The sequence below is a fragment of the Pseudothioclava alba genome (assembly GCF_033100795.1).
Lineage (GTDB): Bacteria > Pseudomonadota > Alphaproteobacteria > Rhodobacterales > Rhodobacteraceae > Pseudothioclava.
Genome location: NZ_JAWLVI010000002.1, coordinates 55009 through 109497, shown reverse-complemented (window position 1 = coordinate 109497; position 54489 = coordinate 55009). Strand labels below are relative to the sequence as shown.

The window sequence follows — 54489 nt, the reverse complement described above, 5'->3', positions numbered from 1 at the left end:
ATAGACCTCGCGGTGCAGTGCGCGGATCGGGCTTTCGCCGGGGTCGATCCCGTCGCCGGGAAGTTGAAACTCGGGGGTGGGTGACGCTTGATGCGTCACCAGAACCTCGCCATCGCGCAGCAAAACCGCATAGGCGCCGCCGCGGCGCGTGTAGGTTTGCCCTGTTTTTGCCGGTTCACCAAAGCGTCGGATCATCTTTCCCCCTTGGGTCTGTGGTTGCTCCGCCTATATAGGCACGGTATGCCAGCGCGCGACCGTCAGGAAAAGACCGCGCTGAGACCCAAGGACACGATATGAGCACGCTTTCGCAAATTGCATGGGACGATACCGTCCTTCCGTTCCAACTTGATCGCTCGGATGTGCGCGGGCGCGTGGCCCGTCTGGATGGCGTTCTGGAAAACGTGCTCCGGCAGCATAACTATCCTGCGGTTGTCGAGGCTATGGTTGCCGAGATCGCGCTGCTGACCGCGCTGATCGGCCAGACGGTGAAGCTGCGCTGGAAGCTCTCGCTTCAGGTGCGTGGCAGCGGCCCGATCCGTATTCTGGCGACCGATTACTATGCGCCGACCCAAGAAGGCGCGCCTGCCCGCATCCGTGGCTGGGCGAGTTTCGATGCCGAGCGTCTTGATACCACAGCCGACCCGTTTGCGCAGATCGGCCAGGGTTACTTCGCCATTCTGATCGACCAGGGCAAAGGCACGACGCCGTATCAGGGGATTACGCCGCTGGCCGGAGGCTCGCTTTCGGCCTGTGCAGAGACGTATTTCGCGCAGTCCGAGCAGCTTCCGACACGGTTCTCGCTGGCCTACGGGCGTTCGACCTTGCCCGGTCAGGCCGAGGCGTGGCGCGCCGGTGGCGTCATGCTGCAAACCATGCCGCCTGCCTCGCCGTTGCGGGGCGAAGAGGGTTCGGGCGACGGTGGTCTGCTGACCGCATCCGATATTCTGGACCACGATCAGGAGGAAAACTGGACCCGCGCCAATACCCTTCTGGATACGGTCGAGCAGATGGAGCTGATCGGCCCGACGGTGCAGCCGACCGAGCTTCTGGTGCGTCTGTTCCACGAAGAAGGCCCGCGTGTGTTTGACCCGCAGCCGGTGCAGTTTGGCTGCACCTGTTCGGAGGCGCGCGTGCGCGAATCGCTGTCCATCTATTCCAGGCGCGAGATGGCGCATATGATCAACGAAGAGGGGCGCGTGACGGCGGACTGCCAGTTCTGCGGCGCGCATTATGATATGGACCCGGAAAGCCTCGGGTTTCAGGCGACGTTGAACCCGGATGGTTCACCCAAGGCGGAAACGCCTGATGAGTGATCCGCTCGCCCCGGTTCTGGCTGCTTTGGGCCGCCCGGGGCGGCCGTCTTCGGATTACGACCTGAACCCCGAGTTCAAACTCCCCGAGGGGCGCAAGCTGCGACCAGCGGGTGTGCTTGTGGCGTTCGAGGTGACGCAAGACGGCGCGCGGCTCTACCTGACCAAACGCGCCTCGCATCTGAAACACCACCCCGGACAGATTGCCTTTCCCGGTGGCAAGGTCGATCCTGATGACGCTGGCCCGATAGGTGCAGCGCTGCGCGAGGCGCATGAGGAAATAGGCCTTCCCAGTGAAAACGTCACGATTCTAGGTGAATTAGAGCCACATGAGACCGTGACGGGCTTTTGGGTGACGCCAGTTCTGGCGCAGATTCACCGCCCGTTTGCTCCTATCCCCGAACCGGGTGAGGTGGACGAGGTCTTCACCGTTCCGCTGACGCATATCGCGAATCCGTCCAGCTTTCGGGTCGAGCGGCGGCGCTGGCGGGGCATGTGGCGCAGCTACTATGTTGCGCCGTTTGGACCCTATTACATCTGGGGGGCAACTGCGCGTATGCTGCGCGCATTGTCTGACCGGATGGGGGATGCATGAAACTCACTGCCGACTGGCTTTTGGCAGAGCCGACCCAAACCATTCTGGCCGCGCTGACCAAGGGCGGAGCGCAGGCGTATCTTGTTGGTGGATGCGTGCGAAACGCCCTTTTGGGCGCGCCGGTTTCCGATCTGGACATCGCGACAAGCAATACGCCCGATGAAACCGTGCGGCGGGTTACGCAGGCTGGGTTCAAGGCGATCCCGACCGGAATCGAGCACGGCACGATTACGGCTGTGCGGAATCATGCGATGTTCGAAATAACCACGTTTCGCCGTGATATAGAGACGTTTGGGCGTCACGCAACCGTCGCATTTTCCGACAACATTCTGGACGATGCGCATCGCCGCGACTTTACGGTGAATGCGCTTTATCTGGACGCCTCGGGCACGGTTCTCGACCCGATTGGCGAGGGGTTAGAGGATTTAGCGGCGCGCCGTATCCGTTTTGTCGGCACGCCCGAAAACCGCATCCACGAGGACTACCTGCGTATCTTGCGTTTCTTCCGGTTCACCGCTTGGTATGGTGATGCCGAAGCTGGGCTTGATGTCGAAGGGTTCGCGGCCTCGGCGGCAAATCAGGACGGAATAGAGGCGCTTTCCAAAGAACGCATCGGCCACGAGATGCGCAAGCTTCTGGCCGCGCCCGACCCTGCGCCAGCCGTCGCGAGTATGGCGCAAAGTGGAATTCTGGCGCGTGTGATTGCGGGGGCGGACCTGCGCGCGCTGGCGCCGCTGGTGCATCTTGAAAGACTAAATTACGCTGGAATAGAGCCTGATTGGTTGCTTCGGCTCACCACTCTTGGTGGGCAGGACGTTGCGCGGGCGCTGCGCCTGTCCAAAGCCGAAACACGCAGGTTGCAGGTTTTGCGTGATCATGTTGGGACCACCGAAAGCCCCGCCGAGCTTGGCTACCGCCTTGGCTTTGCCGATGCGCGGGCGGTTTTGCTTTTGCGTGCGGTGCTGCTTCAGACGCAATTCGATCCTATTTCACTGCAAAACGCGGAAAAAGCGGCGGCGGCAGAGTTCCCCCTGCGCGGGGCGGATTTGCTGGATCGCTTTAGCGGGCAGGCGCTTGGGGCCGAGTTGAAGCGGCTTGAGGCACTCTGGATCGCGTCTGGGTTTTCACTCACCCGTGACGAGCTTTTGCGCTAAGCCCTCTCCCCTTGCCCATCGGGTCAGGCTATCGTCGGCCCATGTTCCTGCGTCCTGATCCGTTTCGCCCCGCCGATGGCCCGCCACCCCGTCAATTGCTTGGCTTTCTGCGTTGGTGTCTGCGCGGAAGCTGGCCGATTATTGCGGTGGATGCGGTGCTGTCCGCGCTTGCGGGCTCGATGGAGGTGATCTCGGCCCTGTTGATCGGCTATGTGATCGACGGGATTCTGGGCGCAAACCCCGACACGGTTTTCGGTGATAACCTTTGGCTGGTTGCGGGGTTTGCGGCCTTTTACCTGTTGCTGCGCCCGCTGATGTTCGGGCTGAGTTCGGCCTCAACCAGCCTTCTGGTGACACCCACCGTGTTCCCGCAGGTGCTCGCGCGGCTGCATCGCTGGACGATGGGGCAGTCGGTAACGTTTTTCGACAACGATTTCGCGGGACGGATTGCGCAAAAGCAGATGCAGACGGCGAATGCCGTGACCCAGACGGTGAGCGAGATCAACAATACCGGCTTTTTCGCGCTGTCCTCGATTGTCGGTTCGATCGTGGTTCTGTTGGGGATCGAGGCATGGGGGGCGGCGGCGCTGGCGGTCTGGATGTGTCTCTATCTCGGCCTGATTAGAGCTTTTTTGCCCCATATCCGAGGGCGCGCCGAGGCGAACGCGGGCGCGCGGGCGATGGTCACGGGGCAGGTGGTCGACACCGTGACGAATATCAAAACGGTCAAGCTGTTTGCCCATACCGCGCATGAAGATCGCGCGGCGCTGGAGGCAATGCGGGGCCATCGGATGACGGCGCAGGCGTTCGGGTCTTTGTCGGTCTGGTATCGGGCCTCGCAGATGGTGCTGTCGGGGCTGTTACCGGTAATCCTTGTTGGGCTGGCGATTGTGATGTGGCAACGCGGCGCCGCAAGCCCCGGAGATGTCGCCGCGTCGGGGGCGATTTCCATTCGTCTCGCGCAGATGTCGGGCTGGGTTTCGATGGCGCTGATGGGGATTTGGCGCTCGGTCGGTGAGGTCGAGGATGGCATGAAAACACTGACCCCGCCGCATGGCCTGACGGATCGGCCTGATGCGGGCGCTTTGCAGGTGCCGCGCGGTGAGATCCGGTTTGAAGGTGTGACCTTTGCCTATGGCACGGCTTCGGGTGGCATCAACGGGATCAATCTGACGATTCATCCGGGCGAGAAAATCGGCATTGTCGGGGCGTCCGGTGCGGGCAAATCGACGCTCGTTTCGGTGCTATTAAGGCTCTATGACACCGAGAAAGGCCAAATTCTGATCGACGGGACCGATGTCGCGACGGTGACGCAGGAAAGCCTGCGTCATGCGATCGGGATGGTCACGCAGGAAACGGCGATGTTCAACCGCTCGGCGCGAGAGAACATCCTTTATGGCCGCCCCGAAGCGACCGAGGACGAGATGATCGCCGCCGCCAAAGCCGCCGAGGCACACGAGTTCATCCAATCGCTCACCGATCACAAGGGCAACAAGGGCTATGACGCGATGCTGGGGGAGCGGGGCGTCAAACTTTCGGGCGGGCAACGCCAGCGGATCGCCCTTGCGCGGGCGTTTCTGAAGGACGCGCCGATCCTTGTGCTGGACGAGGCGACCTCGGCGCTGGATTCCGAGGTGGAGGCGTCGATTCAGGCCGCGCTGCATCGTGTGATGGAGGGCAAGACCGTTCTGGCCATCGCGCACCGCCTGTCGACGCTGGCCGAGATGGACCGGATCGTCGTTCTGGATCACGGTCAGATCACCGAGATCGGCTCGCACGTGGAGCTATTGGCGCGGGGCGGGCTTTATGCGCGTTACTGGAACCGGCAGTCGGGGGGCTTCATCGGCTGCGATGATGCTGCTATGTGCGCGGAGTAGGGGCTGTTTCACCAAGGATAACCGCATGACGCTGACGATTGACCGCCTTTCGATTCAGGCTGACGGAGTGTCGCGCGGGGCTGCTGGCACGGTTCATGTGGCGATGGCGCTGCCGGGTGAAGAGGTCGAGGGAGAGATCGTCGATGGCCGCATCGCTGCGCCGCGTATCGTGGCGCCCTCGGCGGATCGGGTGAAGGCGCCGTGTCCGCATTACAAAGCCTGCGGTGGCTGCGTCTTGCAACATGCGTCCGAGCCGTTCACCGAAGGCTGGAAAGCCGATGTCGTGCGCACGGCGCTGGCGACCCGTGGGATTGAAGCGCCTGAAATTACTGTTGCGACCTCGCCGCTTGGGTCACGTCGTCGGGCGACGCTCGCAGGGCGGCGCACCAAGAAAGGCACGCTTGTCGGGTTTCATGCGCGCGGTTCGGATACGCTGGTCGAGGTGCCGAACTGCCTGATCCTGCGCCCCGAGATTCTGGCCTTTGTCCCCGCGTTGCACGAACTGACCGCGCTTGGCGGGTCGCGCAAGGGCGAGATCGCCTTTGCCGTGACGGTGTCGCAGGCGGGGCTGGAACTGGCCGCGCGTGGTGGCAAAGAGACGGATGCCGCGCTTTTCGAAGCGCTTGCCGGTTTCGCCCGTAAGCATGATCTGGCGACGCTCAGCTGGAACGGCGAGATGATCGCGGCCCGTCGCCCGGCCTTTCAGAATTTCGGCAAGGCTCAGGTCACGCCGCCGCCCGGCGCGTTTTTGCAAGCAACCGCAGAGGGTGAGGCCGCGCTGGTGGTCTTCGCGCGCGAAGCCGCCGGGAAAGCCGCGCGCATCGCTGATCTGTTCGCGGGCTGCGGCACCTTTGCCCTGCCGCTGGCCGAGGGCGCCGAGGTCCACGCGGTCGAAAGCGATGGGGCAATGCTGGACGCGCTCGATCAGGGCTGGCGCAAGGCTGACGGGCTGAAACGCGTCACCCACGAGGCGCGCGATCTGTTCCGCCGTCCGCTTTTGCCCGACGAGCTGGCGAGATATGACGCAGTTGTGATCGACCCGCCGCGCGCTGGTGCCGAGGCGCAAACCGCCGAGATTGTGGCCTCGAAAGTGCCGCTTGTGGTCTATGTTTCGTGCAATCCGGTGACCTTCGCACGCGATGCCGCCGTGCTGGTTGGGGCGGGATATACCCTTGAGACGTTGCTGGTTGTGGACCAATTCCGCTACTCTGCGCATGTCGAGCTTGCGTCGGTGTTCCGGCGCGGGTAGGGCGAGGCAAAACGGTCTGACAAATGGACGAAACATGAGCAGCACCCCCGTCATCAGCCGCCGCGCCGTGCTTTTGGGCACGGTCGTTCTTGCCTCTCTGGCGGGTTGCGGCGCCTCGAAGTTCAAGACCTATAGTGGCCCGCGGGTTTCCTCGGTGCAGGTTTTCAAGGCCAAGCGCCGGATGTATCTGCTGTCCGAAGACCAGAAGGTTCTGCGCAAATACCGTATCGGCCTTGGCGGCAATCCGGTCGGTCACAAGCAGTTCGAAGGCGACAGCAAGACCCCCGAGGGCACCTATATCATCGACCGCCGCAACCCGAATTCGGCCTATTACCTCTCGCTTGGGATCTCTTATCCGAACAGCGTAGATCGCGCCTATGCCGCCGCGCAGGGCAAGAAACCGGGGGGGGATATTTTCATCCACGGCGAAGAGCGTAAAAGCTCGGGGCGTGGGCGCGACTGGACGGCGGGGTGCATTGCCGTCAAAAACCGCGAGATCGAAGAGATTTACGCGATGGTCGGGAACGGCACGCCGATCCACATCTTCCGATAGGAAAAATGGCCCCTTGGGGCCATTTGGTTACCGGCCGGAGAGCAGCGTCCACCAGATCTTGCCCGACGGCTCCTGATACCAGCCAAAGCCGATCTGGGTTGCCTCGGGGTTCAGCATGACGTCGCGCGTGTCATGCACCGACATCCAGGCCGAAAGCGTCTCGATCTCGGTCTCGTAGGTCTCGGATATATTCTCGCCCAGAACCTTGCCGCCAAAGCCTGCCCGTTGCGCGCGATCCAGCGGCGACGAGCCGTCCGACCCCCAATGCCACGCGCGGTTCTGCGACGACATATCCTGCGAATGGGCCGTTGCCGCCGCTGCAAGCTGGTTGTTCAGGCTGACGGGCGCGGTGCCCCGCACGGCACGCAGCGAGTTCACCGCCTCGGCCACGCGCATCGGGATGACTTCGGCGTCCTTCGGGCCGATCCGGTAGACCTGCGGCAAGGGGCGACCGTCCGGCCCAAGCTGGGTCGGTTCCGGCGCGCAGGCCGCCAGAGTAAAGGCCACGGATACAAGAAGAGCAGTCACTCGGAACATGGGATCCCCCTGAATTTCTGGTCAAACCCCTTACACGTTTGCCAATTGCCGCGCAAACCCACAGTTCCGTGAACCCCATCTGACAGCAGTTTGATTTGCTTTCGTGGCTCTGGCGCACTAAACCCCCGCCCAACACGCGTAACGATCGTTGCGGAGGCGATGATGATGAATAAGACAGGCCGACTGGGCCGCCGCAGTTTCCTTGGCACGGCCGCGATGCTTGGCGCGGGCGTTGCGATGCCCTCGCTGGTGCGCGCGCAAGAAGCCCCCGATGCGGGGCAAGAGCGCCACGAGCAGAACGAATACACCAATATCCGCCGGAATATCTCTAGCTTCCGCGGTCTCGATTGGCAGCCCTATTTCACGAACCTGAAAAACGGCGCGATTCTGGTCGATACCACTTCGCGGGCGCTGCATTACTGGTCGGCGGACGAGTCGTTCTACAAGGTGTTCCCGACCTCGGTGCCGGTGTCGCAAGAGCTGACGCGGCTTGGCCGGACCGAAGTCATCCGCAAGGTCGAGGGGCCAAGCTGGTCGCCCACGCCTTCGATGAAAGAGCGCAACCCCGACTGGCCGGATTATGTGCCGCCCGGACCGGATAACCCGCTTGGGACGCACGCGCTGTATCTAAGCTGGAAATACTACCGCATCCACGGCACCCACGACACGCGCAAGATCGGGCGCAAGTCGTCGAACGGCTGTATCGGGCTATATAACGAACACATCCAAGAGCTGTTCGGCTATGCCAAGGTTGGCACGCAGGTTTTGCTCATCGGGTGAATGGAATGACTTGGGGGGCCACGCGGCCCCCTTTTCATTTCTTGCCGATCTTCGGTTCGGTGCCCTGCGCGATCCGCGCGATATTGGACCGGTGGCGCCAGAAAATCAGCACCGCCAGAAGGGCTGCAAGCGGCATCATATGTGCCAGCCCAAGCATCCACGCCAGCGGCACCGAGGCCGCCGCCGCGACAAGCGCCGAGAGCGAGGAAATCCGTGCGACAACCGCTGTCAGCAACCACACTCCGCAAACCGCCAGACCCAGCGGCCACGCCAGCGCGATCATCGTGCCAAGGAAGGTGGCAACCCCCTTGCCGCCCTTGAAACCCAGCCAGACCGGGAAGATATGCCCGAAAAAGGCCGCGCCCCCCGCAACCAGTGCCGCAGATTCGCCCATCGCATAACGCGCGATCAGAACCGCAATCGCGCCCTTGCCGCTATCCAGCAAAAGCGTCGCCAGCGCGGCGGGTTTGTTGCCCGTGCGCAGCACATTCGTAGCGCCGATATTCCCCGAACCGATCTGGCGCAGGTCGCCAAGGCCAAGCGCGCGGGTAATCACTAACCCGAACGGCACGGACCCCAGAAGATACCCAAGCACCGCAACCAGCCCGAGCACCGTCAGACTGCTTCCCATATCCGGCATCTGCTGCCCTCGTCTTTGTTTTAGTTATCGTTGCTGTATACCTGCACACCCGCGACGAATGTGGCAAGCACTTTGCCTTCCAGCCGGCTGCCGTCGAAGGGCGTATTCTTCGATTTCGAGTGCAGTTTCCAGCGATCCAGAACAAAGGGCGCGTCGGGATCGAAAAGGATCAGGTCGGCAGGTGCGCCCTCGGCCAGACGGCCTTGCGGCAGGCCAAGGCGGTTCGCGGGGTTCAGCGCCATCGCGCGGAACAGTTGCGGCAGCGTGACTTGCCCATTGTGATACAGCCGCAGCGCTGCAGGCAGGAAGGTCTCAAGCCCGACGGCACCGGACGCAGCCTCTTCGAACGGCAGGCGTTTGCTTTCCTCGTCCGCGGGCGTGTGCATCGAACAGATAATGTCGATCAGCCCATCCGCCACTGCCTGCACCATCGCCAGCCGGTCGTCCTCGGATCGCAGAGGCGGGGTGAGTTTGAAGAAGGTGCGATAATCGCCCACGTCAAATTCGTTCAGTGTCAGGTGGTGGATCGAGATCCCCGCCGTCACATCCAGACCGTTCTTCTTGGCGCGTTCCAGCGCGGGCAGGGTGCGCGCGCTTGTCACCTGATCTGCGTGGTATTTGACGCCCGTCATCTCGACCAAAGCCATGTCGCGGTCAAAGCCCATCCGCTCGGCCAGGGGCGAGACCCCGGGCAGCCCGCGAAGGCTGGCAAACTTGCCGCTGGTGACAGAGGCGCCAGCCGACAGGCCCGGTTCTTGCGGATGCCCCACGATCAGCGCCCCAAGCGAGCGGGCATAGGTCATCGCGCGCGCCAGAACCTTGGTCGAGGTGGTCACATGGTCGGTGTCGGTGAACGCCACCGCGCCGGTATCCAGCAAGAAGCCGATCTCGGTCATCTCGCGGCCTTCGCGGCCCTTGGTCAGCGCGGCCATATGCAAAATGCGCACCGGCGCATCGGCCGCGCGGCGGGTCACGAAGTCCAGCGTCTCGGGGGTGTCAATCGCGGGTGAGGTATCGGGGCGCGCGATGACGGTGGTTACGCCGCCCGCCGCAGCCGCAGCGCCCGCCGAACGGAAGCTTTCCTTATGGCGCTCGCCCGGTTCCCCGATCTTGACGCCCAGATCCACAATGCCAGGCGCAAGACATTTGCCGCGACAGTCGATCACCTCGGCGCCTGCGGGTGCGGACATCTGGCCGATGGCGGCGATAATGCCGTTGTCGATGACGATATTCCCCTCGGTCTCGGTTTGGGCCTCGGGGTCGATCAGGCGGGCATTTTGCAGAAACAGGGTCATCGGGCGGCTCTTTTGAGGTCAAGCATCAGGGAATAGACGGTCTCGGCGTCGGGGATATTGCCGAAACCATAGGGCACTTCGCGCGGGTCGTCGTTGTTGCCCTTGGTGCGAAAGGCGAAATGCACGCCGCGTGCGGTCAGTGTGAGGGGCATATGCGCGGTGATCGGGTGGCGCTCGATCGCGTTGCCGTTGCGGATATAGGCCGCGCGGTCGGTCAGCAGATACGAGGAACTGAGCGAGCGCGCGTCACCTTTGCGACGTTGGCGCAGCTTCAGAAATACGAACCCCGCCATCACGAGTGGAACGATCGAGCCCATCCCGCCGCCCGCATTCGCCGCCATGATCAGCGCCACAACGATAAAAGCCAGCAGCGGGAAATCCGCGCGCAGGCCAGAGCGGTTCCCCCGTTCGGGCGCGCCGTCCCAAAGCCGTGTTTCGTCCGGCCCGATCACCTCGGCCCAGTCGTCGCTGTGCGTCTGTGTTGCGCGTTTGGGAACGCTGGGGACGTTTGTTCGGGTTGGGGCGTGCGCGGGTTCTTCCAGAATGACCGGCGTATCCGCGAAAGCCTCGGGCGGCAGCGGTGGCGGAGTGTTCGGGTCGCGGGTCATGTGTTTGCCCCTTTGCGCGCGGCTTGTGCCGCCTCGATCCGGTTTGCCACCGCCTCGGCGTCCGCTTGATGGCGGATCAGATGTTTGCCGCCTGATTTCGTGACGATCTGCACATCGCCCATCAGGCGGCGCACGGCTGTAATCTCAAGCAGCATCACCTGACGCCCCTGCGGTCCGATCAGGCGGCGTTCGGTCAGTTGCCAGCGGCGCGCGAAGACTTCGGAGCGGAAATACCAGCCGCGCAGCGTCATCCCCACGACAATCGCAATCGCAGCAACGGCAAGCTGGTTCAGGTTGCCCAGATACCAAAGCCCGAGGGCGACCAGCGCCACCCCCAAAAGCCCCAGCAGCGCGTGGTCTTTCCAGTAGCGGCCCGCGTCGGGCAGAAAGGTCGCAAGCACGGTTTCCCCCTCTTCCAGCGGCAATTCGCTGTCAGGGCCGGGGCGGTAATCCAGAACCGTGTCGCGGCCGATCTCAGACATAGGTGCCCTCCACCAGTGCGCGACCCCGGTCAGCGCGCAGGTTTTGAGCCAGAAGGTCCATCACCGCCATGCGCACCGCGACGCCCATTTCGACCTGCTCCTGAATGACCGAGCGGTTGATGTCGTCCGCGATAGAGCCGTCGATCTCGACCCCGCGGTTCATCGGGCCGGGGTGCATGACAATCGCATCGTCCTTGGCGAAGGCCAGCTTTTCGGCATCCAGCCCGTAGCGATGGAAGTATTCGCGTTCCGAGGGGATAAACCCGCCATCCATCCGCTCGCGCTGAAGGCGCAGCATCATCACGACATCGGCGTCTTTCAGGCCTTCGCGCATGTCTTCATAGACCTCGCAGCCGAATTCCCCGATCCCCGAGGGCATCAGCGTCGGCGGGCCAATCAGGCGGATGCGGTTCTCCATCTTGTTCAGCAAAATCAGGTTTGACCGCGCCACCCGGCTATGCGCCACGTCGCCGCAAATCGCGACCGTCAGGCGCTGGATGCGGCCCTTGGCGCGGCGGATCGTCAGCGCATCAAGCAACGCCTGCGTCGGATGCTCGTGCTTGCCGTCGCCCGCGTTCACCACCGCGCAGTTCACCTTTTCGGCCAGCAGGTTCACCGCGCCCGATGACCCGTGGCGCACCACCAGCAGGTCGGGGTGCATCGCGTTCAGCGTCAGCGCTGTGTCGATCAGTGTTTCGCCCTTTTTGACCGAGCTGGTCTGCATCGACATATTCATCACGTCGGCGCCAAGGCGTTTGCCCGCCAGTTCAAAGCTGGACTGCGTGCGGGTCGAGTTTTCGAAGAACATGTTGATCTGCGTCATCCCCGCCAGAACATCGGTCTTTTTGACCGTGCGGCGGTTCAGTTCGACGTATTTGTCGGCAAGGTCGAGGACGGCGCGAATATCCTCCTGTGTGAGATGTTCGATCCCCAGAAGGTGTTTTGCGCGGAATGCCATGATCCTGCCTCCGAAGTTGTCCGGTTCTGCTTATGGCAAAAGGGGGCGGCCCCGTCCAGCGTGATACATGCGCTTTACGCCGGACGCGCGGGCGCATAGCTTGGCGCCATGCAGACTCGCCCGCCCGAAGATTTCGACTATTACGAAGCGCTTGCCATTCTTGAATGGCAGGTGGAGCTTGGCGCGGATGAGGCGATCTGCGAGGCACCGCTGGATGCCTATGCCCTGCCCGACAAGATCGACCCCGTGCGTGCGCCGGTTGCCGCGCCCGAGCGTGGGGCAAAACCCGTTGCGCCGGTCGTGCAGCAGGCGGTGCAAGAGGGGCCAGACCCCGTTCTTGTCGCGCGCGAGGCGGCGGGGCGTTGCGAAACGCTTGAGGCTTTGGCCGAGGCGATGGACGCGTTCGACCTGTGCGATCTGAAAAAAGGCGCGCGCCAGACGGTCTTTGCCGACGGCAATCCCAAGGCGCGGCTGATGATTATCGGAGAGGCTCCGGGGCGCGACGAGGATTTGCAGGGCAAGCCCTTTGTCGGACGTGCGGGGCAGTTGCTGGACCGGATGTTCGGCGCGATTGGCCTGTCGCGCACGGCCCCCGATTCAGAGGCCGCGCTTTACATCACCAATACGCTGCCGTGGCGTCCGCCGGGCAACCGTGACCCCGAGCCGGACGAACTGGCGATGTTGCTGCCGTTCCTGCGCCGCCATGTGGAACTGGCCGATCCCGATGTGATTGTGCTGATGGGCAATGCGGCCTGTGCGGCGGCTTTGGGCAAGCGTGGTATCCTGCGCCTTCGTGGCCAATGGGTCGAGGCTTTCGGCAAGCCGTGCCTGCCGATGACCCATCCGGCCTATCTGCTGCGCAACGCGGCGGCCAAGCGCGAGGCCTGGGCGGATCTTCTGGAAATCCGCGCGCGTCTTGGCGGATAGCCCAAAGTTTTCAGTGAATTTTCCGTGAGATGCGCCGGAAGTGACCTTTCGCCGCGTATGAGAGTTTAAAACCGCCATTTAATCACTTGGCGGGCGCGTTCCGACGACTACACTTGAGCCAATCATTCGACCGCCGATCCAAGGACATATCATGCGCTTTCTGACCCGCAGCCTGACCGGACTGTTCTTGTTGGCCCTGACCGTTGGGCTGCTGGTGGCGGGGGGCTATACGATCCGCTCGGCCATTGCCGCGCGTGAGGCTAATGCGCCGGGCGCGCGTATGGCGGCTGAAAGGGTGTTTGCCGCAACGGTTCTGGCGCTGGACTATGGGCCTGTCGTGCCGGTTCTGACGGCCTATGGCGAGGTGACGGGGCTGCGCCAGCTTGAGCTGCGGGCCACGCGGGCCGGCACAATTGTTCAGCTTTCTCCGGCCTTTGTTGACGGTGGCACGGTGAAAGCGGGTGAACTACTGGTCAAGCTGGACCCGACCGAGGCCAAGGCCGCGCGCGATTCTGCTGCGGCCTCTTTGGCCGAGGCCGAGGCGTCGCAGGCTTTGGCGGGTCGGTCCTTTGTGATTGCGACCGACGATCTGGCCGCAGCGGAACGCCAGCGCGACCTCAAACAAAAGGCGCTGGACCGGCAACTGGCGTTGAATGAGCGCGGGCTGGGAACGGACGCTGCGACCGAAGCCGCCGAGCTGACTCTGTCCTCGGCCGAGCAGGCTGTGCTGACCAAACGCGCGGCGCTTTCCTCGTCGGAGGCGGCGCAGGATCAGGCGGCAAACGCATTGCGTCGTGCCACGATTGCCTTGTCCGAGGCCGAGCGTGAACTGGCCGAAACCGAAATCCGTGCCGGGTTTGACGGGGTGCTGTCCGGCGTGGGGGCTGTGTCGGGCGGGCTGGTGTCTGGTAATGAAAAGCTGGCTGATCTGATTGATCCCGCGGCGCTTGAGGTCGCGTTTCGCGTCTCCACCAACCAATTCTCACGGCTTCTGGATGCGCGGGGAGATCTGATCGAAGCCGAAATGCAGGTCTATCTGAAAAGCGAAGGAGTGGCGATTCCGGCGACCGCGCGCCTGATGCGGGCAGGTGCTGCGGTGGAAAACGGGCTGACGGGACGCGTGCTTTATGCGCGTGTGACAGATGGCGCTGGCGCGCTGCGCCCCGGTGACTTCGTGACGCTGCGCCTGAACGAGCCGGAGTTGCAAAACGTGGCGCAGGTGCCGGCCTCTGCCGTGGATGCGGGCGGCAATGTTCTGATGCTGGCCGACGACAGCCGCCTGCGCGAGGCGCCTGTTACCGTGCTGCGCCGTCAGGGCGACGCGGTCATCATTCGCGCCGATCTGCCCGCAGGAACCGAGATCGTGGCCGAACGCACACCGCTTCTGGGCGAGGGGATCAAGCTGCGCCCGATGCGGGCGGGCGCCGAGGCGGTCTCTGCCGGCCCTGAAATGATCGAACTCGACCCCGAGCGCCGCGCGCGCCTGATCGCCTTTGTCGAGGGCAACACGCGGATGCCCGAAGAGCGCAAGAAATCCCTGCTGACCCAACTGGCCGAAGACAAGGTGCCCGCCGATGTGGTGGCGCAGCTTGAGCAGCGGATCGGAGGCTAAGCGATGGGCTTTCGCACCACCCGCGAAGAACGCGATGCCGATCTGCCGCCTGCGCAGGGGCTAATCGGTCTGTTCACGCGCCACGCGACGCTGGCGAATATCGTGCTTATCGTGCTGCTGTGTCTGGGGGCGGCTTTTGCGCCCCGTCTGCGCGCGCAGTTTTTCCCCGATAACGTGGTCGAAGAGGTCGAGGTTTCGGTCGCATGGGATGGTGCGGGGGCCGAAGACATCGACCGCGCGATTGTGCAGGTGCTGGAGCCGTCGCTGATTACCGTCGAGGGGGTTGACCAAAGCTCGTCCCGGGCGCGCGAAGGTTCGGCCTCGATCACGCTTGAGTTCGAGACCGGCTGGGATATGGGCCGCGCGGTGGATGATGTGGCGAATGCGATCACGCTGGCCGGTGATCTGCCCGAAGGCGCCGAAGAGCCGAAGGTCACGCGCAAGGTCTGGCGCGATACCGTGACCGATGTGGTGATCGAAGGACCGATCGCGCCCGAGCAATTGGGGCGGCTCGCCGATGAACTGGTGGTCCGGCTCTATGCCCAAGGTGTGACGCGGACGACGGTTCAGGGCATTGCCGCGCCCGAAGTGATGGTCGAGGTGCCGACGCTGTCGATGATCGCGCATGATGTGACGCTCTCGCAGATCGTGGCTGTGATCGCGGCCGAGGCCGATACCTCGCCCGCAGGTGATGTGGCAGGCGGGGCCGCGCGTGTGCGCACGGGCGAGGAACGTCGCGACCCGCGCGAGGTGGCTGCGCTGGTGTTGCGGACCGAGGATGACGGCTCGCAACTGACGGTTGGCGATGTGGCAGCCGTGCGTGTGACGGGGCCGCAGCGCGACCGCGCCTATTATGTTGGTGCCAATCCGGCGATGGCGATCAACGTGGCGCGCTCGGCGCAGGGCGACGCGATCGCGCTTCAGAAAAAGGTCGAGGCCGTCGCCGCCGAAATGCGCTCGACGCTGCCCGCTGGCACCGAGATTACGCTGGTGCGCACACGCTCCGAGGCGATCATGCAGCGGTTGAACCTGTTGCTTGGCAACGGGGCGATGGGGTTGGCGCTGGTGCTGCTATTGCTATTCATGTTCCTCAATGCGCGCACGGCGTTCTGGGTCGCGATGGGGATACCTACCTCGATGGCGGCTGCCGTGGCGGTGATGTATGTGGGCGGCATGACGATCAACATGATCTCGCTGTTCGCACTGATCCTGACGCTGGGGATCGTGGTCGATGATGCGATTGTCGTGGGCGAGCACGCCGACTTCCGCGCCAGATCCCTTGGCGAGCATCCGGTGCTGGCGGCCGAGAATGGCGCGCGGCGGATGGCGGCGCCGGTCTTTGCCTCGACCCTGACCACGGTGATTGCCTTTGCGGGGCTGCTGGTGATCGGCGGCGGCATGGGCAACATGATCACCGACATTCCCCTGACGGTGATCGCGGTGCTTTCGGCCTCGCTGATCGAGTGCTTCCTGATCCTGCCGAACCATATGTCTCATGCGCTGAGCCGTGCGGCGGATAACAAGTGGTATGACTGGCCCTCGCGCAAGGTCAATCAAGGGCTGGAATGGGTGCGCGCGCGCTTTATGCGCCCGCTGACGCGGCTGGTTATTCGCGCGCGCTATCCGGTTGTTGCGGGGGTGGCGGCGCTGTTCCTGTCGCAGATCGCTCTGGTGATGTCGGGCGATGTGCAGTGGCGGTTCTTTAATCCGCCCGAGCGGTCAACCGTGTCCGGCGCTTTCGCAATGCTGGATGGTGCAAGCCGCGCCGATACCGAGGCGATGATGCGCGAGTTGCAAATCGCGACCGAAACGGTGGCCAAGTCCTTTGAGGCGGAATATGGCACCAACCCCGTGATCCACGCGCTTGGGCAGATCGGCGGATCGGTCTCGCGCTCGCTGGCTTCGGCGGACGGGAAGGATACGGACCTTCTGGGAGGCATCTCGATCGAGCTGATCGAATCCGATTATCGACCCTATTCCAGCTCGGAATTTGTGTCGCGGCTTCAACAAGAGGCAAAGCGCCATCCGTTGCTTGAGGAGATCAGCTTCCGCGGGTTCAATATGGGCCCGTCAACGGACGGGATTGATGTGCAGTTTTCGGGCGCGGAAAGCCGCGTTCTGAAGCAGGCCGCCGAGGCGCTGAAAACCGAACTGGCCACTTTTGCCGAGGTCTCGGCCATCGAGGATAACCTCGCCTATGACAAGGAAGAGCTGATCCTTGATCTGACGGCGCAGGGCGCAGCGCTTGGGTTTGATACCGATATGCTCGCGCGGGAATTGCGCGCGCGGCTAAACGGGACCGAGGCGGCAAGCTTCCCCGACGGGGTGCGCACGGCAACCATCCGTGTCGAAATTCCCGAGACCGAACGCGCCGCTGATTTCATGGAGCGGATGCAGCTGCGCACACCGACTGGCAACTGGGTGCCGCTGTCGGATATTGTGTCGATCCGCTCGGAAACCGGGTTCTCGACGATCCGCCGCGAGAATGGGCTGCGTCTGGTCGAGGTCACGGCAAACCTGTCCGAAGACAACCCCGAGCGCGCCAATCAGATCATGCAAATCCTCAAAGAGGAAACCCTTCCCCGCATCGCCGAGGAGCACGGCGTCGTCTGGCAGCTTTCCGGCGCGGCCGAGCAGGAGCGCGAGTTCATGGCAGATGCGATCACCGGCCTCGTTCTGTGCCTGATCGGGATTTACATCGTGCTGGCGTGGATTTTCGCAAGCTGGACGCGGCCGATTGTCGTGATGTCGGTGATCCCCTTTGGTCTGATCGGCGCGATCTGGGGGCATTATATCTGGGCGATGCCGCTGTCGATGTTTGCCGTTGTGGGCGGGATCGGTATGTCGGGGATCATCATCAACGACGCGATTGTGCTGATCTCGACGGTAGATGAATACGCGGTCAAGCGCGGGCTGGTTCCGGCGATTGTGGATGCGGTGGCGGACAGGCTGCGGCCTGTGATGTTGACCACGCTGACCACGGTTCTGGGCCTTTTGCCTTTGCTCTACGAAAGCTCGAGCGCGGCGCTGTTCCTGAAATCCACGGTGATTACGCTGGTCTATGGTCTGGGCTTCGGGATGGTGATCGTGCTGCTGGTCGTGCCTGCGCTGCTGGCGATCCAGCTTGATTTCGCGCGCCAGATTACCGCCGTTCGCCACGGGCTTCGGGTGCCGGGGTTGCGCGGAGTTCTGGCGTCGGTCGCGGGGCTGCTGATGATCGGCTTTGCCGCGACAATCGGACGGGCCTTGTGGACGGGGGGGGCGCCGATGGAGGCGCTGGCGGGGTTTGCGCTGATTTCCGCGATGATCGTTCTGGGGGCAGGGATGCTTGCGCCGCGTATCCTGCGCGGGCATGTGCGCCACCTGCCGCCGCAGCTCTGATCAGTCCTCGCAGCCGTCGATCTCAAACGCCGAGGCGCCATCCAGAAGCGTGATCCGCAGGTCTTGCGGGTCAAGCGCGAAGGGCGCGGCCTCGTCCGGCACAAACTCGGCCATCGACACCAGCATATCGCCCTCGCGGTGCGACACCGCCTCTGAGACCCAGACGGGAGCCGAGGCCAGTTCGAACACGGGCAGCGGTTCGGGCGCGTCGGCGGCCAGAGGGATGCGCGCCGTCACCCGCACCCCGTCCGAAATCGGTTCGATCTCGCACAGAACCGGAAGCGTGGTGATTTGTGGCTGGCTGCTTAGCGCGCCCATGATTGTGGGTTCATTCAGCAGCCCCGGACCTTGCAGATCTGCCGTCACCTCGACCGACACCGGCACGCAGACATCGTGGCAAATGCCGAAATCAAGGTCGGCAGACAGAGCAACAGGCTGCGAGGGGTCAATCGGCGTGATCTCGATCGGCAGCACGACCTCGTCGCGATAGCCGACCGTGCGCATCCCGTTTTGTTCAAAGACCACCGGACGCGGCCAGCGCACCTGCACCGAGGTCACATTTTGCGATTCGGCAAAGTTGAACTGCGGCGGGATGCCTGCCTCGCCGGGGCTGCGCCAATAGGTTTTCCAGCCCTCGTCCAGCGCGATGCGGATAGCCGCGATGCGGGCGCCGTCTTCGGTTTGCCAGCCGTCCAGTAGCTCGGCGCGCTCCATCCCGCGCGGCATCGAAGACGCGGCGACCAGATCTTGCTCCGCTGGCGGGGGTGGCAGGATCGTCACCTCGATCTCCGCGGTCTGGGCATGAGCCGCCAGCGGCGCAAGAAGCGCAAGGAGGATGGATTTGGCAAATATGCGGTTCATGGGTTCCGGATACTCATTGCAACGCAAAACGCAAAGTCACAAACGCGCCATTTCACGGGCCTGTGCACAGATGCCACACCGGCACCCTTGATCCTGCCCGCGCATCGCGCCACTTTGAGGAGAAGGGGCAATGCCTGCCCGATCGAGGGACCGCAGATGAGCGATGCAGCAATGGACCTGACCGGAAAGCTTCTGGTCGCGATGCCTGGCATGGGGGATCCGCGATTCGAGCACTCGGTCGTGCTTATCTGCGCGCATTCGCCCGAGGGCGCGATGGGGCTTATCGTGAATAAGCCGTTGCCCGAGCCGGGTCTGGACGATCTGTTCGCGCAACTCGGGATCGCCGTGACGGTGAGCGATAAGCCCGAAAAGCGGGCGATCCTGTTTGGTGGTCCGGTCGAGACGGGGCGGGGCTTTGTGCTCCATTCGCCCGATTGGCAGGGCGAGAACGAGGCGATGGGCGTGACGCCCGAGCTGTCGATGACCGCGACACGCGATATTCTGGTCGATATTGCCGCTGGTATGGGGCCGGAGCGGTCCTTGCTGGCTTTGGGCTATTCGGGCTGGGGGCCGGGGCAGCTTGAGGACGAGATTTTGGCAAACGGCTGGCTGATTGCCGAAAGTGATGCGGAAATCGCGCTTGGCCGCGAATATACGACCAAGTGGACCCGCGCGCTGAATGCGATGGGGATTGACCCGCGCACCCTGTCTTCGGCGGCGGGCCACGCCTGAATTAGCCCCTTGGCGCGGCGGCGCGGCGCAGGCGGTCGTTGATCGCGCGGCCAAGCTCGCGCTCGGGGATGGGGGCGACGGCGATGCCCGTCGCGCCACGCTCGGTCGCAATCCGGTCCGCGCGGCGCAGATGCGCAAAAAGGTTTGCTGCCGCCTCGACCAGATCGCCGCTTTCCGAGAGGTTCAGGTCCGACCCCGCACTGTCCGGGCCAAAGCCGATCCAGACCTCATCGGGCGCGGGGGCCATGGCCTCAAGGCGCACCGAAGCACCGGGCGCGTAATGCGAGGTCAACTGCCCTGGTGCGTTCGGCTTGGCGGCGTTCCCTCCGGTTTCCAGAGAATGACCAAGAACGGCCTCGATTTCTTCGGCGGGCAGGCCACCGGGGCGCAGCAACAGGGTCGGCGCAAGCGATAGGATCGTCGATTCCAGCCCCACGCCGCAGGCGCCGCCATCCAGAACGGCGGCGATCCGGCCTGAAAGCCCCTCGGCCACATGGGCCGCGCTTGTCGGGCTGATCTTGCCCGACGGGTTGGCCGAGGGCGCCGCAACAGGCCCGCCAAAGGCCGCCAGCAGCGCGCGGGCGACCGGATGGGCAGGCAAGCGGATCGCGACGGTCTCAAGCCCTGCCGAAACCAGATGCGAAATCCCTGCCTCGGGGCGCAGCGGCAAAACCAGCGTCAGCGGACCGGGCCAGAAACGTGCGGCCAGCTCTCGCGCTTGCGTATCGAAAACGGCAATCTTTTCGGCCTCGTCCAACGATGGAAGATGCACGATCAGCGGGTTGAAATGCGGGCGCCCCTTGGCGGCGAAAATCGACGCAACCGCGTGATCGTTGCGCGCATCCCCGCCAAGCCCGTAAACCGTCTCGGTCGGGAAGGCGACCAGTTCACCTTGCGCGAGCAGAGCCGCCGCGCGGGCATATCCGGCAGCATCGGGCGCTAGCATTTCGGTTTCTTGGTCCATCGGCATTTCGTGACGCAGCGTTTGAGTTGAGGTGCCGTGACCTTGCGGTAACTTGGCCGGGAATTAGACAGGACATACGCGCGGGCAAGGGTTTTGCCAAGGCGCGCGAAAGGGAGAGACCCATGCCATATCGTTCGCCGAGCGCCGAGATCCGTTTCATTCTGGACCATGTAGTGCCGCTGGCGCCGGTATCCGCGACCGAACTTTTTGCCGAAGCGACGCCCGAAACCGTCGAAGCCATCCTGACCGAAGCGGGCCGGATGTGCGACGAGGTGATCGCGCCCACCAACCGTGACGGCGACCTGACGCCGGCAAAGCTTGAGAACGGCGTTGTGCGCTCCTCGCCCGGCTTCAAAGAGGCCTTTGCGGCAATTGCCGAAGGTGGCTGGGTCGGCATGGCGGCGGACCCTGAATATGGCGGGATGGGCTTGCCGCAAGCGCTTAACGTGGCGGTCAATGATATGCTCTCGGGGGCGAACCTTGCGCTGCAACTGAACCCGCTTCTGACGCAGGGCCAAATCGAGGCGCTGGAGCATCACGCCTCAGACGAACTCAAAGAGCTCTACCTGCCGAAACTTACCTCGGGCGAATGGTCGGGCACGATGAACCTGACCGAGCCGCAGGCGGGTTCGGACGTGGGGGCGCTTCGCACCAAGGCAGAGCCCAATGGCGACGGCACCTACGCAGTGACCGGCCAGAAGATTTTTATCACATGGGGCGACAACGATTGCGTGTCGAACGTCTGCCATCTGGTTCTTGCACGTCTGCCCGATGGGGGTGCTGGCACCAAGGGGATCTCGCTGTTCATGGTGCCCAAACTGATCCCGGACGCCAATGGTAATCCGGGTGTGGCCAACAGTCTGAAGGTTGTGTCGCTGGAGCATAAGCTGGGCATCCACGGATCGCCCACCTGTGTCATGAGCTTTGAGGGTGCGACCGGCTGGCTGGTTGGCGAGCCGCATAAGGGCATGGCTGCGATGTTCACCATGATGAACAACGCGCGCCTGAATGTGGGGGTGCAGGGGATCGGTGTGGCCGAAGCTGCCTATCAGAAGGCGCTGGAATATGCGCAGGAGCGGGTGCAGTTCACCCCGATCATCGAACACGCAGATGTGCGCCGGATGCTGGCGACGATGAAGGCCGATATTTTTGCTGCGCGCTCGGTCGCGCTGGCCTGTGCGGTGGCGCTTGATATGGGGCGCGCAACCGGCGAGGCCGACTGGTCCGCACGCGCCGCGCTTCTGACGCCGATTGCCAAGGCGTTCGGCACCGATATGGGTATCTGGGCCGCGGGCGAGGGCGTGCAGGTTCACGGCGGCATGGGCTTCATCGAGGAAACGGGGGCCGCGCAATACCTGCGCGACGCGCGCATCACAGCGATCTACGAGGGCACCAACGGGATTCAGGCGATGGACCTTGTGGGCCGCAAGATGATGGATGGCGGCAAGGTGGCTTGCGCCCTTCTGCAAGAGGTCGAGGACGAGGCGAAATCGGCACGCGAGGTGTTGCCCGAACTGGCCGAGGATGTCTGGGCGGCGGCAGAAACCCTGCGTGAAGCGACCGAAGAGATGGTCACCAAGGACATGCAAGACCGTTTCGCCGGTGCCGTGCCTTACCTGAAGGCGTTTGCGCGCGTGCTTGGTGCGCATTTCCACCTGCGCGCGGCTATCGCCGCCGGGTCCGGTTCGGCTCGCGAACGGCTTGCAGCGGTCTACATTCGTCGCCTGTTGCCACAATACGCTTCGGCGCTTGTCGAGGCGCAACAGGGCGCGGACGGGCTTTATGCGCTCTCGGTCGAAGATCTGGGGGCATGACGGTTCAGGGCGGCATCCGCTACCCGTGGGCTGACCCGCCCGAGTTCGGAGGGGCGCGCGAGCTGGCAGAGGGTGTCTTCTGGCTGCGCCTGCCGCTGCCGATGGCGCTTGATCATGTGAATTGCTTTGCCTTTGACGAGGGCGATAGCTGGACGCTGATCGACCCCGGTATAGACACGCGCAAATGCCGTGCGGCGCTGCAATCGGCACTGGATGGCCCCTTGGCGGGCAAGCCCGTGGGTCGTGTGATCGTGACCCATTACCACCCCGATCATATCGGTCTGGCGGGCTGGTTGCAGGCGCTGGGGGCCGAGCTGTGGACGACGCGCACCTCATGGCTGTTCGCGCGGATGTTGCAGCTTGATGCGCAGCCGGTGCCGGTTGGTGAAACGCTGGAATTCTGGCGCGACGCGGGGATGGATGCGGCGCTGCTGGAGAAGCGCGCCGCGGAACGCCCCTTCAATTTCGCCGATTGCGTGCATCCGCTGCCGCTTGGCTATCGCCAGATCCGCGACGGCGAAATGATCCGCATCGGCGGGCGTGACTGGATCACCCGCTTCGGTCATGGCCATGCGCCCGATCATGCGACCTTCTGGTCATGCGATGGGTCGCTTGTGATCGGCGGCGACCAGTTGCTTCCCTCGATTTCCGCCAACCTTGGGGTTTATGCGTCAGAACCAGAGGCCGATCCGGTGGCCGAATGGATCGAAAGCGCGCAAAACCTCCAGCCCTTCGCGACCGAGGGGCAACTGGTTTTGCCCGGTCACAAGCTGCCCTTCACGGGGCTGCCCCTGCGTTTGCGGCAGATGGTCGAGAACCACACAGGCGCGTTGCGCCGCCTTGAAAAACTGCTGCACGATGATCCCCGCACCGCTTGCGACTGTTTCCCGGCGCTGTTCAAACGCCCGATTGGCGAGGGCGAATACGGGCTCGCGCTGGTCGAAGCGGTGGCGCATCTCAATCACCTTTGGCACAAAGGGCGGGTAACACGCACCCGTCGCGATGACGGGGCATGGCTCTGGAGATTGATATGAGTGAAGACATCCGCACCACCGCCGAGGCGCACGAAGCCTCTGCCCTGCCCTGCGCGCGCGTGGTACGCACCGCCGATGATGCGCCCGACGCACCCGAGGTTTTGCCGCTGCCGCCCGAGATGTCCGACGAGGCGCTGGAGGACAAATCCGAAGCGCAATGGGCCTATGAGCGGCTGATCGTCTATATCCAGAACTTCGAGGAACAGCTGAACGCCGACGAAGAGGTCGCGATGGGGCTGGTTGGTGGTCAGGCAGGGGTCTTGCAGATCGAGGGACTTGGCTATTTCGCCCCCGACATCATCACCTTCTACGGCATCAACGAGGATGGCGCGCGCACGCAACTGATCCAGCATGTCAGCCGTCTGGACGTGATGCTGGTCGCAAACCCCAAGCCGCAAGAGGCCGAGGCGCCGCGCCGGATCGGGTTCCGGCTGGCCAAATCGCTCGAAAGGAAAGAGGGGGCGTGACAGAAGGTCGCGGTTCCGCTATCCCGAAGTCAGGGAGAAACGCGATTGGGAGAACGCGACATGGCTGAGCATAAGCCGGGCAGCATGGATATCCGTGGCCACGAAAAGACATTCGCAGGTTTTGTGAAGTTTTCGACCTGGACCTTTGTTGCAATCATGGTCTTTTTGGTATTCCTCGCACTGGCAGGCGGCTGATCCGTCATATTACCAGTAATCCGAGGAGGTCAGGCAGATGCGCCAAACCCTCATTTGCCTGATGTTACCCCTTGCGCTTGCAGCCTGCGGCAGCGGCGCAAAGTCTATTTGGGCGCCTGACGAGGCGGTTCAGAAGGCCGCCTATGTGTCGGGCAAGGCGCCTTCGGTCACTCTTTACACGGTGGTGTCGACGCGCACAGGGGCGGGCGGGCACTCGGGGTTGATGATTGATGGCACGCAGCGGGTGATGTTTGACCCCGCAGGCACCTGGTATCATCCCTACCTGCCCGAGCGGAACGATGTGCATTACGGCGTGACCGAGCGGTTTCGCAAATTCTACATCGACTACCACGCGCGCGAGACTTACGACGTGATCGAGCAAACGGTGCCGGTTTCCCTTGAAACCGCCGAGCTGTTGCGCCGCCGTGCCGAGGCTTACGGCGCGGTCGGCAAGATGCTGTGCGCCAATGCGGTCTCGGATATTCTGTATGACGCGCCGGGGCTGGAAAGCCTGCCGAAAACCTATTTCCCGGTAAAGCTGGAGAAGGCGTTCGCCGAACTTCCGGGTGCAAGCTATCGGCTTTATCACGACAAAGACCCCGACAATAACCACGGCGTCTTGCTGGTGCAGCAGTCGAACCCGATCTTTGGCCCGACCGAAGACGATACGGCGGCAGCGCCACGGGTAGCGACAGCTCAGGCCAATCCGTAAAGGGCCGCGTAAAGCGTGACCATGCCCGCAACAATCGCGGCCAGCGTGTTGCGGGTAAACACCCCGACCCCGATTGCGACAACCGCAGCCATAAGGCGCGCGGGGTCCGGTTGGCCGTCGGTCGCGCTTGGCCAGACGACCAGCGGTGCGACGAGGCCCGGCATCACCGCAACGGCGGTATAGCGCAGATAGCGCAGCGCCCATTCGGGGATCGGGCGGTCTCCGATCATGCCTAGGAACGAATAGCGGATCAGGAAGGTGCCCGCGCCTAGCGTCAGGATCACAACCCAGATCTCGAAGGTGGAATAGCCGCTCATCGTGCTGCCCTCCGTGCCTGCCAAAGCTCGACCTGTGCGCCTGTCACCATCGCGGCCAGCGCGGCAACCAGCAATCCGGTGCCCGCTGGCATAAACGCCAGCAACAGCGCCCCCGCCACCGAGACCATCGCCGCCGCAACATGCGCAAGCGAGCGCAGCGCCGGTCCGATCATCGCCAGAAAGGTAATCGGCACGGCAAAATCCAGCGCAAACTCGGGCGGGATCGCCGCGCCAAGCCATGCGCCCGCGAAAGTCGCGATATACCACAGCGGCACGACGGGCGTGCATCCGCCAAGATAGAAGGCCAGTTTGGTCTGGATGCTGGTTTTGGGGTGGGTCTCATATTCCTGTGCGGCCAGCGCAAATACCTGATCGGTCAGCAGATACGAGGCCATCGCGATACGCCCCTTGCCCGCCTTCCCCAGATAGGGCGCGAGCGAGGCGGAATACATTGCCATCCGCAGATTCACCGCCAGCGAGGTCAGCACGACCAGCACCGTCGGCGCGTGATCCGTCATCAGTTGCAGCGCGGTGAATTGTGAGGCGCCGGCCACGACAAGCACGGTGAACCCCATGACCTCCATAAGGCTCAACCCCGCCTCGGTCGCCGCAACCCCGAACAGCAGGCCAAAGGGAACAATCACCAGAAAAAACGGCAAACCTTGCCGAAAGCCGCGCCAAAAGGCGGTTTTTGGGGAAATCTTGTCGGTCATGCTGGCTTGTTTCATCTGCTGCAACGGGTAAGAAATAAGCCGTGCGCGGCGGCGCGCCAAGTCTTTGATTGTATCGGGTAAGATTGCCCGTTCGAGGTGCGGAATACGGATGGAAAACGCGATTGCGGGGATGGTCCTTGCCGGAGGGCAGGGGCGCCGGATGGGCGGCGTCGACAAGGCGATGCTGCCGCTTGGGGGGCACCCTTTGATCGCGCATACGCTGGCACGGTTCGCGCCGCAGGTCGGGCCGCTGGCGATCTCGGCCAATGGCGATCCGGCGCGGTTTGCGGCCTTCGGTCTGCCGGTCCTGCGCGATACATATGCCGATCAGGGGCCGCTCTCGGGCGTGATCGAGGGGCTTGGCTGGGCTGCGCGCGCGGGCGCGCGGGCCTTGGTGACGCTGGCGGTCGATACACCCTTGGCACCCTCTGATCTGGTTGCGCGCCTGACCGAAGGCGGGCTGGAGCGCGCGGCGGTGGCGGTGGCGGGGGATCGGATCCACGCGACGGTTGCGCTTTGGCCGGTGACGCTCCACCCGCATCTGGTTGCGCTGTTTGCTGCGGGCGAGCGCCGCCTGCGCGTGGCGCTTGAGGGCGCGCGGGCCGTCGGTTTTCCGGCCTCCGAGGCGTTTCACAACATCAATACGCCCGATGACCTGCTACGGGCCGAAGCCTTGCTGGCGGGGCAGTCGTGAGCATCACTCTGCATCGCGGCCTTGCGCCCCAGCACCGTGCCGATGCCGCGCGGCTTTACTGGGAGGCGTTCGGTTCGAAACTCGGGCCGGTGCTGGGGCCGGACGCCCTTGCGCTGCGCTTTATCCGCCGTGTGATGGATGAAACCCATGCAGTGTCGGCGGTGGATGAGGCGACGGATACTCTGGTGGGGGTTATCGGGTTTCGCACGCATCTGGGCACATTTGTCGGGGGCGGGCGGCACGATCTGGCGGCTGTTTACGGGCTTTGGGGGGCGCTGTGGCGGATGGCCTGTTTCTCGATCCTTGCGTTTGACAGCGAGCGGCGCGCCATGATGGTGGACGGCTTCGCCGTGGACGAGGGCTATCGCGGCGCAGGCGTCGGGCAGATGCTGCTGGAAGCCGCCGGTGCCGAGGCTCTTGCGCGTGGCTTTACCCATCTGCGCTTGGATGTTGTCGATGAAAACCTGCGTGCCCGCGCGCTTTATGACAAGATGGGCTTCCGCGTGACGCGCAGGCGCCAATCGCGCCTGACAGGGCTGGTTTTCGGCTTTGAGGGTGCGACGGTCATGACGCGCGATCTGCGCGTGGCCAATCCGCTTTAATCGAAGGTGCCGGTGACGCGGCCCAACAGCATGAAGGCGCGGGCCGTGCGGGTCTCTGCCAGCTCTGCCAGCTCCTGATCGGTCGCGTTCTTCTCGAACTCCGAGAAGGTTTTGTCGAACTGGCGCAGGAAATGATGGGCCGCATCGCGGAATACGGTATCGGCCCGCATCCGCCCGGCACACAGCGCAATCGACGAGCGGTCACGGATGCCACCAAGCGTTGCGATCTCGCGTCCGCGTTCACCTTGGGCAAAGCGGCGCCATAGCTCGGGGCGGGCGCGGTCGGGTTTGAGGTCGTCCATATAGACGCCGTCCTGCGCGATCAGGTTCAGCACATCCTGCGCCGCGCGGATCAGTTTCGCGGTCGTGCGGTCGTCCAGTGCACGGCGAAGGGCGCGGAAGCCGTCTTTGTCCTCGGCGTTATCGGGGAAGTTCAGCGCGCGGATGAAATCGGCCACAGACACCGGTGCGCGCAATTCTTCTGCGGGCGTGCCAAGGGCTAGCGCGGGTTGCTCCTCTTGCGCGATGACAGGGGGCGTGACCAGCGCGGCCTTCCTGTCTGCCGAGGGCTGCGTCGCCCCCGTATCGCGGCGCGAGGCGAATGTCGCGATGGTGGTTTCGGCCTGACGCGTCGCGGCGGCAATCTCGTCAAGTTTACGCTCGACCTGCTGGCCGGCACGCATGGCTTGCGTGTTGGTCCAGGCGGCGCGCATCGCCTCGACCGAGGCGCGCAGGTTCGCGGCCTCGTAGCGCATTTCACGGGCGGTGCGTGCGGTGACTGCGGCAACCCAGATCATCGCGATCGGCAGGGCGATGGCGACCAGCACCATGACAATCTGGATCACCCCGCCCGAGCCTTCGCCCGCTGGCATAACCAGATAGAACAGCCCGACCATGGCCAGCCAGACCACGCTTAGCGCAAGCGCGATCACCTCGATTTTCGAGTAACGCTGGTCCAGATTTTGCCCCGTAGCCTGCGCCCCGTCGGCAGGGCGCTTGAGTTCGGGTCGTTCGGTGCTCATGGCATGACCCTTTGGTGTGCGATCAGAGATATTTGACCGCGAGAATTTCGTAACCCTTATCGCCGCCCGGCGTGCGCACTTCGACGCTATCGCCTTCGTCTTTGCCGATCAGGGCGCGGGCGAGCGGAGACTTGATATTCAGCAGACCCTTTTCCAGATCGGCCTCGGCCTCACCGACGATCTGATAGGTGCGCTCTTCGTCTGAGTCCTCGTCTACGATCGTCACGGTCGCGCCGAATTTCACCGCGCCCGACAGCTTGGCTGTGTCGATCACTTCGGCGCGCCCGAGAATCGACTCGAGCTCTTTGATCCGGCCTTCGACAAAGCTCTGCTTTTCGCGCGCGGCGTGGTATTCGGCGTTCTCCGACAGGTCGCCGTGTTCGCGTGCCTCGGCAATCGCCTTGATCACGGTGGGGCGATCGACGCTTTTGAGGGTCTTGAGTTCTTGCTCCAGCACCTCGTATCCGGTGCGGGTCATCGGTATCTTTTCCATTTCGGCCCTTCGGTTCCGCTTTGTCAGGCAAAACATCTGCTTATCTGACGTAAATCCGCCAAGCCCCCCCGAAGTCAAGTGGCCAGCCGAATTTTCGCTCAATCTGATGGTTGCGACGCTTGAGAGAAGCAAAACGTCCCGAAGGCGAAATATTCTTGCGCAACGCCGCCGCGTTACAATTGCTTCGTTCCACCATGTAAGCTAACCAGTCACCCGAGAGCCAGAAAAGGCCCCGTGGGCCAAAGCCAGAGGAACAGAGGGACAATGGCGGATTTCGAACGCGAGTCGATGGACTATGATGTGGTGATCGTTGGGGGCGGGCCTGCGGGTCTGTCAGCGGCGATCCGCCTGAAGCAGATCAATCTCGAGCTTGATGTCGTGGTGCTCGAGAAGGGCTCCGAGGTAGGGGCGCACATCCTCTCGGGTGCGGTTCTGGATACCTGCGGTCTCGACCAGCTGATCCCCGAGTGGAAAGAAAAAGGCGCGCCGATCCAGACCGAGGTCAAGAAGGACAACTTCTTCCTTCTGGGGCCGGCGGGGCAGATCCGTATTCCGAACTGGCCGATGCCGCCCTTGATGTCGAACCACGGCAAATACATCGTGTCGATGGCGAATGTCTGCCGCTGGATGGCAGAACAGGCCGAAGAGCTTGGCGTCGAGATTTTCCCCGGCATGGCGGCGTCGGAAATCGTTTGGGATGGCGACCGGGTTGCCGGTGTGGTCGCGGGCGAGTTTGGCAAGAATCCCGATGGCACCCCGAGCGAAGCCTATGAGCCGGGCATGGAGCTGCGCGGCAAATACGTCTTCCTTAGCGAAGGTGTGCGTGGTTCGCTCGCCAAGACTGTGATCGAGAAGTTCAACCTGTCGAAAGGCCACTGCCCGCAGAAGTTCGGCATTGGCATGAAAGAGATCTGGGAGATCGACCCCAAGAAGCACCGTGAGGGCACCGTCACCCACACGATGGGCTGGCCGCTGAACAACAACGCGGGCGGCGGGTCGTTCATCTATCACCTTGAAAACAATCAGGTCTATGTCGGTTTCGTGGTTCACCTGAACTACCAGAACCCGCACCTGTTCCCCTATATGGAGTTCCAGCGCTTCAAGCATCACCCGATGGTGGCTGACCTTCTGGAAGGCGGCAAGCGCGTGGCTTATGGCGCGCGGGCGATTTCGGAAGGCGGCTGGCAGTCGATCCCGAAACTTACCGCTCCGGGCACGGTTTTGCTGGGCTGCTCGGCGGGTCTTGTGAACGTGCCGCGCATCAAGGGCAACCATAACGCGATGCTCTCGGGGATCGCGGCGGCCGAAGCTGCGGCCAAGGCGATTGCGGCTGGCCGCGAGGGCGACGAGCTGACCGATTACGAGGCCGATCTGCGCTCGGGCCCGATCGCGAGAGACCTGAAAAAGGTGCGCAACGTCAAGCCGATGTGGTCGAAGTGGGGAATGTTCCCCTCGCTCGTCTTCGGCGGTCTGGATATGTGGACGAACAACCTGTTCGGCTTTTCGCTGTTCGGCACGTTGCGTCACGGGAAATCCGATGCGGCCTCGACCGGCGAAGCCTCGAAATTCCCGAAAATCGACTATCCCAAGCCCGATGGCAAGCTCAGCTTCGATCGTTTGACGAACGTGTCGTTCTCGTTCACCAATCACGAAGAAAGCCAGCCGTGCCACCTGCAACTGAAGGACGCGTCGGTCCCGCTTTCGGTGAACCTGCCCAAGTATGACGAGCCCGCGCAGCGCTACTGTCCGGCGGGCGTCTATGAGGTGCTGGAGGACGAAGAGGGCAACCCGCGCTTCCAGATTAACTTCCAGAACTGCGTCCACTGTAAGACCTGCGACATCAAAGACCCATCGCAGAACATCAACTGGACCACGCCCCAGGGCGGGGACGGCCCGAACTACCCGAATATGTAAGGCGCTCGCCTCACATACGCGTGTAATTTTCGATGCGGGGGGTGCCAAAAGCGCCCCCCGCATTGCGTCTGGCGGGCGCGCTCGCTACCTTGCGGGAAAGACTTTGAAAAGGAAGCGTCCGTTGACGAACCTCGCCCCCAAGTTGCGATCCGCCCTTGTTGCTATTTTGCTTGGAACCGCTTGGGTGCCGCCCGCCATGGCCGAGGATGCAGGCGCCTATCTGGCCGCGCGCGTGGCCTCGGGGGTGGATGATTACGTCGAGGCATCGCGCTATTACCAACGCCTGATCGCGGGCGGCGACGCGGACGCGGGGTTGATCGAGGCGGGGCTGATTTCGGAAATCGGGCGGGCGAATTTCGATGCGGCACTGCCTTTGGCGCAGCGCCTCTCGGGCATCGAGGGGAACGACCAGATTGCCGCGCTTCTACTGCTGGCCAAGCCTGTGCGCGAGGGCGATTTCCTGACCGCGCAAAGCTATTTGGTTGAACGCGGTGAGCAATGGCCGATGGGGCCGGACCTTGTGATGGGCTGGCTTGAGGCGGGCCTTGGCCATATGTCCGACGCGATGGAGAGCTTCGACAAGGCGGGGGCGCAACCGGGGCTGGAGGCATTTGCGGCCTATCACAAGGCGCTTGCCCTTGCGATGGTGGGCGATTTCGAGGGCGCCAATGAACAGTTCGAGGGCGACAATGCCTTCGCTCTGGAAAGCCTGCGGCGCGGCGCGGTGGCGCATGCGCAGATCCTGTCGCAGCTTGAGCGCAACGCCGATGCGATTGCGGTTCTGGATCGCGTATTCGGGCAAGGCTCGGATGCCGAAATTATCGGGCTGCGCGCGGATCTTGAGGCGGGCAAGACCCTGCCCTTCACGGTGCTGAAGGATGCGCGCGAGGGCGTTGCCGAGGTCTATTTCTCGATTGGTTCTGCACTGGTGGGCGAGGTCTCGAACGGCTTTGGCCTGATGTTCACGCGGATTGCCACATGGCTTCGGCCCGATCACTCGGATGCTGTTCTGATTTCCGCCTCGATCCTTGAATCGCTGGAGCAATACGATCTGGCGATTGCAACCTATACGCAGATCGCCCCCGACGGCCCGACTTTCCCCGCCGCCGAGATTGGCCGCGCCGAGGCGCTGGTTCATGCCGATAAGGCCGAGGCCGCGATCGAGGTTCTGGAAAGCCTCTCGCGCAGTCACGGCGATCAGGCCGGGGTCTGGGTCTCGCTTGGCGATACGCTCCGGCGCGAGGAGCGTTTCAAAGAGGCGGCAGCGGCCTATGACAAGGCGATCGACCTGCTGGGCGATCCGCAGCCGAAGGACTGGTTCGTCTGGTATGCGCGTGCGATTGCGCAGGAGCGCTCGGACAATTGGAAAAAGGCCGAAGCGGGGTTCCGCAAGGCGCTGGAGCTTAGTCCCGGTCAGCCGTCGGTGTTGAATTATCTGGGCTATTCCTATCTGGAAAAGCACCAGAACCTTGATGAAGCGCTCAAGATGATCGAGCAGGCCGTCGCTGCGCGGCCGGATTCGGGTTATATTGTCGATAGTCTTGGCTGGGCGCTGTATCGGATGGGCCGCTACGAGGAGGCCGCCGTGCAGATGGAGCGCGCGGTCGAGCTTGAGGCGATTGATCCGGTGGTGAACGACCATCTGGGCGATGTGTATTGGGCGGTCGGGCGCAAGCGCGAGGCCGAATTCCAATGGCGCCGCGCGCTGTCCTTCCCTTCGACCGAAGAGCTTGATCTGGAGCGTGTGCGCCGCAAGCTGGAGGTCGGGCTGGATGTGGTGCTTGCCGAGGAAGGGGCCGATCCCCTTGGCGCGCAAAAATGACCCGAGTTTCGGTTCTGGCTCCGGCCAAGGTGAACCTGTCCTTGCATGTGACGGGGCGGCGGTCTGACGGGTATCATCTGCTGGATACGTTGGTGGCCTTCGCGCCTTTTGGGGATAGCGTTGAACTGGCCGCCGCTGCGGAGTTGACGCTTGCGGTTGACGGTCCCGAAGCCGCAGGCGTGCCTGCCGACCGCAGCAATCTGGTGATGCGCGCGGCGTCGGCATTATGTGCTGCGATGGGGGCGCCTGAACAAGGCGCGCTTCACCTGACCAAGTGTTTGCCGCCCGCCTCGGGGATTGGCGGCGGGTCTTCCGACGCTGCGGCGGCGTTGCGGGCGATGATGGCCTTGCATGGGTGGCGTGCCGAGGTCGGGCTGGATGGCGTGCTTGATCTTGGGGGCGGAAAGTGCCTGAACCTTGCCGCCCTTGGGGCCGATGTGCCGATGTGCTTTGACGCGGGGCCGGCGCGCGTGCGCGGCATCGGCGAGGATGTTGCGGCGGTTTCACTGCCCGCGCTACCTGCTTTGCTGGTCAATCCGCGCGTCGAAGTCTCGACCCCGCAGATTTTCAAGGCTCTGGCCACAAAGGATAATCCGCCGATGCCTGCCGATATTCCCGCGTTCGAGGGTGTAGTGGAGTGCATCGAATGGCTGGCGTCGCAACGCAATGACCTGGAGGCACCCGCCCGGGCGCTCGCGCCGGAGATCGACGAAGCTCTGGCGGCATTGCGAACGCTTGATGGCTGTCGGCTGGCGCGGATGTCCGGCTCTGGTGCGACCTGCTTCGCGCTTTTCGAAACGCTGCCCGAGGCCAAGGCTGCCCTTGCCGCGATCCAATCCTCGCATCCCGAATGGTGGGCCGCCGCCGGTGCCTTGGGCGACCAGCGGGCGGCTGTTTTGCCGGTGGAATACTAAGTCAGCGCACGCGGGCGATGATGTAATCGGCCAAAGCGTCCAGCATGTCGCGCAGCGGATGTTCGGGCAGTTGCGCCAGCGCGGCGCGCGCTTTGCCGATCCAGGCGATTGCTTCCTGACGCGTCTCCTCGAACGCGCCATGCTTGTGCATCAGCGCCAGCGCCTGTTCGAGATCGCCCTCTTCCTGCTTGCCCTTCTCGATCACGCGGACCCAGAAAGCACGCTCTTCGGCATCGGCTTTTGCGACCGCCTTGATGACCGGAAGGGTCAGCTTGCGCTCGCGGAAATCGTCGCCCACGTTCTTGCCAATGGCCGCGGCAGTGCCGGTGTAATCCAGCAGGTCATCGACCATCTGGAACGCGATCCCAAGCGCATCGCCATAATCGAAGAGCGCCCGCACTTGTTCTGCAGGGGCGCCTGCGATTTCGCCGCCCACTTCGGTCGCCGCCGAGAAAAGCGCCGCCGTCTTGCCACGCACCACTTTAAGATAGGTGTCCGGCCCCGTGTTCAGATCCTGCGCAGCGGTCAGTTGCAGCACCTCGCCTTCGGTAATCACCGCCGAGGCATTCGACAGAATCGCCAGCACCCGAATGTTGTTGGTGTCGGTCATCAACTGGAAGGCACGCGCGAACAGGTAATCGCCCACCAGAACCGAGCTTTTGTTATCCCACAGCAGGTTCGCCGTCGGGCGCCCGCGCCGCTGCGAACTTTCGTCGACCACATCATCATGCAAAAGCGTGGCGGTATGGATAAACTCGACCGCCGTCGCCAGATGCACATGATAGGGACCGTCATAGCCGCACAGGCCCGCCGCAGCGAGGGTCAGCATGGGGCGCAGACGTTTGCCGCCGGCGCCGACGATATGGGCCGTCACCTCGGGGATACGCGGCGCATGTTCGGATGCCATGCGTTCCGCGATCAGGGTATCAACGGCCGCAAGCTCGCCTTCCAGGGCGGCGGCCAGTTGCTCGTGCGGCTTCGTTGCCTTTTCATCAAGGCTCATCGTCTATCCTTGCGCTTCAGCTTCGCTCGACAGGCGCGATCCTTGCCCGTAAGTGAAGAGATATGAAAGAGCTTTTCCGCACAACTGACCCGACACAACTTGCATTCGCGGTCGCCCTCCTTGAGGGCGAGGGTATAGCGGCCTTTCAGATGGACGTCCACATGAGCGTGCTTGAAGGAAGCATTGGCATATTGCCGCGCCGGTTGATGGTGCGCGAAAAGGATATGTTCCTTGCGCGGGCAATTCTGTGCGATAACGGCTTGGAGGTGGGCTGATGTTTGCGCCCGATGATCTGAGCCGCGACAAGTTTCTGGATGGCAGACTGTATATCTTTCAGCCGAAGGCGGGCTATCGCGCGGCGATGGACCCTGTGCTTCTGGCGGCGGCCTGTGATGCAAGGGCGGGGCAATCGGTGCTGGAGCTGGGGTGCGGAGCGGGGGTTGCAAGCCTGTGTCTTGGTGCGACGGTGACGGGCGTCACGCTGACGGGCCTTGAGCTGCAACCCGAATATGCCGATCTGGCACGCCGGAATGCCGCCGAGAATGGCCTTGCCTTCGAGATCATCGTCGGGGATCTGGCGGATATGCCCGCAGGGCTTCGCGCGCGCAGCTTTGATCATGTGATCGCCAACCCACCCTATTTCGCGGCGCAAAATGGCACGGCGGCGGCTGACAGCGGACGTGAGACCGCGCAGCGCGAGGCAACACCCCTGGCGCTTTGGGTGCGTCAGGCGTTCCGGCGGTTGAAGCCTGGCGGTTGGCTGACGTTGATCCAGAATGCGGATCGGTTGTCCGACATCCTGCGCGCGATTGGCGATCACGGCGGCGCCACGCGGATTTTGCCGATAGCACCGCGCGAGGGGCGCGACGCGGGGCGGGTGATTGTGCAGACGCGGAAAGGCGCGAAAACACCGCTGCGCCTGCTCGCGCCGCTGGTTTTGCACGCCGCCCCAAGCCATGCAGGCGACGCCGAGGATTTGACGCAGTTTGCGCAGTCCGTGCTGCGCGATGGCGCAAAATTGCGCCTTGGGTGTTAATGCTTTCGCAAGATTTCGTGAGCAACCCTTTTTCTTGCCGGAAGAACGCAACAAGTTCGTGACACGACTCGCAGCCTGTGCTGCAATCGTCTTACACAAACAGGAGAGGAGACTGCCCATGTCGCTTGGTTCGCATATCACCGAACTTCGCAAGAAACATCAGGTATTGTCAGATCAGGTCGAGCGGGCAGCGCGTAGCCCGGGTGTTGATGACCTCGCCATCGCCGATCTGAAAAAGCAGAAACTCCGTATCAAGGAAGAAATCGCCCGACTGGAACAAGCATAAGCCTTGCAACGCCCGCCCCGAACCGGCGGGCGTTTTAGCGCCTGCGGCCTGCTATGGCCGCGAGAAAGGCACCGGCAGCAATCATCGCAGCCGCCACGATGATCATTGGCGTGGCGGTTGCGAACCCTGCCAGAATCAGCGCCAGCGTTGACAGAAGGGGCGCGGCATAAGACGCCGTTCCCAAAAGTTGAATGTCACCGCGTTTGACCCCGATGTCCCATGTGAAAAACGCCAGTCCCACTGGCCCCAGCCCAAGCGCCAGAACCGAGGTCCAGCCAAGGGTCGTCGCGGGCCAGATTGTTTCTTCAATCGCCAGATGCGCGCCAAGCGCCAGGACCGAGGTCGCGAGGCAATAAACCGTCACTGCCGCTGTCGGCACCGCTCCGAACCGGCGCGAAACCAGCGAATAGCCCGACCACGTCAGCGCACACAGGAATGCCAGCGCATAGCCCGGCAGGGCGTCGGACGAAGCGCTGATGCCGCCTTTCGCCACGATCAGCGCGGCGCCGCCAAAGGCAATCAGCGCGCCCAGAATATGACCCGCGCGCAGGCGCTCTCCCGGCAACAGCCCCGAGAACAGAACGATCAGCAAAGGCCAGAGATAGGCGATCAGGCCGGCCTCAGCGGGCGGCGCGAGGCTTAGTGCTGAAAAATACAGATAGTGATAGCCGAAAAGCCCCGCCGTCCCGAAGGCATAGACCCGCAGGGGCACGCTGCGTAAAATCGCAAAGCTGCCGGTTGCCGCAAGCCAGACCACCCCGATCAGCCCGCCGATCGCAAAGCACATGGCGTTCAGTTGCAGTGCCGGAACCGGCTGCGCGCCGACCGTAAATAACGCCAGCAAGGCCCAAAGAGCGACGGCAGAAAAGCCGATCAGTGTTGCACGCGCTTTACCATTCTGTTCTGAAGTCACGTCCGGCCTCTCCCGCGATCATTTCTTGCGCCTCGGCTTCCAGCCAGTCGAGGAACGCCTGCACGGGCGCGCGTCGTTCGGCCCCCGGAGCACACAGAACCCTATAGCTTTCGCGGGGCACCAGCGAAAGCGCGAAGGGTGCCACAAGGCGACCAGCCTTGAGCGCGTCATGCGCAAGGGTGTAGCGCCCCAGCACTACGCCAGAGCCGCCCAACGCCGCGTCGATGGCATGGTCGACCTGCGAGAACTGCGGCCCTCCGGCGGGTGGCGCGTCCAATCCTGCGGCCCGAAACCAGCCCGCCCAATCGGGGCTGTGCTGCATGAAGGCGGATTCGTCGTGGTGCAAAAGCGGGGCATCTTGCAGGCTGGCAGGGGTGGTGTAGCGCGCGGCAAGTTCGGGTGTCATCATCGGCGTCAGCCATTCGCGCGGCAGTTGGCGGCTGAACAGCCCCTCGTTGCGATCCGGCCCAAACCGAAGCGCGACATCCACCTCATCGTGGCGCAGATCAAGCAGGCGGAAGGTTGCTTTGAAGTTCAGCTCGATCTTCGGGTGGGCGCGCGCGAAATTATAAAGCCGCGGCGCCAGCCATTTCGAGGTAAACGCCGGCCCCGCCGTGACATTGAGCGAGTGCTCCCGCCCGCGCTGCGCTGTGCGCCATGCTCCGCGCAGGCTTTCAATTCCGTCGCGCACGCCGGGGAGGAGGCGCTGCCCGGCCTCGGAGAGCGTCACGCGGCGATGGGCGCGGATAAACACTGGTTCACCCAGCAAGTCCTCAAGCTGGCGAATCTGGAATGACAGCGCGGCGGGCGTGACGCCCAACTCGTCTGCGGCGACCTGAAATGACAGATGCCGTGCGGCGGCCTCGAAGGCGCGTAGAGCGGTAAGTGGAAGATGGTCTTTCATTGATAAGAAAAACTTGTCTTTATTCGCAAGAAAACTCGTTTGCGCAAATTTTATAGGGGTGAGATCAAGTATCAGTCAAATAAATTTTGTGGAGGTCATGTGATGCTGCAGATTCCTGCTTCGGCCAGACAAGAACGCTATCATGCCGCTGCTCTGTGCTTGCGTCGGCAGGCATTTGCGCGGGCTATCGGGGCTTTGGTTGGCTGGCTTCCCGCATATAAAAAGGCCGCCCCGATCGCAGGGCGGCCCGAATGTTGCGAGGCGTCGTGATCAGATGAAATACTGACCGCCGTTCGCGGTGATCGTCGAGCCGGTGATAAAGCCTGCGTCATCGGACGCAAGGAAGACCACGCAGCGCGCTATTTCCGAGGGTTCACCAAGGCGACCGACGGGGATTTGCCCGATGATCGATTCGCGCACCTTTTCCGGAACCGCCATCACCATTTCGGTTGCGATGTAGCCCGGGCAGATCGCATTGACGGTGATGTTGGCGCGGGCGCCCTCTTGGGCGAGCGCCTTGGTGAAGCCAAGATCGCCCGCTTTTGCCGCCGAGTAGTTGGCCTGACCGAACTGACCTTTCTGCCCGTTGATCGACGAGATGTTGACGATACGGCCGAATTTACGCTCGCGCATCCCGTTCCACAGCGGGTGGGTCATGTTGAAAATGCCGCTGAGGTTGGTGCCGATCACCTGATCCCACTGCTCGCGCGACATTTTGTGGAACGGTGCGTCACGGGTGATGCCCGCGTTGTTCACCAGAACGTCGATCGGGCCGAGGTCGGCCTCGACTTTGGCGATGCCTTCGGCGCAGGCGTCGTAATCTGCGACGGACCATTTGTAGGTCTTGATGCCGGTCTCTTCCGTGAATTTCGCGGCCGCCTCGTCATTGCCCGCATAGTTTGCGGCAACGGTGTAACCGGCCGCTTGCAGGGCTTTAGAAATTTCCGCGCCAATCCCGCGCGATCCGCCAGTAACCAATGCAACCCGCGACATGATTCCTCCTCTGGGTAGGTGTTCCTTGAAATCCTGTTACCGAAAATAACGAAGGCGCGCAACAAAGTTGCGCGCCCAATTTTGCGATTGCAGCAAAATAATTGCCTCAGAGACCTTCGAGGCACATTGCAACGCCCATGCCGCCGCCGATGCAAAGCGTCGCTAGGCCTTTCTTGGCACCCGAACGTTTCATTTCGAAGACAAGGGTGTTGAGGATGCGGCAGCCCGAGGCGCCGATCGGGTGGCCGATGGCGATCGCGCCGCCGTTGACGTTCACCTTCGAGGTATCCCAGCCCATGTCCTTGTTGACGGCGCAGGCCTGCGCGGCGAACGCTTCGTTCGCTTCGATGCGGTCCAGATCGGCGGCGTTCCAGCCAGCCTTTTCCAGCGCTTTGCGCGAGGCCGGGATCGGGCCGCATCCCATGATCGACGGATCAATGCCGGCGGTCGCATAGGATGCGATGCGGGCAAGGGGTGTCAGGCCGCGCTTGGCTGCTTCTTCTTCCGACATCAGCAAAACGGCTGCGGCGCCATCGTTGATGCCCGAAGCGTTGCCAGCGGTGACGGACCCGTCCTTGGCAAAGGCGGGGCGCAGTTTCTGCATCGATTCGAGGGTGGCGCCGTGGCGGATGTATTCATCCGCATCGACGATGATCTCTCCCTTGCGGGTTTTCACGGTGAACGGGGTGATCTCGTCGACGAATTTGCCAGCCTTTTGTGCTGCCTCGGCCTTGTTCTGCGACGCAAGGGCGAATTCGTCCTGCATCTCGCGGGTGATTTGCCACTGGCTCGCAACGTTTTCCGCCGTCTGACCCATGTGGTAGCCGTTGAAGGCGTCCCACAGACCGTCCTTGATCATCGAGTCGATCATTTTCATGTCGCCCATCTTGGTGCCAGCACGCAGATGCGCGACATGGGGGCTAAGCGACATGCTTTCCTGGCCGCCAGCAATCACGATACCTGCATCTCCGCACATGATATGCTGAGCGCCAAGGGCAACGGTGCGAAGGCCCGAGCCACAGACCTGGTTGATGCTCCACGCCGCAGATTCGATCGGCAAGCCGGCGCTGATGTGCGCTTGCCGGGCGGGGTTCTGGCCCTGGCCGGCGGTGAGAACCTGACCGAGGATCGTTTCGGAAACGTCGGCTTTCTCGATGCCTGCGCGCGCTACGACGGCGTCCAGAACGCAGGCGCCAAGCTCATGGGCAGGGGTGTTTGCGAACGAGCCGTTAAAGCTCCCTACCGCGGTGCGCGCCGCGGAAACGATGACGACGTTGGTCATGTATTCTCTCCTCACAGGATGGTCGGCGCGCGGAACGGCTGCGCCGGTTATGCCGCTGCGCAGCATGCCCGATGGAGAGGTTGCGTCAAGTAGATTCGTAAAGTGTATTGCTGCGTTAGCGCAATTATCTTGCGCGCCGAGCTGTGGTCATGCGCGTTTGAGGGTCGCCTCGCGATTCTCCCACGCAGGGTGGATCGTCGGTGCGCCAAAATAATAGCCCTGCAGGCAATCGACTCCCAGATCACTCAGGTAAGCCGCATCTTCGGCGGTTTCGACGGCCTCGGCAACTGTAAACATATCGAAATGGCGGGCGACGCCCAGAAGGGCTTCGGTAAGGACCTGATTGTCGGGGTTCGAGGCGATTCCCCGAATGAACTGTCCGTCGATTTTCAGGATGTCGAAGTAGAACTCGCGCAGATAGCGGAAGGAGGTATATCCGGCGCCGAAATCATCAAGTGAGAAGCTGACACCGCGCTGTTGCAGATCCTGCATGAAGACGGAAACCAGTTCGGGCATCTGCATAGCCGAGCTCTCGGTAATCTCGAGAATCAGGCGTTCCGCAACCGTATCGTCTATGGCCAGACCGCGGTTGAGCACCTTCATCCAGGCGGGGTATCCGATAGAGCGTGCTGACATGTTGATGGCAAGACGCAGCGAAGGGTTCTCCGAAAGCGTGCGAAGCCCGGTCTCGATGGCAATGCAGTCGAGCTTGCGCCCGAGTTCGGTACTTTCGACGACGGGAATAAACTCTCGGGCAGGGATAATACGCCCGCTGGCATCCAGCACGCGCAAAAGTCCCTCGTGAAAGGCGATGCGATCTTGCCGCGCTGTCTGGACAACGGGTTGATAGGCCATCAGGACATCGCGATTGTCCACCGCGTTTCGGACCATCGACAAGATATCTTTGTCGCGTTGTGCAACAGCAAAGTCGAGCGGGTTGGTGTCGGTCCAGTTGACGGGTTCGTCAAACGGCGCTTTTCCGATGGTCATCGTACTCTCACTCCTTAACGGCTGTCCCCACTGTGAGGTCAAGCGCCTAAGAAGCCGTAAAGCCCAAGCGTAAAGTTGTATTATGGTTACTCAAGCGTGAAGTGTTGTGGCGACTGAGAAAACCCGCCGTTTTTAAACAGTTTCGTAAGGAGGGGCGAGTAGCGTTCGTGGCGATGAGCATATTCTTGAGGCGCCCGCACCATGGTTACTGACGCTAAATTTGTTTCCGATGCCGAAGTCCCTTTGGGCTTTGACGAACTGTTCTATTCACGAACCGATGCGCGCGGCGTGATCTTGGCTGGTAACCACGTTTTCAAGCGCGTCGCGCAGTATGACTGGGATGAATTGCTGGGTGCGCCGCATAAAATCGTGCGTCACCCCGATACGCCCAAAGGGGTATTCCGGCTCCTGTGGGACGCGCTCGGGAAGGGACTCCCGATGGGAGCTTATGTAAAAAATCGTGCAAAATCGGGTGGGTATTACTGGGTATTTGCCGTGATTATCCCGCTTGATGGCGGGTATCTGTCAGTGCGCCTGAAGCCGTCCTCGCCGTTATTCGCGAAGATGGCGGCGGTATATCCGGAGCTGGCGGAAACGGAGCGACAGACGAAAGCTGATCCCGAGGGGACGGTCGAGAAGCTGCGTGACATTGCTATTGGCGAGGGGTTCTCGACGCTTACCAGCTATATGGCCTACGCGCTTGGGCAGGAATTGACGGCACGCGATGTCATTCTGAAGCGACCCTCGGACCGGCGGACTGTTGTCCTCTCGCAGATGAACTCCGTGCTAGAGGCCGCGGCAAGCGAACAGAAGGGGCTGTTGCGTAGCTTCGAGGCGTTGCAGGCGATCCCGAACAACATGCGGATCGTTGCGTCGCGCCTGGAGCCGTCGGGTGGGCCGGTCTCGTCGATCTCGGAAAACTACAAGGTCTCGTCGGCAGGGATTTCGGACCGGTTGCGCAGCTTCGTGGTCGGGCGAGACAATATGTATGACCAAATGGCGCGCGAGGTGGCGCGCGCACTGTTCCTGTTAGGATGCAGCCGCGTTATTGCAGAGATGGCGGTAACGTTTGAAGGGCATGACGAGGTCATGGGAATCGATTGGGGCGAGGAGAAGCAGGTTCTGGATCGTGCGTTGATATCAAGTGCGGATGCGGCCCGCTCGGCTCTGCGCGTTGCTGCAGATCTGGCGGCAGGGATGACACGCTCAAGCCGCGAAATTCGGCGTCAGATGTTGGGGCTTGATACGATTCGCGTTCTCGGTCGCGTTGAATGCGGACGGATGCGCGGAGCCGGTGGCACCCTGTCCTCCACCATAGACCAGCTTGATCTGTTCCATGACGACATCAAGAAACGCCTCGAGTCGATCATGCATCACTCGGAAGAGCTGGAGAAATCAATCACGCATTACCTGCGCCACGAAGAAAGGGCAAAGTCCGCCTGATGAGGGTCTAATCGGACAAGAGGGCGTTGATAACCGCCTTTGCTTCGGCACCATCCCATGCCGCTTCGCCTATCAGGCGGGCGGCCTCGTTCCCGTCGCGGTCGATCAGCACGGTTACGGGCAGACCAACAATTCCCATCCCGCGCGCGAGTTGGTTCTTCGAATCGGCATAGCGCGCCAGATGTTTGACGCCGACATCTTCAAGAAAACGCTCGACTTTGGGCGCTGGATTGCGGCCTGTGGCAATTGTCAGAACTTCGAAATCGGCGCCACCCATTTCCGCCTGCAGCCGGTCGAGCGAGGGCATCTCGGCGCGGCAGGGCGCACACCAGACCGCCCAAAAATTCACCAGCAACACCTTGCCGTGCCAGTCGCTCAGGCGGCGCTCGGCGCCAGTCGCATCGGTAAAGGCTAGCTCAGGCACCTGTATCGGTGCCTCGTAAACGACAAGCTTGCGCATGTCGCCTTCTTTGAGCGCGGACAGATCTGCGGCTTGAGCGGCATTTGCACCAAGCGCAATGGCCGTATAAAGGACGAGGGACCGTAGCATTTTGCCTCCGACGAAAGGCCAGACAATGACCGAACACGCCAAGGATACCAAAGCCTCCAACGCAATGTGGGGCGGACGTTTTGCCTCCGGGCCGGATGCGATCATGGAGGCGATCAACGCGTCCATCTCGTTCGACCAGCGGCTCTACGCCCAGGATATTCGCGGCAGCCGGGCCCACGCAGCCATGTTGGCAGCGCAAGGCATCATCACTGATAGCGATGCAAAGGCCATTCGGGAAGGGCTTCTCACGGTCTTGTCAGAGATCGAAGCCGGAAATTTCCCGTTCTCGACGGCGCTTGAAGATATTCACATGAATGTCGAGGCGCGGCTGAAAGAGGTGATCGGCGAACCGGCCGGCCGCCTGCACACCGCACGGTCGCGCAATGACCAGGTGGCGACCGATTTCCGCCTTTGGGTGCGCGATCAGGCGGATGCGGCTATTGCGGGCCTTGATGCGCTGATCCGCACCTGTCTGGTGCAGGCCGAGGCGGGTGCTGATTGGGTGATGCCGGGCTTTACGCATCTGCAAACCGCGCAGCCCGTGACTTGGGGCCACCACATGATGGCCTATGTCGAGATGTTCGCGCGCGACAAATCCCGCTTCGAGGATGCGCGTAAGCGGATGAACGAATGTCCCTTGGGGGCGGCGGCGCTGGCGGGAACGGGCTTCCCGACCGACCGTTTCATGACGGCTGAGGCGCTGGGCTTTGATCGCCCGATGGCGAACTCGCTGGATGCGGTATCCGACCGCGATTTCGCGCTGGAGTTCCTGTCGTCGGGTTCCATCTGCGCGGTTCACCTGTCGCGCCTTGCCGAAGAGTTGGTGATCTGGTCCTCGGCGCAGTTCCGCTTTGTGTCGATGTCGGACAAGTGGTCGACGGGTTCGTCGATCATGCCGCAAAAGCGCAACCCCGACGCGGCCGAGCTTATCCGCGCCAAGATCGGGCGTATTCTTGGGGCGACGGTGGCGCTGTTTACGGTGATGAAGGGGCTGCCGCTGGCCTATTCGAAGGACATGCAAGAGGACAAAGAGCAGGTATTCGACGCCGCTGACCATCTGCTGCTGGCTTTGGCCGCGATGGAAGGCATGTTGCGCGACCTGAGCGTGAACCGTGACAAGCTGGAGGCGGCTGCCGCCTCGGGCTTCTCGACCGCGACGGATCTGGCCGACTGGCTGGTGCGCGAGGCGGGGCTACCGTTCCGCGATGCGCACCATGTGACCGGCTCGCTGGTTGCGATGGCCGAGGCGAAGGGCTGCGACCTGCCGGACCTGTCACTGGACGAAATGCGCTCGGTCAACGAGTCAATCAATGACAGCGTGTTCGCCGTTCTTGGGGTTCACAACTCGGTCGCCTCGCGGCAATCTTATGGCGGCACGGCCCCCGATCAGGTCCGCGCCCAGATCGCCCGCTGGAAGGAGCGCCTTGCATGAGGGTTTTGCTGACGCTGACGCTCTTGGCGGTTGCCGCCTGCGGCGTGGATGGCCCACCTGTCCCGCCGCAAGAGGTTATCGCCGCGCATTGACGCGGCGCTTCCTTCCCTTGCCAAGTTGCGCTAAGGGCGTTGGGACATTTCCAACGGGGACGCGCCATGGATCATTTTCTTTATAAAGACGGTGTGCTGCACGCCGAGGATGTCTCGATCCCCGAGATCGCGGCGGCCGTCGGCACGCCTTTCTATGTCTATTCGACCGCGACGCTGACGCGCCATTTCGCGCTGTTCCAAGAGGCGCTGGACGGGCTGCCGCATCTGGTTTGCTTTGCGATCAAGTCGAACTCGAATCTCGCGGTTCTGAAAACGCTTGGCGATCTGGGCGCGGGGATGGACGTGGTCTCGGGCGGTGAATACCTGCGCGCCAAGGCGGCGGGTGTTCCGGGCGAACGCATAGTCTTTTCCGGCGTTGGCAAGACGCGCGAGGAAATTCACCTCGCACTGACCGGCGGCATCCGCCAGTTCAACGTCGAATCCGAACCCGAGATGCGGGTAATCTCGGCGGTGGCGAGCGAGCTTGGCCTTGAGGCGCCGATTGCACTGCGTGTGAACCCCGATGTTGACGCGAAAACGCACGAGAAAATCGCGACCGGCAAGTCGGAGAACAAGTTCGGCATCCCGATTGCCAAAGCCCGTGCCGCCTATGCCGAGGCTGCCAGCCTGCCCGGCATCAAGGTTGTCGGCGTCGATGTGCACATCGGCAGCCAGTTGACCGATCTGGAGCCCTTCGGGGCCGCCTTCCTGAAGGTGCGCGAACTGACGCAGCAGTTGCGCGCAGACGGGCATAATATCATCCGCCTTGATCTGGGCGGCGGTCTGGGCATTCCCTACACCCGCTCGAACGAGGCGCCGCCCCTGCCTCTGGATTATGGTGCGGTCATCAAGCGCACCGTGGGTGATCTGGGATGCGAGATCGAGATCGAGCCGGGGCGCCTGATTTCGGGCAATGCAGGTATCCTTGTGACCTCGGTGATTTATCTCAAAGAGGGCGAAGGCCGCGATTTCCTGATCGTGGATGCCGCGATGAATGACCTTGTGCGCCCGTCCATGTATGGCGCGCATCATGACATCGTGCCGGTGGTTGAACCCGCCCCCGGCACCGAGGCCCGCCCCTACGACGTGGTCGGCCCCGTGTGCGAAACCGGCGATACCTTTGCCAAGGGCCGGATGATTACGCCGCTTGGGGCGGATGATCTGGTCGCCTTCCGCTCGGCCGGGGCTTATGGCGCGGTGATGGCGTCCGAGTATAACTCGCGCCCGCTGATCCCCGAAGTGATGGTGAACGGGGATCAATTCGCTGTCATTCGGCGCAGACCGAGCTTTGAAGAAATGCTCGCCCGCGATACCATCCCCGAGTGGCTCTGACGGATCTTCCCGTCGATCCTCTTTGGAGGGGGCCGGAAAGGGAGTGATGCGCCGGAGAAAAGGCACCAGCGGGCCGGAACGGCTTGCCATCGTGGAATGGTCGGTTGCGCTGACGCGCGGCGCGATGGTGCTTGAGCGCGTGTTGCGTGGCTTTTGGTCTGCGTTTTCGCTTTTTGCCTTTGGGTTTGCCGCACTGGCCTTCCGGTTGCATGATCACTTGCCGCCCGATCTGTTCCTTTGGGGGGCGGGGGCATGGCTTTTGGGGCTGGTGGTCGCGCTGATCCGCGCGGGGCTGCGGCTGCGCTGGCCCTCGCAGGCCGAGGCTTTGGCGCGCGTGGATGCGCGGCTTGAGGGGCGCCCTTTGGCGACGCTTGCCGACCGGATCGCCCTTGGCGGCGAAGACGCCGCGACGCGTGCGCTCTGGCAGGCGCATCTGTCGCGGATGCGCCAGCGCGCGATGGGTGCGCGCCCTGTTGCGCCCGCGCCAGACCTTGCTCCGCGCGATCCGTTTGCCCTGCGCCTGATGGCGGTGGCTGCGGTGGTGATGGCGCTGCTTTTCGGCGCGCCGTCGCAGATGTTCGACCCGTCCTCGCAGCTTGGGCACGGGTCCGGCGCTGCCGAGGCGGCGCTTGGCCCGACATGGGAAGGCTGGGCTGAACCGCCACGCTATACCGGAAAGCCGGGGCTTTATCTGAACGCTCTGGATGCCGACGAGATTACGGTTCCCAAGGGCACGCGCTTTGCCTTCCGGTTTTATGGCGCGCAAGGTGCGATCCCGTTTGAGGAAACCGTGTCGAACCCTGCGGCGCCTTTGGAAACCGAGGCCCGGACGGAGGTCGGTCAGCGCGATTTCGTGGCGATGCGCGGGGGCGTTATCGAGGTTGGCGGTGCGCAGGAGCGCCGGTTCCGGATCGAGGTGCTGGCCGATGATGCGCCCGAGGTCTCGCTTATGGGTGTGGCCGAGCGGCGCGCGGACGGGCGTTTCGCGCAGCCCTTTATGGCAGGCGACGATTACGCGGTGGTGCGGGGCGTCGCGCGGGTGCGGCTTGAATTAGGAGCCGTGGATCGCCGATATGGCTTGGCCCTTGCGCCCGAGCCGCGTGACGATCTGGTTTTTGATCTGCCGATGCCGATCTCCGGCTCGCGCACCGCTTTTACCGAAACCCTGGTCGAGGATGCCGCGCGGCATGTCTGGGCGAACCTTCCGGTCAGGCTGGAACTGGAGGTCACGGACGGGCTGGGCCAGACGGGGCGCTCGGAACCCTATGCGCTGGATCTGCCGGGGCGGCGCTTTTTCGACCCGCTGGCTTCGGCGCTGATCGAGGCGCGGCGCGATCTTCTGTGGAACCGCGAGAACCGCCCGCGCGTTGCGCAATGGCTGCGCGCGCTCAGCTATCGCCCCGAAGGGTTCATCCGGCAAGATGGCGTGACGGGCATGTTGCAACTGGTGATCGCGCGGCTTGAGGCGGGTGAGCTGACCGATGAGGCGCGCGAGGAACTTGCCGCGATGCTTTGGGAGATTGCCGAGCTGCTGGAGGATGGCGGTCTGGCGGATGCTCTGGCCGCGATGCAGCAGGCGCAAGAACGCCTGTCCGAAGCAATCCGCAATGGCGCGTCGAAGGATGAAATCGCCAAGCTGATGCAAGAGCTGAAAGAGGCGACGGATCGCTATATCGACATGCTGGCCGAACGGGCGGCGCCCGAAGAGGGGCCGCAATTCGGTCAGAAGCAGCAAAGCCAGCAGATCACCGGCGACCAGATCCAGCAGATGATAGACGAGATCCAGCGTCTTATGGAAGAGGGCCGCATGGCCGAGGCGCAGGAGCTTCTGGATCAGCTCGCGCGGATGATGGAGAACCTCAAGGTCACACAGGGGCAAGGAGAGGGCGACCGTCAGGGCAACCAGACGATGCGCGACTTGCAGCAGACGCTTCGCGACCAGCAGGAGCTTTCGGACGAGGCATTCCGCGATATGCAAAATGGCGCCAATGGGGTGCCACCTCAGGGCGAGGGGCAACAACCGGATGGTGCAGGCGAGGGGCAGGATACGCCCGGCGACGCGGGGCGGTCGTTGGCGGATCGGCAGCAGGACTTGCGCCAGGGGCTGGGGCGCCAGCAGGGTCTGATGCCGCGCCTTGGTGGCGAGGCGGGCGACGAGGCGCGCAATCAGCTTGATCAGGCGGGCCGCGCGATGGAGCAGGCCGAAAATGCGCTGCGCGACGGGGACAACTCGGCGGCGCTGGATCGGCAGGCTGACGCGATCGAGGCGTTGCGCGAAGGGATGCGTGCGCTCGGTCAGGCCATGACTGAAGATGAGCGCCGCCAGCAGGGGCAGGCGGAGGGGCAGCAACACCGCGCGGATGGCGCGCAGGGACAAGGCTCGCGCGAGGTGCCGCGCGATCCGTTGGGGCGCTCGATTGGCGATGGCACGCGCATGACCTCGAACGAGAACCTGCTTCAGGGCGAGGATATTTATCGACGCGCCCGCGACTTGCTGGATGAAATCCGGCGGCGTTCGGGAGAGCGGCTGCGTCCGGACGAGGAGCTGGATTACCTCAAACGCCTGCTGGAGCAGTTCTGAGGCAGGCGCTGGTCACTCGGTCTTGGCGAATTTCTCAAGGATATTCTGCATCGACTGGTCCAGCCGGATGCGCCCTGCGTCAACGGCTTTGACATAGGCGGTCAGCGGCGCCTCGAACGCGGGTGCCATCTGCACGAGGCGCGGCGTAAAGGCATAGGTTGCAGCCGCAATCGCCGCGACTAGAACCACCGTCACAAAGCCCCCACGGAACCCGCCCGCTGCGCTTTTGTCCTGTTGGACGCCGAAGGGGGTCGACAAGGTGCTGCGATCCGAGGCCGATGCAAGCGTCGAATTGATCTCCTCGACATCGGGCAGGCGCTCGCGGCCTTTCGGCGCGTCAGTGGGCGCATCATCGTCGAGATCAAAGAAAATTTCTTCGTCGTCAGGGGCAGGATCGGGTTTGCGGGATGCTTCTTGCAGCCCCAGTTCGGGCTGGCTTTGCATCTCTGAGATCCCCTCGGCGCGGCGGTGCGCGGCCTCGCGTTCGGCTTCTTCGCGCAGGATCGCCAGCATGGAATCATCCACCGTCTTGCGCGGCGTTGCCCCCACTGTTGGTGCAGGCGTCAGGGTGTCGTCGTAATCGCTATCCTCGAAATAGTCGTTGGACACGGGCGACATCGGGCTGTCTGGCTGATCGGCCATCATTGCCGCGATGACACTGCTCAGATCTTCTGTGGATGGTGCCGTTTCGGTCTGGGCGGCCGCTTCCTCGGCAGGAGGCTCTGCGGACGCTTCAACCATGTCCTCTTCCGGCGCTTCGCCGTCCTGATCGGTCCAGCCAATCAGGTCGCTCTCGTCAGCGGGCACTTCCCAGGCATCCGCGCTCGGGCTTGGCTCTGCGGGCTGAAAATGTGCTGCTTCGGGGCCGGACTGGAACCAGTTATGGCCGCACCCCGAGCACTGGACGTCGCGTCCACCTTCGGGGATCACAGAGGCATCAACCTCGTATTGGGCACCACAATTGGGGCAAATCAGCCGCATTCGATTTCCGAAACCTGTGCCAGAGCGTCTTCGCCATTCTGGCATTCCACTTGTGCATGTTGTAGCAAGCGATCTGACATTATCCAAGTCTTAGAGTTGTTTGCGGCGCTGGCGCCGAAAAATGCAAGCAAAGGTTGAGAGCGTCCTGTGATCGAACTGCAAAATGTCGCGATGAATTACGGTGGTGGCGAGTTGCTGTCGCAGATGTCCTTGCGTCTGCAGCCGGGGTCGTTTCACTTTCTGACCGGCCCTTCAGGTGCGGGCAAAACGACGTTCCTCAAGCTGTGCTACGCCGATCTGACGCCGTCTTCGGGCGAGCTGCGGATCTTCGGCAAGGATGTGCGCCAGATGACGCGCGACGAAACCGCCGCCAGTCGCCAGCGGATCGGGATTGTGCATCAGGATTGCCAGTTTCTTGACCATCTGTCGTTGGCAGAGAATGTCGCGCTGCCGCTGACGGTTTCGGGGCGGCCTGTCAATGCGGACGAACTGCACGAGCTGCTGGGGTGGGTCGGTCTTAGCCGTCGCGCAGACGCCCTGCCGCCCGAGCTTTCAGGCGGCGAGCGTCAGCGTGCCGCCCTTGCCCGCGCGATCATCATGTCGCCCGATGTCATTCTGGCCGACGAACCGACGGGTAACGTGGACTGGGAAATGTCGATGCGCCTGCTGTCGCTGCTGATCGAGCTGAACAAGATGGGCAAGACGGTAGTGATCGCGACCCATGACCTCAATCTTATCCGCTCGGCCAAGGCGCAGGTCTCGGCGCGGGTGCTGCGGATCGCCAACAAGCGGCTTCATCTGGCGGGGGCGGACCTGTGAAAAAGCTGATGTCGATGTTCGGTGGAGAGACTTCGGGCGCGGACCGCGTGGTGCCGCCGACCGGATTTACCGCGCGGCTGACGGTGTTTTCCTCGGCTGCGATGGCGTTTCTGGCGGTGTTCGCGCTGGCCTTGTCGCTGGCCACGGGGCGTCTGGCGGATCGCTGGTCGGATGCCTTGGCGCGCTCGGCCACGATCCGCATTTCGGCGCCTGCCGACCAGATCGAGGCGCAGCTTGCCGCAACGCTTGAGGTGCTGGCCACGACGCCCGGCATCGCCAGTTATCGTGCGATTGATGCGGACGAGATGAAAACACTTCTGAACCCGTGGTTCGGGCCGGATCTGCCGGTCGATAGCCTGCCCTTGCCGCAGCTTGTCGAGGTGGTCGAGGATGCCGACGGAGTCGATGCCGAGGGGCTGCGCCTGCGCCTGTCGGTCGAGGCTCCGGGTGCCCTGTTCGACGATCACACCCGCTGGCGCCGCCCGCTTGTTTCCGCCGCCGAGCGGTTGCGGATGCTGGGTCTGCTGTCTCTGCTGTTGATCGGTGGTGCAACCGCTGCGATGATTACCCTTGCGGCACAGGCCGCGCTGGCGGCGAACCGTCAGGTGATCCGTGTGCTGCGGCTGGTCGGCGCGCTTGACCGGTTTATCGCCCGTGCCTTCGTGCGCCGCTTTACCCTTCGCGGGCTTTGGGGAGCGAGCGTGGGGACCGTTTTGGGAATGCTGGCTGTCGCGCTTTTGCCGCAAACCAATGAGGCGGGCGGCTTTCTGACCGGCCTTGGTTTTGCCGGTTGGGCGTGGACCTGGCCGCTGGTGATCCCGCCCCTTGCGGCGGCTGTTGCCTTCTTCTCGACGCGCTTTGCCGCGTTCCGAATGCTTAAAGGAATCGCATGATGCTCGTGATCCAGTATATCCGCTCTTTCATCTTCATCGTGCAGATGTATGTGGCGCTGGCGGCCTTTGCTGTATTCGGCCTGCCGATTGGGGTTCTTGGTGGGCGGATGGGGGCAATTGCCGTTGCGCGCGGCTATGCCCATTGGGTGCGAATTTCCGCGCGCTGGCTGGTCGGGTTGCGCTCGGAAATTCGCGGAGAGATCCCGACGGGCGATGTGCTGATCGCCGCGAAGCACCAGTCGTTCTTTGACATCCTGATGATCTTTTCGGCGGTTCCGAAGGGCAAGTTCATCATGAAAAAGGAACTCGTCTGGACGCCGTTTGTCGGCTGGTATGCCTATCTGATGGGCTGTATTCCGGTGGATCGGGCCAAGCGCGGCAAGGCAATCAAAGGCATGGTCGATGCGGCGAAAAATGGCCGGATGCAGGGCGGGCAACTGATTATTTTTGCGCAAGGCACGCGCGTCGCGGCGGGGGCGAAGCCGCCCTATAAGGTAGGTGCGGGGATGCTTTATCGCACGCTGAAATTGCCCTGCGTGCCTGCGGCGACGAATGTGGGCGTGTTCTGGCCGCGCCGGTCCATGCTGCGCAAACCGGGGCTGGCGGTGGTCGAGTTCCTGCCGCCCATCGCACCTGGTCTGTCGGTTGATGATTACATGACGCGCATCGCCGACGAGATTGAAACCGCTTCGGACGTGCTGATGACCGAAGCGGGCTTCCCGATGCCGGAAAATGCGTTCGAATAAAGGGCAGGCCGCTTAGGCCGCCAATCCCTTGGACCCCATAGCAAGGAATTTCTTGCGCCGCGCCAGGATCAACTCGCGCGGAGCTTTGCCGCCAAGCTCTTTCAGCATTGCGGCGATCTCGGCGCCGACTGCCTCAATCGCGGCGTGTCGGTCGCGCTGAGCGCCGCCAAGCGGCTCTTTGATGATCCGGTCGATGACGTCGAGCTTCTTAAGGTCTTGCGCGGTCAGGCGCAGCGCCTCGGCGGCCTCGCGCATCTTTTCGGCGTCCTTCCACAGGATCGAGGCGCAGCCCTCGGGCGAAATGACCGAGTAGACCGAATGTTCCAGCATCGCGATGCGGTCGGCGGTAGCAAAAGCAACAGCGCCGCCCGAGCCGCCCTCGCCAATAATTACCGAGATTACCGGAGCACCGACGCCAAGGCATTTCTGCGTCGATCGCGCGATGGCCTCGGACTGGCCGCGTTCTTCCGCGCCCTTGCCCGGATAGGCGCCGGGGGTGTCGATCAGCGTGACAACGGGCAGGCCGAAACGGTCGGCCATATCCATCAGGCGCACCGCCTTGCGATAGCCTTCGGGGCGCGCCATGCCGAAATTGCGTTCGATCCGCGAGTGGGTGTCGTGGCCTTTTTCGTGGCCGATCACCACGACCGGCTGATCGTTGAACCGCGCAAGCCCGCCCATCACCGCGTGGTCGTCCGCGAAATTGCGGTCGCCAGCAAGCGGCGTGAATTCGGTGAACAGCGCGTCGATGTAATCTTTGCAATGCGGACGGTTCGGGTGCCGCGCGACCTGACATTTGCGCCAGGGCGTCAGATCTTTGTAGAGATCCTTGAGCATCTGCGCGGCCTTCTTGTCGAGGGCGGCGGCCTCTTTCTCGACGTCCATCTCTTCGTTCTTGCGGGCAAGGGCGCGCAATTCTTCGGCTTTGCCTTCGATTTCAGCGAGCGGCTTTTCGAACTCGAGATAAGTAGTCATCGGAACCTCAGCGTTTTCACAGCGCCCTATATGACCGTGCGGAAGGTGAAATGCAACGGGCGGTTAGGGCTTCGTCCGCGCCTCGCGCAGAACGATGAATATCCCGCTGCCCGCAATGATCGCAGCGCCAAGATAGGTGGCGAGGTCGGGCAGGTCGCCCCAAAAGAGCCAGCCAAGCAGGCTTGCCCATATGAGTGCCGTGTAGTCCAGAGGCGCGATGATCGAGGCGGGCGCCATGCGGAAGGCTTGGGTAATCATCGTGATCCCGGCGGTTCCGAATATCGCGACCCCGGCAAACAGCAGCCAGTCTTCGGTACGCACCGGCACCCAGATGAAGGGAACAATAAAACTGAGGAGGATGGCGCTTGAGCCGGTCAGATATAAAAGCATCGTCCAGACACTTTCGCGCGCATCCACAAACCGTGACCCCAGCATCAGAAGTGCGTAGAAAAACGCGGTCCCCAACGCCAGAAGTGAGGCTGGCTGGAACGTTGCGCTGCCGGGGCGGACCACAATCAGAACGCCGCAAAACCCGACCAGAACCGCCAGCCAGCGGCGGGGGCCAACCTTTTCCTTCAGGACGAGCGCGGAGAGCGCGGTAATTAGAATCGGTGCGACAAAGGCAAGGGCGGTCGCTTCGGCAAGGCCAAGCTGACTGAGGCTGCTGAAGAACATTGTTGCCGCGATGATCCAAAGCCCGCCACGCAGAAAATGCGCAAGTGGCTTGTATGAGATAAGCGCCGGTCGTCCACCCAGCCAACGCGCCAGCGCTATTGCAAAAGGCAGCGCGATGATGTTTCGCAGAAACAGGATTTGCAGCGGTGAATAGGTCGTCGTCAGTTCTTTGGCGATGGCGTCATTGGTGCACAGAAAAGCCACGCCCGCGCACATGGTCATCGTCCCGAGTGTCGCGCTTTGCCGCATCTGTTTGTTCCGCTGAAAAGGGCTTTGGGCAAGTGTTAGCGTCGTCGGGCGTGGCGGAGAAGGGGTCACAAAAAGAAACGCCCCGATACGAAGATCGGGGCGTCCCTGTTCCCTCATGCAGCCGGGCCTCCCCTCCCTGCCGCTCCGGGATGTCTTGCACTGGTTACTGGCGCGAACTGGTCACACGAAGCTCGTCGTCCTTCGCAAAGTGATCAACCGTTGATCATCTCTGCCTGACGGACGATCACTTCTGCCTGACGGATGGACGCTATGTCAACCAGTCGTCCTTTGTAGACGGTCGCGCCCGAGCCGGACTTTTTGGCTTCTTCCATCGCGGCGAGGATTTCGCGCGCTTCGGTCACGGCCTCTTCCGATGGGGTGAAAACCTGATTGGCGAGCGCGATCTGCTTCGGATGGATCGCCCATTTGCCGACCATGCCAAGCGTCGCGGAACGCTTTGCCTGAGCGATAAACCCTTCATCATCCGAGAAATCTCCGAACGGGCCATCGACCGGCAGGATGCCGTGGGTGCGGCACGCAGCCACAATCGCGGCCTGCGCCCAGTGCCACGGATCGGACCAATACTGCTGTCCGCCGCGCAGCATGTAATAGTTCTCCTGCGTGCCGCCGATGCCGGTTGTCGCCATCCCCATGGAGGCGGCAAAATCGGCCGCGCCAAGGCTCATGGCCTGCAAACGGGGCGAGGAAGCGGCGATTTCTTCGACATGGGCAATGCCCGCAGCCGATTCGATGATGACCTCAAGCGAGACCTTTTTGGTGCGCCCCTTGGCAGCCTCAATCGCGGTAATCAGCGCATCCACCGCGTAAACGTCTTCCGCACAGCCAACCTTCGGGATCATGATCTGGTCGATGCGCTCGGAGCCTTCCTCCAGCAGTTCGACGACATCGCGATACCAATAGGGGGTATCCAGCGCGTTTATCCGAACCGAGAGGTATTTGGTGCCCCAGTCGATCTCGTGGCTGGCTTGAATGATGTTGCGGCGGGCCTGCGCCTTGTCGTCGGGCGCGACCGAATCTTCGAGGTCGAGGTTAATGACATCAGCCGCCGAGGCTGCCATCTTCGGG

At 62.8% G+C, this 54489-nt stretch carries 56 protein-coding genes (2 of these 56 cut by a window edge); 32 read left to right on the top strand and 24 right to left on the bottom strand.

All coding sequences use genetic code 11. From position 1 onward, the window contains the following. Positions 1–195 carry the start of an NUDIX hydrolase gene (locus RYZ20_RS06430; protein ID WP_317671592.1) on the bottom strand. The gene continues 255 nt to the left of window position 1, outside the view, so only the first 195 of its 450 coding nucleotides appear in the window; it begins with the start codon at positions 193–195; its stop codon lies off the left edge, out of view. Positions 196–293: 98 nt separating this feature from the next. Here RYZ20_RS06430 and hslO point away from each other — a divergent pair, with 98 nt between their 5' ends. Genes hslO through RYZ20_RS06400 form a run of 6 tightly spaced genes read left to right on the top strand, consistent with a single transcriptional unit; the run spans position 294 to position 6738 of the window. Continuing rightward, positions 294–1313: an Hsp33 family molecular chaperone HslO gene (gene hslO, locus RYZ20_RS06425; RefSeq protein WP_317671590.1), complete on the top strand. Its 1020-nt coding sequence runs from the start codon at positions 294–296 to the stop codon at positions 1311–1313. After that, on the top strand, positions 1306–1905 hold the full coding sequence (locus tag RYZ20_RS06420; RefSeq protein WP_317671588.1) for a CoA pyrophosphatase: 600 nt from the start codon (positions 1306–1308) through the stop codon (positions 1903–1905). Before hslO ends, RYZ20_RS06420 begins: the two co-directional genes overlap by 8 nt. Beyond that, positions 1902–3059, top strand: coding sequence for a CCA tRNA nucleotidyltransferase (locus RYZ20_RS06415; RefSeq protein ID WP_317671586.1), 1158 nt, complete (start codon positions 1902–1904; stop codon positions 3057–3059). The genes RYZ20_RS06420 and RYZ20_RS06415 overlap by 4 nt, the downstream gene beginning before the upstream one ends. A gap of 41 nt (positions 3060–3100) precedes the next feature. Further along, entirely contained in the window at positions 3101–4936 is a 1836-nt protein-coding gene (locus tag RYZ20_RS06410) for an ABC transporter ATP-binding protein (protein ID WP_317671584.1), read from the top strand. 25 nt (positions 4937–4961) lie between these two features. Then, positions 4962–6185, top strand: coding sequence for a class I SAM-dependent RNA methyltransferase (locus tag RYZ20_RS06405; RefSeq protein ID WP_317671582.1), 1224 nt, complete (start codon positions 4962–4964; stop codon positions 6183–6185). A gap of 34 nt (positions 6186–6219) precedes the next feature. Further along, positions 6220–6738, top strand: coding sequence for a L,D-transpeptidase family protein (locus RYZ20_RS06400; RefSeq protein WP_317671580.1), 519 nt, complete (start codon positions 6220–6222; stop codon positions 6736–6738). A 27-nt stretch (positions 6739–6765) separates the two neighbouring features. Here RYZ20_RS06400 and dalA read toward each other — a convergent pair whose 3' ends face one another. Beyond that, complete coding sequence (dalA, locus tag RYZ20_RS06395; RefSeq protein WP_317671578.1) at positions 6766–7275, bottom strand: divisome-associated lipoprotein DalA; 510 nt, start codon at positions 7273–7275, stop codon at positions 6766–6768. A 162-nt stretch (positions 7276–7437) separates the two neighbouring features. Here dalA and RYZ20_RS06390 point away from each other — a divergent pair, with 162 nt between their 5' ends. Next, positions 7438–8055, top strand: coding sequence for a L,D-transpeptidase (locus tag RYZ20_RS06390; RefSeq protein WP_411572331.1), 618 nt, complete (start codon positions 7438–7440; stop codon positions 8053–8055). A 34-nt stretch (positions 8056–8089) separates the two neighbouring features. Here the strand turns inward: RYZ20_RS06390 and plsY are convergent, their stop codons facing one another. From plsY to RYZ20_RS06365, 5 genes are read right to left on the bottom strand one after another with little or no spacing between them, the layout of a single operon-like run. After that, a complete protein-coding gene (gene plsY / locus RYZ20_RS06385; protein ID WP_317671576.1) occupies positions 8090–8695 on the bottom strand; it encodes a glycerol-3-phosphate 1-O-acyltransferase PlsY in 606 nt (201 codons plus the stop codon). Positions 8696–8715: 20 nt separating this feature from the next. Beyond that, entirely contained in the window at positions 8716–9990 is a 1275-nt protein-coding gene (gene pyrC, locus RYZ20_RS06380) for a dihydroorotase (RefSeq protein WP_317671574.1), read from the bottom strand. After that, a complete protein-coding gene (locus RYZ20_RS06375) occupies positions 9987–10598 on the bottom strand; it encodes a hypothetical protein (RefSeq protein WP_317671572.1) in 612 nt (203 codons plus the stop codon). The genes pyrC and RYZ20_RS06375 overlap by 4 nt, the downstream gene beginning before the upstream one ends. Further along, positions 10595–11080, bottom strand: coding sequence for a hypothetical protein (locus tag RYZ20_RS06370; protein WP_317671570.1), 486 nt, complete (start codon positions 11078–11080; stop codon positions 10595–10597). Before RYZ20_RS06370 ends, RYZ20_RS06375 begins: the two co-directional genes overlap by 4 nt. Then, a complete protein-coding gene (locus tag RYZ20_RS06365; RefSeq protein ID WP_317671568.1) occupies positions 11073–12038 on the bottom strand; it encodes an aspartate carbamoyltransferase catalytic subunit in 966 nt (321 codons plus the stop codon). Before RYZ20_RS06365 ends, RYZ20_RS06370 begins: the two co-directional genes overlap by 8 nt. Positions 12039–12146: 108 nt before the next feature. Here RYZ20_RS06365 and RYZ20_RS06360 point away from each other — a divergent pair, with 108 nt between their 5' ends. The 3 genes from RYZ20_RS06360 to RYZ20_RS06350 all read left to right on the top strand — a co-directional run bounded on the left by RYZ20_RS06360 (position 12147) and on the right by RYZ20_RS06350 (position 17958). After that, entirely contained in the window at positions 12147–12965 is an 819-nt protein-coding gene (locus RYZ20_RS06360; RefSeq protein ID WP_317671566.1) for a uracil-DNA glycosylase, read from the top strand. Between the two features lie 151 nt (positions 12966–13116). After that, positions 13117–14577 (top strand): efflux RND transporter periplasmic adaptor subunit, encoded by a 1461-nt coding sequence (locus RYZ20_RS06355; RefSeq protein ID WP_317671564.1) that lies wholly within the window; start codon positions 13117–13119, stop codon positions 14575–14577. A gap of 3 nt (positions 14578–14580) precedes the next feature. Beyond that, positions 14581–17958, top strand: a complete 3378-nt coding sequence (locus tag RYZ20_RS06350) for an efflux RND transporter permease subunit (protein WP_317671562.1) — start codon at positions 14581–14583, stop codon at positions 17956–17958. Here the strand turns inward: RYZ20_RS06350 and RYZ20_RS06345 are convergent, their stop codons facing one another. Further along, a complete protein-coding gene (locus tag RYZ20_RS06345) occupies positions 17959–18819 on the bottom strand; it encodes a protein-disulfide reductase DsbD domain-containing protein (protein ID WP_317671560.1) in 861 nt (286 codons plus the stop codon). A gap of 156 nt (positions 18820–18975) precedes the next feature. Between RYZ20_RS06345 and RYZ20_RS06340 the strand changes: the two genes are divergently transcribed. After that, a complete protein-coding gene (locus RYZ20_RS06340) occupies positions 18976–19551 on the top strand; it encodes a YqgE/AlgH family protein (RefSeq protein WP_317671558.1) in 576 nt (191 codons plus the stop codon). A 1-nt stretch (position 19552) separates the two neighbouring features. Here the strand turns inward: RYZ20_RS06340 and RYZ20_RS06335 are convergent, their stop codons facing one another. After that, on the bottom strand, positions 19553–20515 hold the full coding sequence (locus RYZ20_RS06335) for an L-threonylcarbamoyladenylate synthase (protein WP_411572330.1): 963 nt from the start codon (positions 20513–20515) through the stop codon (positions 19553–19555). 122 nt (positions 20516–20637) lie between these two features. On the opposite strand from RYZ20_RS06335, the gene RYZ20_RS06330 reads away from it, so the two are divergent. The 5 genes from RYZ20_RS06330 to RYZ20_RS06310 are packed head-to-tail and all read left to right on the top strand — an operon-like array spanning position 20638 to position 24737. Beyond that, positions 20638–22329 (top strand): acyl-CoA dehydrogenase family protein, encoded by a 1692-nt coding sequence (locus RYZ20_RS06330; RefSeq protein WP_317671554.1) that lies wholly within the window; start codon positions 20638–20640, stop codon positions 22327–22329. Then, positions 22326–23363: an MBL fold metallo-hydrolase gene (locus RYZ20_RS06325; protein WP_317671552.1), complete on the top strand. Its 1038-nt coding sequence runs from the start codon at positions 22326–22328 to the stop codon at positions 23361–23363. The genes RYZ20_RS06330 and RYZ20_RS06325 overlap by 4 nt, the downstream gene beginning before the upstream one ends. Continuing rightward, a complete protein-coding gene (locus RYZ20_RS06320; protein ID WP_317671550.1) occupies positions 23360–23830 on the top strand; it encodes a DUF6173 family protein in 471 nt (156 codons plus the stop codon). Before RYZ20_RS06325 ends, RYZ20_RS06320 begins: the two co-directional genes overlap by 4 nt. Positions 23831–23890: 60 nt before the next feature. Further along, on the top strand, positions 23891–24025 hold the full coding sequence (locus RYZ20_RS06315) for an aa3-type cytochrome c oxidase subunit IV (protein ID WP_317671548.1): 135 nt from the start codon (positions 23891–23893) through the stop codon (positions 24023–24025). A 37-nt stretch (positions 24026–24062) separates the two neighbouring features. Then, positions 24063–24737, top strand: coding sequence for a hypothetical protein (locus RYZ20_RS06310; protein WP_317671546.1), 675 nt, complete (start codon positions 24063–24065; stop codon positions 24735–24737). Here the strand turns inward: RYZ20_RS06310 and RYZ20_RS06305 are convergent. Together RYZ20_RS06305 and RYZ20_RS06300 are read right to left on the bottom strand one after the other, a co-directional pair. Further along, a complete protein-coding gene (locus RYZ20_RS06305) occupies positions 24722–25054 on the bottom strand; it encodes an AzlD domain-containing protein (protein WP_317671544.1) in 333 nt (110 codons plus the stop codon). The genes RYZ20_RS06310 and RYZ20_RS06305 overlap by 16 nt on opposite strands. Then, entirely contained in the window at positions 25051–25782 is a 732-nt protein-coding gene (locus RYZ20_RS06300) for an AzlC family ABC transporter permease (RefSeq protein ID WP_317671542.1), read from the bottom strand. The genes RYZ20_RS06305 and RYZ20_RS06300 overlap by 4 nt, the downstream gene beginning before the upstream one ends. A gap of 94 nt (positions 25783–25876) precedes the next feature. On the opposite strand from RYZ20_RS06300, the gene mobA reads away from it, so the two are divergent. Both mobA and RYZ20_RS06290 read left to right on the top strand, forming a co-directional pair. Continuing rightward, a complete protein-coding gene (gene mobA, locus RYZ20_RS06295) occupies positions 25877–26461 on the top strand; it encodes a molybdenum cofactor guanylyltransferase MobA (RefSeq protein ID WP_317671540.1) in 585 nt (194 codons plus the stop codon). Continuing rightward, positions 26458–27063 (top strand): GNAT family N-acetyltransferase, encoded by a 606-nt coding sequence (locus tag RYZ20_RS06290; protein WP_317671538.1) that lies wholly within the window; start codon positions 26458–26460, stop codon positions 27061–27063. The genes mobA and RYZ20_RS06290 overlap by 4 nt, the downstream gene beginning before the upstream one ends. Here RYZ20_RS06290 and RYZ20_RS06285 read toward each other — a convergent pair. Then, positions 27060–28085: a hypothetical protein gene (locus tag RYZ20_RS06285; protein WP_317671536.1), complete on the bottom strand. Its 1026-nt coding sequence runs from the start codon at positions 28083–28085 to the stop codon at positions 27060–27062. The genes RYZ20_RS06290 and RYZ20_RS06285 overlap by 4 nt on opposite strands. A gap of 22 nt (positions 28086–28107) precedes the next feature. Further along, positions 28108–28578 carry a transcription elongation factor GreA gene (gene greA, locus RYZ20_RS06280; protein WP_317671534.1) on the bottom strand — a complete coding sequence of 157 codons (471 nt, stop codon included), beginning with the start codon at positions 28576–28578 and terminating at the stop codon, positions 28108–28110. Positions 28579–28842: 264 nt separating this feature from the next. Here greA and RYZ20_RS06275 point away from each other — a divergent pair, with 264 nt between their 5' ends. The 3 genes from RYZ20_RS06275 (at position 28843) to RYZ20_RS06265 (ending at position 33228) form a co-directional block, all read left to right on the top strand. Beyond that, positions 28843–30492 (top strand): electron transfer flavoprotein-ubiquinone oxidoreductase, encoded by a 1650-nt coding sequence (locus RYZ20_RS06275; RefSeq protein ID WP_317671532.1) that lies wholly within the window; start codon positions 28843–28845, stop codon positions 30490–30492. Positions 30493–30613: 121 nt separating this feature from the next. Then, entirely contained in the window at positions 30614–32314 is a 1701-nt protein-coding gene (locus RYZ20_RS06270; protein WP_317671530.1) for a tetratricopeptide repeat protein, read from the top strand. Then, positions 32311–33228 carry a 4-(cytidine 5'-diphospho)-2-C-methyl-D-erythritol kinase gene (locus RYZ20_RS06265; protein ID WP_317671528.1) on the top strand — a complete coding sequence of 306 codons (918 nt, stop codon included), beginning with the start codon at positions 32311–32313 and terminating at the stop codon, positions 33226–33228. Before RYZ20_RS06270 ends, RYZ20_RS06265 begins: the two co-directional genes overlap by 4 nt. A 1-nt stretch (position 33229) precedes the next feature. Here the strand turns inward: RYZ20_RS06265 and RYZ20_RS06260 are convergent, their stop codons facing one another. Beyond that, complete coding sequence (locus tag RYZ20_RS06260; RefSeq protein ID WP_317671525.1) at positions 33230–34231, bottom strand: polyprenyl synthetase family protein; 1002 nt, start codon at positions 34229–34231, stop codon at positions 33230–33232. Positions 34232–34293: 62 nt separating this feature from the next. On the opposite strand from RYZ20_RS06260, the gene RYZ20_RS06255 reads away from it, so the two are divergent. From RYZ20_RS06255 to RYZ20_RS06245, 3 genes are all read left to right on the top strand, one after another. Then, positions 34294–34506 (top strand): putative signal transducing protein, encoded by a 213-nt coding sequence (locus RYZ20_RS06255; RefSeq protein WP_317671523.1) that lies wholly within the window; start codon positions 34294–34296, stop codon positions 34504–34506. After that, the gene (locus RYZ20_RS06250) at positions 34506–35267 is read left to right on the top strand and encodes a tRNA1(Val) (adenine(37)-N6)-methyltransferase (RefSeq protein ID WP_317671521.1); all 762 of its coding nucleotides are present in this window, start codon (positions 34506–34508) and stop codon (positions 35265–35267) included. The genes RYZ20_RS06255 and RYZ20_RS06250 overlap by 1 nt, the downstream gene beginning before the upstream one ends. Positions 35268–35385: 118 nt before the next feature. After that, positions 35386–35553 carry a YdcH family protein gene (locus tag RYZ20_RS06245; protein ID WP_317671519.1) on the top strand — a complete coding sequence of 56 codons (168 nt, stop codon included), beginning with the start codon at positions 35386–35388 and terminating at the stop codon, positions 35551–35553. A gap of 34 nt (positions 35554–35587) precedes the next feature. On the opposite strand, the gene yddG is transcribed toward RYZ20_RS06245, so the two are convergent. The 5 genes from yddG to RYZ20_RS06220 form a co-directional block, all read right to left on the bottom strand. Continuing rightward, positions 35588–36466, bottom strand: a complete 879-nt coding sequence (gene yddG, locus RYZ20_RS06240; protein WP_317671517.1) for an aromatic amino acid exporter YddG — start codon at positions 36464–36466, stop codon at positions 35588–35590. Continuing rightward, positions 36444–37370 carry a transcriptional regulator GcvA gene (gene gcvA / locus RYZ20_RS06235; protein WP_317671515.1) on the bottom strand — a complete coding sequence of 309 codons (927 nt, stop codon included), beginning with the start codon at positions 37368–37370 and terminating at the stop codon, positions 36444–36446. The genes yddG and gcvA overlap by 23 nt, the downstream gene beginning before the upstream one ends. 270 nt (positions 37371–37640) lie before the next feature. After that, a complete protein-coding gene (phbB, locus tag RYZ20_RS06230) occupies positions 37641–38363 on the bottom strand; it encodes a beta-ketoacyl-ACP reductase (RefSeq protein ID WP_317671513.1) in 723 nt (240 codons plus the stop codon). Positions 38364–38469: 106 nt separating this feature from the next. Continuing rightward, positions 38470–39645, bottom strand: coding sequence for an acetyl-CoA C-acetyltransferase (locus RYZ20_RS06225; protein ID WP_317671511.1), 1176 nt, complete (start codon positions 39643–39645; stop codon positions 38470–38472). Between the two features lie 147 nt (positions 39646–39792). Further along, positions 39793–40635 carry an EAL domain-containing protein gene (locus RYZ20_RS06220; RefSeq protein ID WP_317671509.1) on the bottom strand — a complete coding sequence of 281 codons (843 nt, stop codon included), beginning with the start codon at positions 40633–40635 and terminating at the stop codon, positions 39793–39795. 201 nt (positions 40636–40836) lie between these two features. Here RYZ20_RS06220 and RYZ20_RS06215 point away from each other — a divergent pair, with 201 nt between their 5' ends. Next, positions 40837–42078 carry a PAS domain-containing protein gene (locus RYZ20_RS06215; protein WP_317671507.1) on the top strand — a complete coding sequence of 414 codons (1242 nt, stop codon included), beginning with the start codon at positions 40837–40839 and terminating at the stop codon, positions 42076–42078. Between the two features lie 7 nt (positions 42079–42085). Here the strand turns inward: RYZ20_RS06215 and RYZ20_RS06210 are convergent, their stop codons facing one another. Beyond that, positions 42086–42628 carry a TlpA family protein disulfide reductase gene (locus RYZ20_RS06210; RefSeq protein WP_317671505.1) on the bottom strand — a complete coding sequence of 181 codons (543 nt, stop codon included), beginning with the start codon at positions 42626–42628 and terminating at the stop codon, positions 42086–42088. Between the two features lie 25 nt (positions 42629–42653). Here RYZ20_RS06210 and argH point away from each other — a divergent pair, with 25 nt between their 5' ends. The 4 genes from argH to RYZ20_RS06195 all read left to right on the top strand — a co-directional run bounded on the left by argH (position 42654) and on the right by RYZ20_RS06195 (position 48065). After that, entirely contained in the window at positions 42654–44060 is a 1407-nt protein-coding gene (argH, locus tag RYZ20_RS06205) for an argininosuccinate lyase (RefSeq protein WP_317671503.1), read from the top strand. Further along, positions 44057–44152, top strand: coding sequence for a lipoprotein (locus RYZ20_RS15850; protein ID WP_411572328.1), 96 nt, complete (start codon positions 44057–44059; stop codon positions 44150–44152). Before argH ends, RYZ20_RS15850 begins: the two co-directional genes overlap by 4 nt. A 66-nt stretch (positions 44153–44218) precedes the next feature. Further along, the gene (gene lysA, locus RYZ20_RS06200) at positions 44219–45484 is read left to right on the top strand and encodes a diaminopimelate decarboxylase (RefSeq protein WP_317671501.1); all 1266 of its coding nucleotides are present in this window, start codon (positions 44219–44221) and stop codon (positions 45482–45484) included. A gap of 46 nt (positions 45485–45530) precedes the next feature. Further along, entirely contained in the window at positions 45531–48065 is a 2535-nt protein-coding gene (locus tag RYZ20_RS06195; protein WP_317671499.1) for a DUF4175 domain-containing protein, read from the top strand. A gap of 12 nt (positions 48066–48077) precedes the next feature. On the opposite strand, the gene RYZ20_RS06190 is transcribed toward RYZ20_RS06195, so the two are convergent. Then, the gene (locus tag RYZ20_RS06190; protein ID WP_317671497.1) at positions 48078–49046 is read right to left on the bottom strand and encodes a zinc-ribbon domain-containing protein; all 969 of its coding nucleotides are present in this window, start codon (positions 49044–49046) and stop codon (positions 48078–48080) included. Between the two features lie 147 nt (positions 49047–49193). On the opposite strand from RYZ20_RS06190, the gene RYZ20_RS06185 reads away from it, so the two are divergent. Genes RYZ20_RS06185 through RYZ20_RS06175 form a run of 3 tightly spaced genes read left to right on the top strand, consistent with a single transcriptional unit; the run spans position 49194 to position 51504 of the window. Next, positions 49194–49865 carry a cell division ATP-binding protein FtsE gene (locus RYZ20_RS06185; RefSeq protein WP_317671495.1) on the top strand — a complete coding sequence of 224 codons (672 nt, stop codon included), beginning with the start codon at positions 49194–49196 and terminating at the stop codon, positions 49863–49865. 8 nt (positions 49866–49873) lie between these two features. Then, positions 49874–50758: a cell division protein FtsX gene (locus RYZ20_RS06180; protein WP_317672189.1), complete on the top strand. Its 885-nt coding sequence runs from the start codon at positions 49874–49876 to the stop codon at positions 50756–50758. Continuing rightward, the gene (locus RYZ20_RS06175; RefSeq protein WP_317671492.1) at positions 50758–51504 is read left to right on the top strand and encodes a lysophospholipid acyltransferase family protein; all 747 of its coding nucleotides are present in this window, start codon (positions 50758–50760) and stop codon (positions 51502–51504) included. The genes RYZ20_RS06180 and RYZ20_RS06175 overlap by 1 nt, the downstream gene beginning before the upstream one ends. Positions 51505–51516: 12 nt before the next feature. On the opposite strand, the gene RYZ20_RS06170 is transcribed toward RYZ20_RS06175, so the two are convergent. From RYZ20_RS06170 to RYZ20_RS06160, 3 genes are all read right to left on the bottom strand, one after another. Then, positions 51517–52479: an acetyl-CoA carboxylase carboxyltransferase subunit alpha gene (locus RYZ20_RS06170; protein WP_317671490.1), complete on the bottom strand. Its 963-nt coding sequence runs from the start codon at positions 52477–52479 to the stop codon at positions 51517–51519. 63 nt (positions 52480–52542) lie between these two features. Next, positions 52543–53403, bottom strand: a complete 861-nt coding sequence (locus RYZ20_RS06165) for a DMT family transporter (RefSeq protein WP_317671488.1) — start codon at positions 53401–53403, stop codon at positions 52543–52545. Positions 53404–53615: 212 nt separating this feature from the next. Next, positions 53616–54489, bottom strand: the 3' portion of a protein-coding gene (locus tag RYZ20_RS06160; RefSeq protein ID WP_317671486.1) for an L-malyl-CoA/beta-methylmalyl-CoA lyase. The gene runs 83 nt beyond the window's last position; the window shows 874 of its 957 coding nt (coding positions 84–957); the start codon falls outside the window, past its right edge; the stop codon is at positions 53616–53618.

Excerpts from the sequence above, each read along its gene's own strand:
- RYZ20_RS06415 (WP_317671586.1), top strand. The coding sequence starts at position 1,902 with ATGAAACTCACTGCCGACTGGCTTTTGGCAGAGCCGACCCAAACCATT.
- RYZ20_RS06225 (WP_317671511.1), bottom strand. The coding sequence starts at position 39,645 with ATGACCAACGTCGTCATCGTTTCCGCGGCGCGCACCGCGGTAGGGAGC.
- RYZ20_RS06355 (WP_317671564.1), top strand. The coding sequence starts at position 13,117 with ATGCGCTTTCTGACCCGCAGCCTGACCGGACTGTTCTTGTTGGCCCTG.
- dalA (WP_317671578.1), bottom strand. The coding sequence starts at position 7,275 with ATGTTCCGAGTGACTGCTCTTCTTGTATCCGTGGCCTTTACTCTGGCG.
- phbB (WP_317671513.1), bottom strand. The coding sequence starts at position 38,363 with ATGTCGCGGGTTGCATTGGTTACTGGCGGATCGCGCGGGATTGGCGCG.
- RYZ20_RS06215 (WP_317671507.1), top strand. The coding sequence starts at position 40,837 with ATGGTTACTGACGCTAAATTTGTTTCCGATGCCGAAGTCCCTTTGGGC.
- RYZ20_RS06165 (WP_317671488.1), bottom strand. The coding sequence starts at position 53,403 with ATGCGGCAAAGCGCGACACTCGGGACGATGACCATGTGCGCGGGCGTG.
- lysA (WP_317671501.1), top strand. The coding sequence starts at position 44,219 with ATGGATCATTTTCTTTATAAAGACGGTGTGCTGCACGCCGAGGATGTC.
- mobA (WP_317671540.1), top strand. The coding sequence starts at position 25,877 with ATGGAAAACGCGATTGCGGGGATGGTCCTTGCCGGAGGGCAGGGGCGC.
- RYZ20_RS06175 (WP_317671492.1), top strand. The coding sequence starts at position 50,758 with ATGCTCGTGATCCAGTATATCCGCTCTTTCATCTTCATCGTGCAGATG.
- RYZ20_RS06170 (WP_317671490.1), bottom strand. The coding sequence starts at position 52,479 with ATGACTACTTATCTCGAGTTCGAAAAGCCGCTCGCTGAAATCGAAGGC.
- RYZ20_RS06375 (WP_317671572.1), bottom strand. The coding sequence starts at position 10,598 with ATGACCCGCGACCCGAACACTCCGCCACCGCTGCCGCCCGAGGCTTTC.
- RYZ20_RS06260 (WP_317671525.1), bottom strand. The coding sequence starts at position 34,231 with ATGAGCCTTGATGAAAAGGCAACGAAGCCGCACGAGCAACTGGCCGCC.
- hslO (WP_317671590.1), top strand. The coding sequence starts at position 294 with ATGAGCACGCTTTCGCAAATTGCATGGGACGATACCGTCCTTCCGTTC.
- RYZ20_RS06195 (WP_317671499.1), top strand. The coding sequence starts at position 45,531 with ATGCGCCGGAGAAAAGGCACCAGCGGGCCGGAACGGCTTGCCATCGTG.
- RYZ20_RS06245 (WP_317671519.1), top strand. The coding sequence starts at position 35,386 with ATGTCGCTTGGTTCGCATATCACCGAACTTCGCAAGAAACATCAGGTA.
- RYZ20_RS06325 (WP_317671552.1), top strand. The coding sequence starts at position 22,326 with ATGACGGTTCAGGGCGGCATCCGCTACCCGTGGGCTGACCCGCCCGAG.
- RYZ20_RS06275 (WP_317671532.1), top strand. The coding sequence starts at position 28,843 with ATGGCGGATTTCGAACGCGAGTCGATGGACTATGATGTGGTGATCGTT.
- RYZ20_RS06220 (WP_317671509.1), bottom strand. The coding sequence starts at position 40,635 with ATGACCATCGGAAAAGCGCCGTTTGACGAACCCGTCAACTGGACCGAC.
- RYZ20_RS06345 (WP_317671560.1), bottom strand. The coding sequence starts at position 18,819 with ATGAACCGCATATTTGCCAAATCCATCCTCCTTGCGCTTCTTGCGCCG.
- RYZ20_RS06250 (WP_317671521.1), top strand. The coding sequence starts at position 34,506 with ATGTTTGCGCCCGATGATCTGAGCCGCGACAAGTTTCTGGATGGCAGA.
- RYZ20_RS06360 (WP_317671566.1), top strand. The coding sequence starts at position 12,147 with ATGCAGACTCGCCCGCCCGAAGATTTCGACTATTACGAAGCGCTTGCC.
- RYZ20_RS06330 (WP_317671554.1), top strand. The coding sequence starts at position 20,638 with ATGCCATATCGTTCGCCGAGCGCCGAGATCCGTTTCATTCTGGACCAT.
- RYZ20_RS06265 (WP_317671528.1), top strand. The coding sequence starts at position 32,311 with ATGACCCGAGTTTCGGTTCTGGCTCCGGCCAAGGTGAACCTGTCCTTG.
- RYZ20_RS06350 (WP_317671562.1), top strand. The coding sequence starts at position 14,581 with ATGGGCTTTCGCACCACCCGCGAAGAACGCGATGCCGATCTGCCGCCT.
- RYZ20_RS06300 (WP_317671542.1), bottom strand. The coding sequence starts at position 25,782 with ATGAAACAAGCCAGCATGACCGACAAGATTTCCCCAAAAACCGCCTTT.
- RYZ20_RS06335 (WP_411572330.1), bottom strand. The coding sequence starts at position 20,515 with ATGGACCAAGAAACCGAAATGCTAGCGCCCGATGCTGCCGGATATGCC.
- RYZ20_RS06420 (WP_317671588.1), top strand. The coding sequence starts at position 1,306 with ATGAGTGATCCGCTCGCCCCGGTTCTGGCTGCTTTGGGCCGCCCGGGG.
- RYZ20_RS06255 (WP_317671523.1), top strand. The coding sequence starts at position 34,294 with ATGAAAGAGCTTTTCCGCACAACTGACCCGACACAACTTGCATTCGCG.
- RYZ20_RS06305 (WP_317671544.1), bottom strand. The coding sequence starts at position 25,054 with ATGAGCGGCTATTCCACCTTCGAGATCTGGGTTGTGATCCTGACGCTA.
- RYZ20_RS06365 (WP_317671568.1), bottom strand. The coding sequence starts at position 12,038 with ATGGCATTCCGCGCAAAACACCTTCTGGGGATCGAACATCTCACACAG.
- RYZ20_RS06340 (WP_317671558.1), top strand. The coding sequence starts at position 18,976 with ATGAGCGATGCAGCAATGGACCTGACCGGAAAGCTTCTGGTCGCGATG.
- RYZ20_RS06410 (WP_317671584.1), top strand. The coding sequence starts at position 3,101 with ATGTTCCTGCGTCCTGATCCGTTTCGCCCCGCCGATGGCCCGCCACCC.
- greA (WP_317671534.1), bottom strand. The coding sequence starts at position 28,578 with ATGGAAAAGATACCGATGACCCGCACCGGATACGAGGTGCTGGAGCAA.
- plsY (WP_317671576.1), bottom strand. The coding sequence starts at position 8,695 with ATGCCGGATATGGGAAGCAGTCTGACGGTGCTCGGGCTGGTTGCGGTG.
- RYZ20_RS06285 (WP_317671536.1), bottom strand. The coding sequence starts at position 28,085 with ATGAGCACCGAACGACCCGAACTCAAGCGCCCTGCCGACGGGGCGCAG.
- argH (WP_317671503.1), top strand. The coding sequence starts at position 42,654 with ATGACCGAACACGCCAAGGATACCAAAGCCTCCAACGCAATGTGGGGC.
- RYZ20_RS06320 (WP_317671550.1), top strand. The coding sequence starts at position 23,360 with ATGAGTGAAGACATCCGCACCACCGCCGAGGCGCACGAAGCCTCTGCC.
- RYZ20_RS06315 (WP_317671548.1), top strand. The coding sequence starts at position 23,891 with ATGGCTGAGCATAAGCCGGGCAGCATGGATATCCGTGGCCACGAAAAG.
- RYZ20_RS06390 (WP_411572331.1), top strand. The coding sequence starts at position 7,438 with ATGATGAATAAGACAGGCCGACTGGGCCGCCGCAGTTTCCTTGGCACG.
- RYZ20_RS06405 (WP_317671582.1), top strand. The coding sequence starts at position 4,962 with ATGACGCTGACGATTGACCGCCTTTCGATTCAGGCTGACGGAGTGTCG.
- RYZ20_RS06370 (WP_317671570.1), bottom strand. The coding sequence starts at position 11,080 with ATGTCTGAGATCGGCCGCGACACGGTTCTGGATTACCGCCCCGGCCCT.
- gcvA (WP_317671515.1), bottom strand. The coding sequence starts at position 37,370 with ATGAAAGACCATCTTCCACTTACCGCTCTACGCGCCTTCGAGGCCGCC.
- pyrC (WP_317671574.1), bottom strand. The coding sequence starts at position 9,990 with ATGACCCTGTTTCTGCAAAATGCCCGCCTGATCGACCCCGAGGCCCAA.
- RYZ20_RS06190 (WP_317671497.1), bottom strand. The coding sequence starts at position 49,046 with ATGCGGCTGATTTGCCCCAATTGTGGTGCCCAATACGAGGTTGATGCC.
- RYZ20_RS06210 (WP_317671505.1), bottom strand. The coding sequence starts at position 42,628 with ATGCTACGGTCCCTCGTCCTTTATACGGCCATTGCGCTTGGTGCAAAT.
- RYZ20_RS06180 (WP_317672189.1), top strand. The coding sequence starts at position 49,874 with ATGTCGATGTTCGGTGGAGAGACTTCGGGCGCGGACCGCGTGGTGCCG.
- RYZ20_RS06310 (WP_317671546.1), top strand. The coding sequence starts at position 24,063 with ATGCGCCAAACCCTCATTTGCCTGATGTTACCCCTTGCGCTTGCAGCC.
- RYZ20_RS15850 (WP_411572328.1), top strand. The coding sequence starts at position 44,057 with ATGAGGGTTTTGCTGACGCTGACGCTCTTGGCGGTTGCCGCCTGCGGC.
- RYZ20_RS06400 (WP_317671580.1), top strand. The coding sequence starts at position 6,220 with ATGAGCAGCACCCCCGTCATCAGCCGCCGCGCCGTGCTTTTGGGCACG.